Below are 57,671 nucleotides of genomic sequence, written 5' to 3' on the forward strand. Positions count from 1 at the left end.
GAGGTTTGGCCTGCTTCGCAGGGAAATTTTTCAAAATTGAAAACAAAATTTTTCATTTTTATTTTCTTTCTCGCCTGACACAAGCCGAAGGGATATAAATCTCTTTTTAATTTTGAATCAAATTTTGAATAATTTGACTTTCCCTGTCGGCCGTCGAGCTAAACCTTCCCGCCGACAGGCGGCCCCAAATCGTAATTAACCAAATTAACCGAATAATACCATGAAAAACAAAATTGAAACTTGGAAATTTATCGTGCAGACCATCATCGCCGTGCTCACGGCGATCGCCACTAGCCTCGGCGTGGCTAGTTGTATGAACTGAACTAACCCCTCCCCATCCCTCCCGAGGGAGGGGGTTAAGTCTCCCCTCGGGGAGATTTAGAGGGGGTTGGTTGACTACGTAGGCACTCCCCTCCCCTACATGGGAGGGGAGAAAACAACACAATCCAACATCCCCTCCCCGACCCTCCCGAGGGAGGTGGGAATCCAGTCCTTTTTCTATCTGATTTCTACTTTAATTGATTTCAATCTAAAGAATCTGCTGAGCCTCTACTGAAACGCAAAAAAAAGGATTACCCTTAGATTTTTCGCTTGACCCCTAAATTTCTACTGAGCCCTTTAAATTCATTAAACAATTATTATTGCACAAGAAAAAGCGAAACTTTTCTTCTCTTAAAGTGGCACTTTTCTCTTTTTATTTCGTACCTTTGCACCAACCTAACTAAATAGTATTACAAAATGAGAACAACCATTATCACAGTTGCTATATTGCTGGGAGCCTTAAATAGTATAGAGGCTCAAGAAAAAGTGATGAGCATACTGAAAACCAACGGTAGCAGTAGTAAAACACGAGTAGTAGAACTAGACCAAATCAAGTTTCTACCATTTGACATTAACCATCTGCAACAACCTTCGAGTGAAACCCAGAGCCAGCCTGCAACCATGATCATGAAACTGATCAACGGTGCACAGATGCGCACCAGTGTGGACGAGGTGAAGGACATTTCGTTTGCTGACACACTCTATCATACCAACAGTATGGGACAGCACATACTGGAAACAGACGAGCTGATTTGGCCCGACGATCGACTGCTGCCACATCTGTTACCACCGGCCTCTACGATCAAGACGCTCGACATGCCTGCCGCACGACTGGGCAATGCCGAACGTGTCATGTTCTGCACACTGCAAGGCATCGTCAACCGCACCTGTCCACGTATTCTGCTCTATAACCACAATGAAGAGCCACAAAGCACATGGCCATCTGCCAACGGACTGAGAACGAGTGCCATTTCAACAGGGAATCCCTACGAACTGGTGAAGTCTTATATGGAAGAGCTCAACGGACTAGTGCTCTACACTAATGAGTTGAGCGACCATTATGCCAACCTGGCTGTTACCATTGGCGGACTTGACAGACTATTGCCCGTGACACCTGAGGTGAAAGAAAAACTTGAGGCCAATGGCATTCAACTGCCTGTAAAGGTCGATCTGACGCAACTCACCATGAGTACAGCCACCGACATCTATACTTACCTCTACGACAACTACTGGCAGCGCTGCAACCATCGATTGTTAATAAGCCTGAACCCTACCATCCCCTACGTACACGACATCGGTGCTGCATGCGGATCTGCATGTGTTTGGCTGGACCCACGCATACAGAGTGAACGAAACGTGTTGGACAAAATGCTGACCGACATGACCCCTGGACGCGACATCGTGCTGGGATGGTACCCCGAAGAGCGATCGGGTGTTGGCGAAGCTACCAAATACGGACTGTCAACCGTGCCTGCCGACTTCTTTGAAAATGCTACTGTCTATTCTGCTGTCAACACTCCTATCAAGATTGCTCCTGTGCCCCAACGTCCCAAGCTGGAAAATAAGATTTATGCAGCCGTATATATCAGTGATGGCGACAACATACAGTATTGCCAGCATGCAATGGCAAAGATTTTCGAGCAAGGCGGCCGAGGACAGATGCCGATGAACTGGACCATTAGCCCTGCTTTGGCAGACTTTGCGCCGGCCATGCTGAACTACTACTATGGTAAGGCGTCAAACAACGACTGCTTTGTCTGTGGCCCTTCAGGACTTGGCTATGCCATGCCTTACGATGCCCACAATAATAAATATTATAGTAACTATGTCAAAACTGAGCCGTTTAACAAATACACGCAGCTCACGCAGCGATACCTTGAGAAAACCGGTCTTCGCATCATCACCATCTGGGACAACATTCACAACAGACAAGGCAACTGCTATGCCAACAACTGCTCCTATCTCTATGGACTGACCATCAACGACTGGGAACGTCAAAACGGCCGACTCCAGGGATCGATTCAATCGGGTACACTGCCTATTGCGCCACAATATCCATGCTACGCCAATAGCACAGATGTGGTCACAGACTTCTTCAATCGAGACATTAAGAACTTTGACGGCACCAAACCTATGTTCGTCACAGGACAGGTCACCGTGTGGGACGTAGGCCCAGATAAGCTGGTAGCTCTTAAAGATAAGCTCAATACGCTTTCGCCAGGCAACGTTAGCATCGTGCGTGCCGACCATTGGTTCAGCTACTATCGCGAAGCAAATCATCTACCATTCAACATCACCATGCTGCAAGACATGAAGATCACCTGTTCCTCTGCCAAGACGCCTGCAAGATATGCTGCAGACGGGTCACCATCATCAAGCAACACATGGATTTCAAGACAGTCGAAAAATCAAGGATGGATACAGATGGATTTTCAAGAGCCCTACGAAATCAGCCGCTATGTGATACGCCATGCAGAGACATCTGGACTCGACCCAGAACTAAACACACGTGATTTCACTATTGAGCTCAGTATGGACGGTGAGACATGGACCACCATTGGCACCTATACCGGCAACACAGCCCCTGTGACCGAAGCCAACATCACGCCCACACAGGCACGATATGTACGACTGAACGTCACTAACGGCGGTGCAGACGGATATGTGCGCATCGGAGATATTGAGATAGAAGGAGCGCATTAATAAAAGAGGGAGCACATTGAATTTTTTAACTCTGCGCTCCCTTATTTTTCTTTGCGATTTCGATCCATGTTCTCTAATTTTTGACATAACAACCAAGAATAATGAGATGTAGTTTGGTTAATAGCAAAAAACTTAGTACCTTTGCAAAGTATTCAAAAAACAAACCTGACCGCTATTAACTAATTATAAGAATCAACCCTTATTGTAGTTAGTATATCTTCAACTGAAGACATTTGTGTGTCAAGCAGTTAGCAACGAGTATAGTGGTATATTATAACCTCTATCTTTATCTCAAATTATTATACTAGACTATTTTCTTATATGAATAGCTGTGCGATGCCTCCCAAACGAAAGAGGCATCGCACAAGTGTTTTTATTCACCCTTATAGAGCGACTCTAGACGGATGTCGCGAGCTTGACGCAGGTAGGCATTACGCTGAACAACAGCTCGTACCCACTCGTCAGTCAGCAAGTTGGCTACAGGCAAGTTAAGCTGCCATCGTCCTTGTGCTTCCAGCCGATCTACCATCACGCCCACGCTCAGGTTGTCAAGACTCTCGGCTGGAAGATAGCGCGACTCATCACCTTTCTCATCAGGAGTGATCTCTATCAACAGACGCGCTTCTTGCAATTGATACAACAGGTCATAAACCACACGAATGGGAATGCCTGACGACTGTCGCAGTTCTTCGGCTGTAGGCCCACGGCGCCCGGCGGCAAAACGGCGGCACACGATGCTCATGAGCAAGGCACTAAGCATTAGCTGATAGCGATGGCTAATATCCTCTGTACGACCATTATAGACATAGTAGTCAAGGTTCTGCGAAGTATAAGTCAACTCGGCTCCAAAAAGACAGATGGTCCAGGAGATTTGTACCCACAACATAAACATAGGTAGCGCAGCAAATGAACCGTAAATGGCATTATACCCCGTGACCCACATCTGAGAATGAATATAGAAGAACTGAACCAGCTGCATGGCTATGCCCGACAATATGCCTGGGATAATTGCATTCTTAACTTTGACATGCGTATTGGGCATAAACACATATAACCCAATGAACAATAGCGACATGAGGATATAGGGCGACATATCTATGAGTTTCCTGACAAACGATCCCAATAATAGGAAATCGGTCATCGAATCGGCCATCGTGGCTAAGAAAAGGCTGAGACCGGTAGAGATAACAATAAAAATGGGAAACAGGAAGAACATGGCGAAATAATCGGTTACAGTACGAAAAATACTGCGTTTTCTCTTCACCTGCCAAATCTCGTTGAAGGCAATCTCAATGTGATTTACCAGCAGCATCACGGTGTAAAGCATAAAGATAAGACCTACGCCCAAGAAGATACCACTCTTGGTGTGCACCAAGTAGCTATTGACAAAACCTATGATAACCTCAGCCACTTGGGGTTGCGACGAGAAGGCATCGCGAAACCATAGCTCTATATAACGATTGTAGCCAAAACCACGGGCTATGGCAAAGATAACCGCCATGATAGGCACAATAGCCAACAGCGTACTGTATGTCAGAGCCGAAGCCTGATTAACCACACGCTCCTTCGTAAAAAAGCGAATAGCCAGATAGGCTATTTTATAAACGGGCAACTGTTGAAGATTTCTAACTTTTGATTTCATCGAGGTTAATCATGTAGCGTAAAGAGAAAAAACGAAAGCAGCGCCCCTATAAGCCGGGTTCTGTACTGACAAAAAGTCAGCGCCTGCCATTTATCTACTACGTACGTCACCATACGTCTCTAGCGTTCTACCCTCCATCGCATCCTCAAAGGAACTCGAGCGGGCAACCCTCAATTGGCGATGGTATACATGAACTTGCAGTCTCCAGATGGAACAGCCCAACGATCACCCGCTGGCTGGTGGTCTCTTACACCACCTTCTCACCCTTACCTTATATAAATATGAGGCGGTTATTTTCTTCTTCCATATCCAGCTGTCGCCAACTGCTTCTACTTTCAGAAGTGGAGCACCCTATACTGCCCGGACTTTCCTCTCGTCTCTCCTTTCAGAAACACCAGCGGCAAGCCGGAACGCTGCTTTCGCGAGTGCAAAGGTAATACTTTTTTTTGAATGATGCTAATTTTTGTTTAATTTAAAGAATTAAATGAATGTAAAAATACTGTTGGCAGTCGCAAACGGACATTAAAGGCGTGGCACGAAATGTTAAAATCAAACAAAAAGAACGGACATATTGTCAGTTTTTAAACTTTTGCCCATATATTTGCATCAAAGGATTACACGAAATTATAAACATTAACACTAATATGAAGATTATGGATAAGAAAAAGATTGCTAATTATGTTATCCCGGCCCTCAGCTTGACGGCCATCGTATTCTCGGTAGCAGCTTTTAACCAGACAAACGCAGCCAATGTGCTGGCTGCAAATCCGGAGACCACAGAAATCTCTAACCTGCCGGCCGCACAGCCAGTAGATTTGACATACGCTGCAGAAAAAGCGCTCCCAACTGTTGTACATATTAAGTATGTGCAGAACTCAAAAATCCAGACCGTAGAGGTGCAAAGCGACCCCTTTGAGGATTTTTTCTCTGACCCATTCGGCGGATTCTTCGGACGCGGACAGCGCGGACAGGGAGGTACACGCAAACAGAAGGTGCAGACACCTAAAAAAACTGCCACAGGTAGTGGTGTTATCATTTCAACCGATGGCTACATTGTGACCAACAACCACGTGGTGGATGGTGCCGACGAACTGACCGTCACCTTGTCTGACAGTAAGGAATATTCAGCACGCATCATCGGAGCCGACAAGACCACCGACTTGGCTCTTATCAAGATTGACGGTAAGAACCTGCCAGCCATCCGCATAGCCAATAGCGATAATGTGAAAGTGGGCGAATGGGTTTTGGCCATCGGCAATCCTTTGGGACTGAACAATACTGTGACCGCTGGTATTATCTCAGCTAAAGCTCGTACACTGGGCGCCAATGGCGTAGAGAGCTTCATACAGACCGACGCAGCCATCAATGCAGGTAACTCGGGTGGTGCCTTGGTCAACACCAATGGTGAATTGGTTGGTATCAACGCTATGCTTTATTCACAGACTGGTTCTTATAGCGGCTACGGATTCGCCATTCCTACTGCTATGATGAACAAGGTGGTAGAAGACCTGAAGAAGTATGGCACCGTACAGCGCGCCATGATTGGTATTGGCGGACACGACGTCAAGGCCCAGGTGGACCTCGAAAAGGAAGAAGGCAAGGAGCCTACCGACTACGGCACAATGGAAGGTGTCTATGTAGGTGAAGTATTAGAGGAAAGCGCTGCTGCAGAAGCAGGTATCGAAAAGGGTGATATCATCATCGAGGTGGACGGCAAGAAACTGACCAAATATGGTGAGCTCTCTGGTATCCTGGCTCAGAAGCGTCCTGGCGACAAGGTAACCCTGACCTACTTGCACAACAAAAAGAAACAGACGAAGACTGTCACTTTGCGCAATGAGCAAGGCAATACCAAGGTAGTGAAGAATGCCGACATGGATGTACTGGGAGCAGACTTCCGCGAAATCACGAAAGCACAGAAGGAACAGCTTGAGATCAGCTACGGATTGGAGGTACTGAAAGTGAATGCTGGCAAAATGAAAGAAGCAGGCATCCCCAAGGGCTTCATCATTCAGCGCGTAAACGACGAACAAATTAAGTCTGTCGAAGACCTTCAGGAGGTAGTTAAAGAAGCTTCAACTTCGAAAGAGCCTGTGCTGATCATCAAAGGTCTATTCCCCACAGGAAAACGCGGCTATTTCGTAGTACAATTGAGCGAGTAAACGCATTGTATTGTTAAAAGTTATTAAAAGGAGGAAAAAAGTTAAGACAAAACACTTTTTCCTCCTTTCTCTTTACTATCTTTGCGCTCTATAGACTTTAACACTGGTACCTGATGAGACAACTTAAAATTACCAAATCAATCACTAACCGTGAGAGCGAAGCTCTCGACAAATACCTCCAAGAAATCGGCAAAGAGTCGATGATCAGCACGGAGGAAGAAGTTGAACTTGCCCAACTGATTCGCAAAGGCGACAGGAAAGCGCTAGAGAAGTTAACAAAGGCTAATCTGAGATTCGTAGTCTCAGTAGCTAAGCAGTACCAGAACCAGGGACTGTCCCTACCCGACCTCATTAACGAAGGTAATCTGGGACTCATCAAAGCCGCCGAGAAATTCGATGAGACACGCGGATTTAAATTCATCTCCTATGCTGTGTGGTGGATTAGGCAAAGCATACTGCAAGCCATCGCTGAACAGAGTCGAATAGTGAGATTGCCACTAAACCAGGTGGGCTCGATGAATAAAATAAACCGAGTGGCTAGTAAGTTCGAACAAGAGAACGAACGCAGACCTTCTGCTCGTGAATTGTCAGAACACATAGATTTGCCCATGGAGAAAATTGATGAAGCCATCAATATTTCCGGAAAGCAAGTGTCGGTAGATGCCCCTTTTGCCGACGGAGAAGAAAGCTCATTGCTGGATGTACTAGTGAACGACAATTCACCATCGGCCGACCGCGAACTGGTAAGAGAATCGTTACAGTCGGAAATAAGAGATGTGCTGAAGGAACTGAGCGAGCGCGAACGCAATATCATTATGGCATTCTTTGGCATAGATCAGCCAGAGATGACATTAGAGGAGATTGGTGTGCGATTTGGTTTGACGCGCGAACGAGTGAGACAAATTAAAGAAAAAGCTATTCGACGGCTGCGTTGCAACGCTAAGAACAAGGTCTTACTCAGCTATTTAGGGGCATAAAAGCGATTTCAATAGAGTATTAACACACAAGTAAATAGAAAGTTTTGAAACATCTAACACTCATTATGATGTTGGCAGCCTTATTTGGAACTGCCACAACTGTTAAGGCGAAAAAAGTAGTAGTGCCTAAGATGTATGTCTTTGGCGTAGCAGCGTCTTTCAACGACACAATTGTACACTTCACAGACATTCAGGAAGTTGACAGCGCTTGGATAGACAAGAAAACAAAATTTCTGGCTGGCCGAGACAACTATTCATATCAGCTGCGTGATTACTTGGAACAGCAGCAGATGCCCCATCGCACTTGTATCGTATTCTATAATAAGCAGCGCTCCAAACTTGAGAAGAAATATCTCAAGATGAAGCGTCTATACATGCCTGGCAAGGACGGAAAGGTACACTTCGACCTGCGTCATCTGAAAAGTGGCGACTTCAAATTCATGGCATACGACGCCAGCGAAGATGAGAAATAGTCACTATTTCACAATAGCTGAGCACAACATCTGCATCAACTTTACTGATGGGCAGAAAAACGCGATGGAACTGTTGCCATCGTTCTGTCAGTTTAGTACAAATGCGCCACAAGAAGAACTTCTCTTCACATTAACCATTGACGACACGCTATCGCCTAGAAAGGACAAAACGCTGGTACGAAAGTTTGACACAGGAAATGGCGACACAATTGTTTATCAGTTGAGTGACGGAGGTTATCAGTATGTCATACGAGATACACATGGTCGCGACTGTTGCTTACTGATAAGCAACAGAACATTCAATGAGTGCCAATGTGCACTTAATGGTGATTGGACCATGCGCTCATTCGGACTGAATGATGCGTTGATGCTCATTTATGCCTTCGCTGGTGCCTATCATCACACCATGCTGATACATGCATCATGTATTAAATATGGAGCATGGGGATTCCCTTTTACCGCTAAGAGCGGCACTGGCAAGAGCACACACACGGCACTTTGGATGAAGTACATCGACGGAGCAGAACTGCTGAACGACGACAATCCCATCATACGTATCATCAATAACAAAGCCTACATTTACGGCTCACCATGGAGCGGAAAAACGCCCTGTTATAGAAATGTGAAAACGCAATTAGCTGCCATTACCACTATTTGCAGAGCACCCGAAAACTCAATTCAAAAGCTAGGACCAGTACAAGCATTTGCCTCTCTTTTGCCTGCATGTTCAAGTATGATGTGGGATTCTGATATTCACAATTTTCTCTGCGACGACCTCACACAGTTAATCGAGAAAACACCTATCTACACGCTTCATTGCCTACCAAACGAAGAAGCAGCTCAGCTATGCTACAAGACCATCGTACCATAACAACAATCCAAATGGACAACGACCAGTTCCTGCCTCAGGTGGTGAATCTGCTGCAGGAAGGACATACGGTCACTCTGCCCCTTCGTGGTCGTAGTATGCGACCATTCTTGGAGGACGGACGCGACAAAGCTCTCTTGAAAATAGCCAAACACTATGCCGTAGGAGATGCCGTGCTTGCTGAAATAGCCAAAGGTAGTTTTGTTCTGCACCGCATTATCGCTATTGATGGTGACGATGTGACATTAAGGGGCGATGGTAATTTGAACAACGAATATTGCAAAATAATAGACATACGCGCTAAAGCTATCGGATTCTATCGAAAAGGACGTAACAAACTTGACAGTACCGACGGTTGCAAATGGCGTATATACTCATGGTGGTGGACACGTCTCTACTCCATTCGACGCTATCTTTTGTTTGCTATGCATCCACACATACCACGTAGATGGAGAAGACAAACATCTTGACTGATAATAAACGAATAAAAAGGATATGAAAACAAAAAAAGGATTTAGACTTCGCAACATATGCGGTGAAAATGTGATTGTAGCTGAAGGTATAGAGAATATTGACTTCAGTCGTATCATCAGCATGAACGAATCGGCTGCATACCTGTGGAATAAAGTTCAGAGCATTGACTTTACAGCCAACACTCTGATAGATTTACTATTAGAAGAATACGAAGTCAGCAGAGAAGATGCCGCTCAAGATGTTAACCAGCTCATTGAACAATGGCAAAAGGCGGGCATCGTAGAGGATTAGAGTTTTAAAATCTGCTTGAACATCCCATCGAATTCAGATTCCAGCGATGGCTCATGACTGAAAATGCCAAATACAGCACTTCCACTGCCACTCATTGCGGCATATTCAGCACCCATATCGTAGAGACGTTGTTTGATAGCACCAATTTCAGGATGTAAAGCAAAAACACTCTTTTCGAAATCGTTTTTCAAATCATGTCGCCATGAACTGATTGGCTGCTGGACAACATCCCTACAGTTCTTTTCTGGACGAGCGGGAGTGATCAACGAAAATGCTTCTTTCGTTGGTACAGGAATATCTGGACGTACCACTGCTAGCCAATAATCATCTAAACTGAGATCAATAGGCATAAGTTGTTCGCCTATCCCCTCGGCATAAGATGGTGTATTCAACACAAAAAATGCGCAATCGGCACCCAAACGGGCCGCATAGCCAATAAGTTGTTGCTCGGTGAGTCCAAGCTCAAACATTCTGTTCAGCAACACTAGCATTGCCGCACAGTCGCTACTACCTCCACCCATTCCGGCTTGCGTAGGTATAGCCTTATATAAATGAGCATGCACGCGAGGCATCTGAGGAAAATCTTGTTTTAGTAGGTTATAGGCCTTAACCACAAGATTCTTTTGTTCATCTCCCTCTATCGCAATGTTCGACACCTTTAAGTCACAATCATAATCAGATGGAAATGCTTCGTCCATCACTGTTACCTCGAGCGCATCTTTCAGCGCAACAGGAAAAAACACCGTCTCCAGATTATGATATCCATCTGTACGACGTTCAACCACATTTAAACCAAGGTTTATCTTTGCTATAGGAAAAATAATCATCTTATATTTATTTATTGGTGCAAAAGTAATCATTTTCACGGAAAAAGACAAACCATATCAAAAAAAATACGTACCTTTGCAATTCAAACGCTATAATTAGTATGCCAGAACAAAATACAACCAAAAGACGTAGTAGAAAGCAACAGCCAGTGGACAACACCTATGCACACCTGCAGCCACAGGCACTTGACATAGAGCGTGCCGTACTTGGTGCCTTGCTCATTGACAAAGATGCATATTCGGTGGTTTGCGAGATGCTCTTCCCTGAGAGTTTCTACGATCCACGTCACCAGATGATCTATACTGCTATCCGTGACCTCGCGATGGCAGAGAAACCGGTTGACGTACTGACCGTAACTGAGCAAATGGCAAAGAACGGACAACTGGAAGAGGCTGGTGGTCCGAGCTATATTGCTGAGATATCGACACGTATTGCTTCTTCTGCTCACGTTGACTACCATGCTCGTATTGTAGCTCAGAAGTTCTTGGCACGTCAACTCATCCAGTTTGCCGGTGATATTGAAACAAAAGCGTTCGATGAGACAATTGATGTTGACGAACTGATGCAGCAGGCAGAGGGTGCCCTCTTCGAACTTTCTCAGAAAAACATGAAGAAGGACTACACCCAAATTGATCCAGTTGTAGGTCAGGCAATGCAAGCCATACAGAAAGCAGCTGGTAATTCTGGCGGTTTGACGGGTGTGCCCACAGGTTATCATAAATTGGACGATATGACCAGTGGCTGGCAGGCCAGTGACCTTGTCATCATTGCCGGACGACCTGCCATGGGTAAAACGTCATTTGCGCTCTCTATGGCCAAGAATATTGCAGCCGACTATCAGGTTCCTATGGCATTCTTCTCACTTGAGATGTCGAATGTGCAGCTGGTAAACCGTCTGATATCGAACTGTTGTGAAATTCAAGGTTCAAAAATTCTAAACGGACAACTTCAACCTGACGAATGGGATCGTTTGGATAAACGCATCAATGGTTTGCTAGGTGCCCCACTCTATGTAGATGACACCCCTGGTCTTTCTGTATTCGAACTACGTACTAAAGCTCGCCGATTGGTGCGCGAGCATGGCGTAAAAATCATCATGATTGACTATCTTCAGTTGATGAATGCAAATGGCATGCGTTTTTCTTCACGACAGGAAGAAGTGTCGACCATTTCACGTTCGCTCAAAGGATTAGCCAAAGAGCTTGACGTGCCTATTTTGGCTCTGTCACAGTTGAATCGTGGTGTGGAAAGTCGTGAAGGTTTGGAAGGTAAGCGCCCGCAACTGAGCGACCTGCGTGAGTCGGGAGCCATTGAGCAGGATGCCGATATGGTATTGTTTGTCCATCGTCCTGAATATTATCATATTTTCCAAGATGACAATGGACGCGACCTACATGGCATGGCACAAATTATTATTGCCAAGCACCGTAAAGGTGCAACAGGTGATGTGCTATTGACCTTCCGCGGTGAATACACTCGATTTGAGAATCCTGAAGACACACGTTTGGAAAACCGAGCGCCACAAGATGGTGGAGGTGAAATTCTTGGATCGCGCGTCAATGGTGAGAATAATATTCCAGATAATTTTGACCCCTTTGGAGGAAGTCCACTACCGCCACCACCTGGGGACGCACCCTTCTGATTGGCAGCAACTCATACCTTCATGAGTTCTGCCATAATCATATCGCTAACGAAAAGCCCCTCACGCGTCAGTATCAAATGGTTGTCAACTAATTTAAGCCAACCATTCGAAAGGTATTTCTGAGACATGCTCAAACAGTACTGGCGCTGTTGAGGTGTGAGTAGTTGCAACGAGAGCCCGTCACAAGTACGTAGTGCTGTCATTACCAAGTCATTATAGCGAGTTGACTCATCTAACTCTTCGAAGTCCACATGCTGTAAACCACTCTCAATTCCTTCCAAATATTCCGAAAGGCTTGATACATTCCATTGGCGTTTGAATCCATCATAGCTATGAGCCGCAGCCCCAAGTCCTATATATGGTGTTTGATTCCAATAACTGGAATTATGGCGTGAGCGACAGCCTATACGGGCAAAATTACTGATTTCGTAATGTTCGTAACCCGCAGAAGCAAGGCGATCAATAAGTTCAAAATACATTTGACGCTCTAATTCTTCATCAATCTCGTTCACCTCTCCTTTCTCCAGCATTCTATAAAGTGCTGTTCCCTCCTCATATTGCAGGGCATAGGCCGACAAATGTTCTACATCAAGAGATAATGCCTTGTTAATATCGAGGAGCCACTCAGAAAGAGTTTGCTGAGGGAAACCATACATCAGATCAATACTTATATTGGAAACACCGGCCCTTCGCAGCAACTCGACAGATGGAGCAATTTGATCAGCATTATGACGGCGACGCAAAAAGCGCAGACGATCATTATTAAACGTCTGTACACCCATTGACACTCTGTTGACAGGCAATTCGCTTAGCGACTCTATAAACTGTTGTGTTACGTCGTCTGGATTACATTCCATCGTCACCTCTGCTAAAGGGTCTACACGATACACCTTATATATATATGAAAAGAGCTGCTTAAGTTGCTGAGAAGAGAGTTGTGAGGGTGTACCACCACCAAGATAAATGGTAGAGATTATCTGCTGAGATTGTCTGCATTGCATCTCTTTACACAATGCATCTACGTATCTCTGAGATAAGTCAAGTTGCGTGGTCGAAAAGAAGCCACAATACACACAACGACTCGCGCAAAAGGGAATATGAATATATAGTCCTGCCATAATCGCTACAAAATTACTAATTTTGTTTAATTTTCAAAAGTTTTTTTTGGTATTTAGGCAGAAAATGCGTACTTTAGAGGCCTCAAACCTAAGGGCGAGAAGAGAATTACCAATAAATTATTAATAACTAAAACCTGTAACACTAATGAAAGTTTATCAGACCAACGAGATTAAAAACATTGCATTGCTTGGCAGTGCGGGTAGCGGCAAGACTACTCTTGCCGAAGCAATGGTTTACGAGGCCGGCATTATTAAGCGTCGCGGCACCGTAGAGGGTAAGAACACCATGAGCGATTATTTCCCCGTAGAACAGGAATATGGCTACTCGGTGTTCTCTACTGTTTTTCATGTAGAATGGAACAACAAGAAATTAAATATTATAGACTGCCCAGGTTCCGACGACTTTGTAGGTGGTGCAATCACAGCACTGAACGTCACAGACCAGGCTGTCATTCTGATTAATGGTCAGTATGGTCCAGAGGTTGGAACACAGAATGCATTTCGTTATACTGATAAGTTGCAAAAGCCTGTCATCTTCCTGGTAAACCAGCTTGATAAAGAGCATTGCGACTTCGATACCATTCTGAACAACATGAAGGAAATCTATGGCGAGAAATGTGTTCCTGTGCAGTATCCCATATCTACCGGTCCCGACTTCAATGCAGTCATTGACGTACTTCTGATGAAGAAATACTCATGGAAACCTGAAGGTGGTGCCCCCATCATTGAAGATATTCCAGCTGACCAGATGGAGAAAGCTAAAGAACTTCATGCCGCCCTCGTAGAGGCAGCTGCTGCCAACGACGACACTCTAATGGAGAAATTCTTTGAAAGTGAGAGCTTGACAGAAGACGAGATGCGCGAAGGTATCCGTAAAGGACTTGTGACCCGCAGCATCTTCCCTGTATTCTGTGTATGCGCAGGCAAGGATATGGGTGTTCGACGCCTGATGGAATTCCTAGGCAACGTGGTTCCTTTCGTTAGCGAGATGCCAAAAGTGCGTAATACACGCGGCGAAGAGGTTACCCCTGATGCCGCTGGTCCTGCTTCACTCTATTTCTTCAAAACTGGTGTTGAACCTCATATTGGTGAAGTACAATACTTCAAAGTGATGAGTGGATCGGTAAAAAGTGGTGATGACCTGACCAATGCCGATCGAGGTTCTAAAGAACGTATCGGTACCATTTATGCTTGTGCCGGAGCCAACCGCATTCCTGTTGACGAACTAAAAGCTGGCGATATCGGCTGTACGGTAAAACTTAAAGATGTCAAAACTGGCAATGCCCTAAACGGCAAAGATTGCGAGTGGCGCTACGACTTCATCAAGTATCCTAATTCTAAGTACTCACGTGCCATCAAAGCTGTAAACGAAGCAGAAACAGAAAAGATGATGGTTGCTCTTACAAAGATGCGTCAGGAAGATCCAACTTGGGTTGTAGAGCAGTCGAAGGAATTACGCCAAATTATTGTTCACGGACAGGGCGAGTTCCATCTGCGCACTTTAAAATGGCGTATGGAGAACAACGAGAAAATCAAGATTGAATATTTGGAGCCCAAAATACCATATCGTGAGACTATCACCAAAATGGCTCGTGCAGACTATCGTCATAAGAAACAATCAGGCGGTGCCGGACAGTTTGGTGAGGTACACCTGATTGTAGAGCCATATGCAGACGGTATGCCCGATCCCACATCATTCAAGATCAATGGCCAGGAGTTCAAGATGAACATCAAAGGTAAGGAAGAGATTGACTTAGAATGGGGCGGCAAATTGGTATTCATCAACTCTGTAGTAGGTGGTGCAATTGATATGCGTTTCATGCCTGCCATCCTAAAAGGTGTGATGGAACGCATGGAGCAAGGACCACTGACAGGTTCGTACGCCCGTGATGTTCGAGTGATTGTTTACGATGGTAAGATGCACCCAGTAGACTCTAACGAGCTCTCATTTATGCTTGCAGCTCGCAATGCTTTCTCGGCTGCATTCCGCGAAGCAGGTCCAAAGGTTCTTGAACCTATTTATGACCTTGAGGTATATGTACCATCCGATTATATGGGCGATGTAATGAGCGACCTCCAAGGACGTCGTGCCATCATTATGGGAATGGACTCAGAGGCAGGCTATCAGAAGTTATCTGCCAAGATACCTTTAAAGGAGCTTTCTAACTACTCTATCGCACTAAGTTCGATCACTGGTGGTCGTGCATCCTTTACAACAAAGTTTGCTAGCTACGAACTCGTGCCAAACGATATCCAACAGCAACTTATTAAGGAGCACGAAGCTGAGCTCAAAGACGAAGACTAATAATTCACTTCATACGAAGTTATCATACAAAGAGACCTTAGGCATTATAAGCCCAAGGTCTCTTTATTTACATCAAGGGGTATAATATTTAGTAATATATAAGCAACCAACAATATTGTTTCATGTTAATATTGTTAAAATTAACAGAAATAATTAACTTAAAAAGAACTATGGTGTTGAATTTCACTTATCTTTGCGACATCGTTATTAAATAGCAGAAAAGATGAAGAAATCTACGATATGGATTATAGCAGCCGTGATGGGAACTTCGTTCTTAGGATTGCTTTATTTGCAAATCTCCTACATCGAAGAGATGGCGAAGATGAAGAAGGAGCAATTCGACGAGAGCGTGACACGTAGCCTCTATCAGGCATCACGCAACTTGGAGCTGAATGAGACACTTCGCTATTTGGAGAAGGACGTTAACGAAGTAGAACGAAAAGCATTCACACAAGACTCCGTCATTGTAAACAGCCTTGATGGCTCCATCCAGCATGCTCATCAATTCTCTGTTTCTGCTGACGACGGTACATTCTATTCTGCTTTTGAACTCAAGACTTTTACAACAAAGCCTGCCTCAGTGCCAAAAGCAATGATAATGCATTCAGACAAAAATCAGAAATCTGAAGCAGCCAAGACACTCCAAGAGATTGTGCGCAATCGATATGTCTATCAGAAAGCTCTGCTCGATGAAGTGGTCTATAATATCTTATATACGGCAAGCGAGAAGCCACTAAAAGAGCGTGTCAACTTCAAACTGTTGGACCAGGACATCCGCTCCGAGCTCATGAACAACGGCATCAGCATCCCCTATCACTTTACTGTATCTACAGCCGATGGACGAGAGATATACCGTTGTCCTGATTATTCTGATGAAGGTGATGAATATACCTATACGCAAACGCTCTACCGTAATGATCCCTCATCGAGAATGGGCGTGGTAAAGATACACTTCCCAGACATGAGTTCGTACATATTCTCGTCAATCAGATTCATGATTCCTGCGTTAATATTCACGATGGTTTTGCTGCTAACATTTATCTTTACTATAGTAGTGATCTTCCGTCAGAAGCGCTATACAGAGATTAAAAACGATTTCATCAACAACATGACTCACGAGTTGAAGACACCGATTTCGAGCATCTCGCTGGCTGCTCAGATGATGAACGATGACAGTGTGACTAAGAGTCAGTCCATGATGAAACACCTCAGCGGTGTGATTAACGACGAGTCAAAGCGTCTTCGCTTCCTTGTAGAGAAAGTGCTCCAAATGTCGATGTTCGACAGAAAGACTGCCTCGTTCAAGAAGAAAGAACTGGATCTCAACGAACTGCTTGAACAAACTGCTAGCAGTTTCAACCTGCGCGTAGAACACACTGGTGGTAATATAACCACAGAAATAGAAGCTATCGACTCTGCAATCTACGTTGACGAAGTTCATTTCCAGAACGCTATCACCAATTTAATGGATAATGCCGTGAAGTACCGTAAACCCGACGAACCCATTAATATCCATATACGTACTTGGAACGAAGGAACAAACCTGCTATGTTTCAGTATTGAAGATAACGGACTTGGAATAAAGAAAGACAATGTCAAAAAGGTATTCGACAAGTTCTATCGAGTTCATACGGGTAACGTACATGATGTTAAGGGCTTTGGACTTGGCTTGGCTTACGTAAAAAAGATTATTAATCTGCACGATGGTGAAATCAAATGCGAAAGCGAAATCGGGAAAGGCACCAAGTTTACAGTCAAGTTGCCTGTACTGAAAGAGGATAGTACACAATAGCCCGACTAATATAGAATAAATAAAGATAAATAAATTAAGTATTAACTCGGAGGAAAGAACTCTGTTCTACCCCCCATCCCCTAATACAGGGGGCAAAAAAGAAAAGAATATGGAAGACAAACTGAAAATCTTACTTTGCGAGGACGATGAGAACCTCGGAATGTTGCTTCGCGAATACTTAGCAGCTAAGGGATTTGAGGCAGAACTCTGCCCTGATGGAGATGCCGGCTTTAAAGCATTCATGAAAACGAAGTTCGACATCTGTGTACTTGACGTGATGATGCCTAAGAAAGATGGTTTTACATTGGCACAGGAGATACGTAGCGCAAATGCTGACATGCCTATTATTTTCTTGACAGCAAAGACTTTGAAAGAAGATATCCTCGAAGGATTTAAGTTGGGTGCTGATGACTACATCACCAAACCTTTCTCAATGGAGGAACTTGTATTCCGTATTGAAGCAATCTTGCGCCGTGTACATGGTAAAAAAACAAAAGAGTCTACCCTCTACCATATCGGCAATTTTATATTCGATACACAGAAGCAACTGCTCACAATGGGTGACAAACAGACCAAGCTGACTACCAAAGAGAATGAACTGCTTGCTTTGCTTTGCTCGCATGCCAACGAAATCCTTCAGCGTGATTTCGCTCTGAAGACCATCTGGATTGATGATAATTATTTCAATGCTAGATCTATGGATGTTTACATCACAAAACTACGCAAGCACTTGAAGGACGATCCACAAATTGAGATTATCAACATTCATGGCAAAGGCTACAAACTTATTACTCCTGAAGAGCAATAATAACTCTTTTTGAGAAATTGGAATTACAATAAAGGCGGAGATGAAAGAAAAAACATCCCCGCCTTTTCTTTTTTACTTATTTAAGCCTAAAATTTGCTTATATCGGAAAAACTTAGTATTTTTGCGGGCTGAAACAATTTTGAATACAGAGAAGAAGAAGATATGAGGAAACGGTTTGTAATTACCTTGTGGTCAATATTGACTTTCATCGTTCTGTCAACTGCAATATGTTTTTGGGCCATCTCAAACGGATATATTGGCTACATGCCTCCCATAGAAGACCTACAGAACCCTATCAGCCGCTATGCCACACAGGTACTTTCCTGCGACAATAAACTACTGGGGACATGGAGCATGAGTCGCGAAAACCGCGTATTGGTCAACTATTCCGACCTACCAGAAACTCTTGTTAATGCATTAGTTGCAACTGAAGATGCACGCTTCTATGAGCACTCGGGAGTTGACTTCTATGCACTAGGACGTGCCATCATTAAGCGTGGCATATTGGGACAGAAAAATGCAGGTGGTGGTTCTACCATCACCCAACAGCTGGCCAAGCAGCTATTCAGCGATGTTGCTAAGAATAGTATGGAACGAGCTTTCCAAAAGCCTATTGAGTGGGTTATTGCTGTCAAACTTGAGCGATACTACACAAAAAATGAGATTATCGCCATGTACCTCAACTACTTCGACTTCCTGCACAATGCTGTAGGTATTAAAACTGCTGCCAACACTTATTTTTCGAAGGAGCCATCAGAGTTGACACTGACAGAGGCTGCAACACTAGTTGGCATGTGCAAAAATCCTTCTTACTTTAATCCACGCCGCTATCCAGAGCGTTGCATTGAGCGTCGCAATGTGGTATTAGGGCAAATGCTCAAAGAAGATTATATCACTCAAGAGGAGTTTGATAGTTGTTGCCAAGTGCCCCTTAACCTACGTTTTCATGTAGCCGATCATAATGCAGGAAGCGCCACTTATTTCCGCGATTTTCTTCGCCGATACATGACGGCCAAGAAACCCCAGCGCGACAACTATCCAGAATGGGGATATGTGAGTTTCTACCTTGACTCGCTGGCATGGGAACAAGACCCACTATTTGGTTGGTGCAACAAGAACAAGAAACGTGACGGCAGTTACTACAACATTTACACCGATGGACTGAAGGTCTATACCACTATTGACTCACGTATGCAACAATATGCGGAGGATGCTTGCTATCAGCACGTGGTTAACTATCTACAACCGGCCTTCAACCAATCACTGAAATACAAGCGCAATGCGCCATACTCAAGTTCTTTATCAGATGAAGAAATACAGCGCATTCTTCAGCGCAACGTGCGCCAGAGTGAACGTTATCGAGTGATGAAAGCTGCTGGTGCTTCACAGGAGGAGATTGACCGGGCTTTTAACACCAAAATTGAGATGACGGTCTTCACATATCGGGGCGAGAAAGACACGATTATGACTCCAATGGATTCTATCCGCTATTATAAGACTTTCTTGCGTACAGGTTTCTTCAGTATGGAACCTAAGAATGGCCACGTAAAAGCATATGTGGGAGGTTTGAATTTCCAGCATTTCACCTATGACATGGCAACAGAAGGACGTCGTCAAGTGGGTTCCACCATCAAGCCTTTCCTATATTCACTAGCTATGGAGAACGGCATGACACCATGTACAGAGGCTCCTAACGAGCAGCGTACCTATTATACCGATGCCGGACAGGCCTGGACCCCTCGCAACGGCAGTCGCACACGTTATGGTGAGATGGTTTCATTAAAGTGGGGTTTGCAACAGTCTAACAACTGGATCTCAGCCTACCTTATCGACCGCTGGGGACCACGTAACTTTGCCGAACTGCTAAAACGCTACGGCATACGCAACCCAGAGATTGTTCCATCATTAGCACTTTGTTTGGGACCATGTGAGATTACTGTTGCAGAGATGGTCAGCGCCTATACGGCATTTGTCAATCATGGCGTACGCTCAGCTCCGCTCTACGTCACCCGTATTGTCGATTCCGAAGGCAACGTGGTAGCGGAATTCAAACCACGCATGAACGAGGTTATTAGCGGCGAGAGTGCCGATAAGATGATAGACATGCTACGTGCTGTAATCGATGGCGGTACAGGTGGGCGACTGCGCTTCCGATATAACATCACAGCGCCATTGGGAGGCAAAACCGGTACAACAAATAGCAACAGCGATGGTTGGTTTATGGGAATAGCCCCGAAACTAGTTTCAGGTTGCTGGGTAGGTGGTGACGACCGTGACATCCACTTCGATTCAATGACTTATGGTCAGGGAGCCTCAATGGCTCTGCCTATTTTTGCCATTTATATGAATAAGATTTATGCAACACCCGAACTGGGCTACACCCAGCAAGATCAATTCGACCTTCCAATTGGTTTTAACCCATGTGGTAGTGAAGACGACATGATGCCCGTTGACGAGGAACTAGAAGGACGTAACTCAAATATAGGCGATATGCCACAATAGAAACAAATATAAATTACACGATATAACTAGCTAGAGAGATATGAAGCATCCATTGAGAAGTAGTGTCTGCACAGAAGGCAGACGAATGGCTGGAGCCCGCGCATTATGGGTAGCCACAGGAATGAAACACGAACAGTTTGGTAAGCCTATAATTGCTATTGTCAATTCGTTTACTCAGTTCGTGCCAGGTCACACTCATCTGCACGAGATTGGACAGATTGTTAAAGAAGAAATTGAAAAAATGGGCTGTTATGCAGCCGAGTTTAACACCATAGCCATCGATGATGGTATAGCGATGGGACACGATGGCATGCTATATTCGCTGCCTTCAAGGGATATCATTGCCGACTCAGTGGAATATATGGTTAATGCACACAAAGCCGACGCGATGATTTGTATCTCAAACTGCGACAAAGTGACACCTGGCATGTTGATGGCCGCTATGCGCTTGAATATCCCTGCTGTTTTCTGTTCGGGCGGTCCTATGGAGGCTGGACGTTGGCGCGGAGAAAATGCCGACCTCATCACTGCGATGGTGAAAGGAGCTGATTCCAGTGTTACGGATGAGGAAATGGAACAGATTGAGAGCTGTGCCTGTCCAGGGTGCGGATCTTGCTCTGGCATGTTTACAGCCAACTCCATGAACTCACTCACTGAGGCCATTGGACTTTCACTGCCTGGCAATGGAACCATTTTAGCAACCCATAGCAACCGTATAGAACTATTTAAAAAGGCGGCACGCCAAATTGTAAAGAACGCACTTGCCTACTACGAAGATGGTGATGAGAGTGTGCTGCCACGCAACATTGCTACACGTAAAGCATTTATGAATGCCATGGCACTTGATATTGCCATGGGAGGATCAACCAACACCGTTCTCCACCTATTGGCTGTGGCTCAGGAGGCAGAAGCTGACTTCACGATGAAAGACATCGATGCTCTGAGCCGCCGTGTGCCTTGTCTATGTAAGCTTGCCCCTAACACGCAGAAGTATAGCGTACAAGAATGCAATCGTGCTGGAGGTATTTTAGGCATCTTAAACGAGTTAAGAAAAGGCGGACTTATTGACACTAGTGCACCTCGCGTTGACGGAATGACACTAGGAGAAGTTCTAAAGAAATATTCAATTGTTGATGGTCCCATAGATACAGACGCCAGCCATATCTATCACTCAGCTCCAGGCAACCGTTTCTCTACCAAAATGGGATCGCAATCAGAACGATATGATACACTAGATACCGACCGAATCGGTGGTTGTATTCGAGATCTCGAACATGCCTACACCAAAGATGGCGGGTTAGCTGTGCTCTTTGGTAACATTGCACAGGACGGCTGCGTTGTAAAGACCGCTGGCGTAGATGAGGCTTTATGGCATTTTGAGGGACCGGCTGTAATATTCGACTCACAGGAAGATGCCTGCGAAGGAATTCTGGGTGGTCGTGTAAAAAAAGGAGACTGCGTAGTCATCACCCATGAAGGACCTAAAGGTGGTCCTGGTATGCAAGAGATGCTCTACCCTACATCTTATATCAAATCAATGCATATGGGTAAAGAATGTGCTCTAATCACAGACGGTCGCTTCTCTGGTGGCACTAGCGGACTAAGCATTGGCCATATCTCGCCCGAAGCCGCTAGCGGTGGCAACATTGGTAAAATCAAGGATGGCGACATCATTGTTATAGACATTCCTTCACGAAGCATCAACGTGAAATTGAGCGATGAAGAACTTGCTGAACGAGAGCAGCAGCCATTAAAGCGAAAGCGTTTTGTTTCTAAAGCTTTACGCGCTTACTCACAAAGTGTCTCGTCAGCCGACAAAGGTGGCGTTCGTCTTTTAGACCCCCTAAACTAAATGAAGTTGATAATGAAAGACAAAATAACAGGAGCAAAAGCACTAATGCGTGCACTCAAAGCCGAAGGCGTGAAAACAATATTCGGCTATCCGGGTGGTTCTATCATGCCCACCTATGATGCACTTTTTGACTATACTCGGGGTGAAAAAAAATGTTTTGACCACATTCTAGTGCGCCATGAGCAGGGGGCCACTCATGCAGCAGAGGGCTATGCCCGTGTCAGTGGCGAAGTGGGAGTCGTACTGGTCACTAGTGGGCCTGGCGTTACTAATACTTTGACGGGTATTGCCGATGCTATGATGGACTCTACCCCTATAGTAGTTATTGCGGGCCAAGTACCTACAAGTGCACTTGGTACTGATTTCTTTCAGGAAGTAGATCTTGTAGGTGTATCGCAACCCATTTCGAAGTGGAGCTACCAAATACGCCATGCAGCCGATGTGGCATGGGCCGTCAGCCGCGCATTCTATATAGCTCGCACAGGACGACCAGGCCCCGTGGTTCTTGACTTTACTAAGAACGCCCAAACCGAGGTGATAGAATGGGAACAATCCAAATGCAACTTTATCCGTTCATATGTTCCCTACCCGACTTTAGATAATGATGCTGTGCAACAGGCTGCCGACCTTATCAATCACGCGAAACGTCCCCTTGCCCTGGTAGGACAAGGTGTTGAACTTGGTAATGCACAAGAGGAGCTGAAAGAGTTTCTTGAGAAAGCCGACATCCCAGCTGGTCGAACTATGTTAGGACTTTCTGCTCTGCCTTCTAACCACCCGTTGAATGTGGGCATGCTAGGAATGCATGGTAACTATGCTGTCAATCTAAAGGAGCAAGAGTGTGATGTTCTTATTGCTATCGGCATGCGTTTCAGCGACCGCGTAACAGGCAGCCTGAAGACCTATGCGAAACAAGCAAAAATTATTCATTTAGACATTGACCATTCTGAAATAGATAAGAATGTGAAGACCGATGTGGCTGTAGTTGCAAACTGCAAGGAGTCTTTGCCAGCACTAACTGCGTTGATAGATAAAGCTAACCACGAAGATTGGCGTTCTTCATTCTACGAACTAGACGAGAAAGAACGTCAAAAGGTTATAGAACCAGCCATTCACCCCACCAATGGTCCCTTGTTAATGGGCGAAGTGGTTAATGCAGTGGCCAACCAGGCTGATGACGATGCCATACTAGTCACTGATGTAGGTCAAAATCAACTCTTTGCCACTCGATATTTCAAATTTCATCATCAGCGCAGCATATGCACTAGTGGTGGTCTCGGTACAATGGGATATGGTATGCCTGCCGCCATTGGAGCAACCTTCGGAGCACCACATCGTCAGGTGTGCTGTTTCATGGGCGATGGTGGATTCCAAATGAACATTCAGGAATTAGGCACTATTATGGAACAGAAGGCGCCTGTGAAAATGATTCTTTTGAACAACCACTATCTAGGAAACGTACGCCAATGGCAAGACATGTTTTGGATGCGCCGCAAGTCATTCACTAAGATGATGAATCCTTGCTATGAGGCCATTGCACAAGGTTATGGCATACCCTATCATGTCGTTACTGACCGCAAAGATCTTGAGACTGCCATTAGCAAAATGTTAACGACAGAAGGACCTTTCATTCTGGAGTGTGCCATTAAAGAAGACGATGACGTGCTACCAATGACCCCACCAGGAATGAGTGTAGAGCAAATGAAGTTGGAGATTTAAATAGTATAAATAATAAGCATCATGAAGAATGAAGATTATATAAAGGGAGCTAAGCTCTACACTTTACTAGTCTATTCTGAAAACGTAGCAGGACTACTGAATCAAATCACAGCAGTATTCACCCGTCGGCAGGTCAATATCGAAAGTCTTAACGTTTCAGCCAGCAGTATAGAGGGCGTACACAAGTACACCATCACTGCTTGGAGTACTGAAGATCAAATTAAAATTATCACCCATCAGATAGAGAAGAAGATTGATGTTGTAAAGGCTAACTATTTCACCGATGACCAACTGTTTATTCGAGAAGCCGGTTTATACAAGCTTTCCACTGAGAAAGTGCTCTCCAACCCAGAAATATCACGCACTGTTCGCCGCTATGACGCCACTATTACTGAGGTAAACCCGACTTATACCATAGTAATGAAAAGCGGGCAGACGGATTCTATTATAGAGCTATTCCGTGCACTTGACGCCTTCGATTGTGTGCTACAATACACTCGAAGCGGCCGAATTGCTGTTACCCGCGGAACCCAAGAACAAGTAAGTGAATTCTTGGAAGAAAGAGAATCAAGAAGTAAAAAATAAGGGTATGATCGCATTGCGATTGAGAACGAACAATACGCCGTAAGGATACTTCTAGTGATATATTTCTAGAACGAGTAAAACTTAACGATAGAGAAATTTCGTCAATAATGGATATGAATAAAATAGGAAAGTACGAATTCTTGGCTGAACCCTTCCACTGCGATTTCAATGGAAACCTCTTTATGGGTCATTTGGGCAATCATATGCTAAATGCTGCAGATTTCCACTCATCAGCCCGCGGTTTCGGTATGAAATACCTTATGACCATCAAACGTTCGTGGGTACTATCAAGATTAGCCATCGAAATAACCGAAATGCCTAGCCAATACAGCAAGTTTAACGTAGAAACTTGGGTAGAGAATGCAATGAAGTTTTTTACTAGTCGTAATTTCAAGGTTAGTGACGAGAATGGGCACATATATGGCTATGGACGTTCTATATGGGCCATGATAGATACGGAGACTCGTCAACCCACCGACATTTTCGCCATTGATAACGGGGCAATCAACAACTGGATAGAAACTGATTACCCATGCCCCATCGACAAAGGTGGTCGTGTGAAAATGAGTACTGACGCTCAATTTGTTCATACCATTAACACATACTACAACGATGTGGATATCAATGGTCATATCAACTCAATAAAGTATATAGAGCACGTGCTGGATTTATGGCCAATATCATGGTATCAAGAACACACGATCCGTCGCTTCGAGATAGCTTATGTAGCCGAAGCGCATGCGGGTGACACTCTATCGTTCTTTCGTGAACAGACATCCGAAAATGAGTATTGCGTACGCATCGTTCGTACCGACGGCACCGAGTGTTGTCGTGCAAAAATAACATTCAAGTCATAAGTATTTGTATCATAATAATTGCACTAAACGAAAACAACGCTGATCTGAAATTAGACAATATAAATATGAATGATAACAATGTAAGAAGGGCAGAAATAAAAGACACGGCACGAATCATCGAACTGCTACATCAGGTGAACATGGTGCACCACAGGCTGCGACCAGACCTGTTTAAACCCTACACAACGAAATACGACGAGAAGGAACTTCAGACACTGATGCAGGACGACAGCAACCCAATCTTCGTGTTTGAACAGGGTGAAGTAATAGGCCACGCTTTCTGCCAGGTGACAGAAGTGCACAACCACCAGTTGCTGGAAGATATAAAGACACTATACATTGACGATATCTGCGTAGACGAAGCTGCACGCGGACAGCACGTAGGTAAGGCGCTATATGAGCATGTGTGCCAATATGCACGACAGATTGGTTGCCGCAACGTGACACTGAATGTGTGGGAAGGCAACGATGCCGCCATGGGGTTCTACCGCAGTATGGGAATGAAAGTGCAGAAAATAGGTATGGAGATACTTCTGTAATAATACACAAGAGGGGGAAAAGAATGATCTTCCCCCTCTTTTCTTGTAGTATTAAGAAGAAATAGCTATCTTTGCAAATGTAACATCAATATACATTATTTCTATTAACTAACAAAAACATCACAAAAATGAAGGTACTGATTCTACAAGCTTCACCACGTACAAATGGTAGTACGGCCTGGATGGCTGAGGAATACAAAAAGGTTGCCGAGGCAGCTGGACACGAAGTAACGGTATACAACGTGGCTCACAAGAAAATAGCGGGCTGTATGGCCTGCGAGTATTGTCACAACAAAGGCAACGGCGCTTGCATACAGAAAGACGACATGCAAGAGCTCTATCCACTGATGGCCGAAGTCGAAGCATTGGTATTGGCAGCACCTATCTACTACTTCACGCTGAGCGCTCAACTGCAAGCCCCCATTCAGCGCATGTACTGTGTGAGCAAGCCTGCCAAAGTGCAGAAGATATCACTGCTCATCTCGTCGCAGTCGCCCAACGTCTATGATGGTGCGATGGCACAGTTCCGTGACCTATGCAACTACTGGGGCGCGTTCAATCTGGGACTCGTTACGGCCAAAGCCGACGAGCAGAAGACCGAGGAGACCCAAAAGAAGATTGTCGCACTGGTAGCCAGACTATAATTATGAAGAACAGAAATCAGAAAATCATACGCACTAGCTGGATAGGCATTGCCAGCAATGTGCTATTGGCTGGCTTTAAGACTGCTGTGGGCCTGCTGGCCTCTTCAGTAGCTATTGTGATGGATGCCGTCAACAATCTGAGCGATGCACTGTCGAGTGTCATCACTATAATTGGTGCCAAACTATCGCAACGCCCTGCTGACCGACTGCATCCATTTGGTTTTGGACGTATAGAATACTTCAGCGCAATTATCATTGCCGTCATCGTGCTGACTACCGGTATTACCTCACTGATAGAATCAGTAAAGAAGATACTGGCGCCCACTGAGCCCGAATACTCCACCTTGACGTTGGTAGTGGTGAGCATAGCCATCGTGGTGAAGCTGGTGCTGGGTCAATACGTGAAGCGCCAGGGAGAAGAGCTAAAGAGCGATGCACTGATAGCATCAGGCTCAGACGCCTTGTTTGATGCCATAATCACGCTGGCCACACTGGTGTCAGCCGGTATCATGCTACTATGGAACGTATCAATCGACGGACCGCTAGGTGCACTCATCTCTGTAGTCATCATCAAGGCTGGCATCGACATGCTGGCATCGCCCATCAATCAGTTGCTGGGCACCAGCATTCCGGCTGAGTTGACGCATGAAATTGTGAGGGAAGTGTCCGACTTTGAAGAGGTGCACGGCGTTTACGACCTGATACTGCACAACTACGGTCCTGAGGTGAAGATTGGTTCACTGCACGTCAACGTGTACGACACCATGTCAGCACACGACATCCATGGGCTGACCCGTCGCATCACCTCACTACTGTACGAAAAACATGGCATCATCATAACCGTGGGCATCTATGCCATAGCAACAGGACAAAACCGGCGAGCCGAGTTGCAATCCATAGTGATGCAGGCACTGGCGGCCCACAAGGAGATTGTTCAAGTGCATGGATTCTACTATTCGGAGAAAGACAACATGCTGTCTGTGGATATCGTGCCCGACATCAACGTACACAACGAGGCGTCACTCACCCAACAGTTGGTGGAAGAGATAAAGAAGCTAGTATCCGACATGGAGGTGAGCATCGTTACAGATCATAATTATACAGAATAAGAGGTAAAGACAAAGATGACAATACTAACAATAGGACTACTATTGCCGCTGCTGGGCACCATGATAGGTTCGGCATTCGTGTTTTTCATGAAAAAAGAGATGGCTGTAAGGCTGCAGAAATCGCTACTGGGGTTTGCTTCGGGCGTAATGGTAGCAGCAAGCGTGTGGTCGCTGCTAATACCTGCTATGGAGATGGAAACTGGGAGCGGCAAATGGGCAGTTCTACCAGCAGCCATTGGTTTCTTAATGGGCATGGGCTTCCTATTGCTAATCGACGAACTGACGCCCCACCTTCACATAGGCACCAACCAGCCAGAAGGCATGCGCTCGCACCTGTCGCGAACAGCTATGCTAGCACTAGCCGTCACCATCCACAACCTACCCGAAGGTATGGCTGTGGGTGTGGTGTTTGCCGGAGCCGACAGTGGAACATCGAGCATTTCGCTGGCCAGCGCTGTAGCTGTATCCCTGGGTATAGCCATACAGAATGTACCTGAAGGAGCCATCATTTCGATGCCGATGCGTGCAGCTGGCAACGGTCGTTGGCGCTCATTCCTGATAGGATCGCTGAGTGGAGCTGTAGAGCCCCTGGGCGCAGTAGCAGTGCTGATGCTAGCTTCTATGCTGACACCCGCTCTCCCCTATCTATTGACTTTTGCTGCAGGCGCCATGTTCTATGTGGTGATAGAAGAACTAATACCAGAGGCTTCGAGTGGTGAGCACTCTAACCTCAGCACCATCGGTTTTGCCATTGGCTTCGTACTGATGATGGTGCTTGACGTAGCGATGGACTGAAAGTTCAGTATCACTTTCTCACAATTACGCTGCCGCTGGCCTGATGAGTAGCAAGAATAAGTACCTCGGCTATCTGCACATGTTCGGGGGCATTAGCTGCATAGACAGCAACATCGGCAATATCATCGCCAGTAAGCGGTTTGATTCCCTTATAGACAGTGGCTGCACGATTGACATCGCCATGGAAGCGAATGTTGCTGAAATTGGTCTCTACAAGTCCGGGCTTCAAATTGGTCACTCTGATGGGTGTATTGGCCACATCAATGCGTAAACCATCGGTGAGAGCTTTCACCGCAGCCTTGGTGGCACAATACACATTGCCACCAGCATAGGCAGCATCGCCAGCAACTGATCCCATGTTGATGATATGACCTCGATTGCGCTCTACCATACCTGGCACCACCAGACGTGTCATCAACAACAAACCCTTGACGTTAGTGTCTATCATCGTCTCCCAGTCTTCCATGCGACCTTCATACTCGGGTTCTAGTCCAAGCGCCAATCCGGCATTGTTCACCAACACATCAATATCCTTCCACTCGGCTGGCAGCGACGTGATACACTGAGTGGCTGTCTCGCTGTCTCGCACATCAAAAGCCAGCGTTAGCACCTCGGTGCCCTTCTGCTCAAGTTCCTGACGGATAGCAGTCAATGCTTCAAGATTTCTGCCCGTAAGAATCAACTTATCACCGTTCTCGGCAAACTTTCTAGCACAAGCCTGGCCAATGCCACTTGTAGCTCCCGTAATTAACACTATTTTTTTCATTATCAAAAGATTTATATTCCTTATTATATTTATCACTGCGAAATTGTATGCAAATATAATAATAATCCAAGAATTATCAGCACTATTCACTTTAATTATGAATTATCGACTATCATTAAAAAACTTGCCATCAATGAAAAAATGGCCAAAAAGTATTGTTTGTTAGAAATATTTATATATCTTTGCGACAGGAAATACCTAATGACATTGTCTAAATAATAATACGTGAACCATTTTTTTAATAATAACTAACTACAATAATGAATAAAAACAAAGCTATGAAAAAGATTTTCCTGTGGATGCTGACCGCCATCCTGACCTGCGGTTTGACACTGCTCTCACTAACTTCGTGTAGCGACGATGATGATTCTACCACCATCAAGGATACAAACCTAAGCGGATCTTGGTTTGCACAGATAAAAGTGGACGAGAAATCACCTGATTGCGAGAATTATGCGCTGTTAACATTTGATAAGAATGGGGTCGTTACTACGCGCAGTTATGAGATTTATCCCAATGAACCCATTAATTACAGCGAACGCTTTCGCCGCCATGAGTTTTATAACGTTAACGAGGCTGCTGGCACTTTCACCATACAATATGATGACGCTGAAGAAGAAGACGCATTGTTCTACTACAGCTTTAACAAAGAAGGCATGGTCCTCAAGCAGGCTGGAAGCGATTTAATAATTCAGTTACATCGCCCAACGTATAGCGAACTGAAGATGCTATCGGTCTTTGATAAGGTGATTAGCAGCGATGATTATGTGGGCAAATGGATCAACGAAAAAAATGAGGCTGGCATCATGAAATACACCGTCATGACAATAGACGAAGATGGTATCATGGATTGCAAGGTTTATCTTACAAATGAAGATAAATGTCAGTGCGTTCCTTTTAAATTCTATTATTCCGAATACGACACCAAAGAACATAATGGACAGGTGATTGAAATGCACCCCTACGACAATTACAAACAAGTAAGCTACTGGTGGTGGACTGTGAAAGATAATATACTTACGACAGGACCAGCAGACATCGAAGGCAATGGTGATAGCGATGAAGATGAAGATGAAGATGAAGATGAGATAGTAAGCTATCGAGCCTTCACACCTGCAGACAAAGTGCTTATCGACAAACTGGAAAGCATGCTTGAGTAATAGCCCTGTATTAACTAAGAAATTTATCATTATATCGCAAGCGATATTTGTTAAATACTTATAAATGATTAATTAAATCGCTTGCGATATATTTTTATTTTCTTATCTTTGCATCGCAAACAAGAAGTTAAACGAAAACTAAGATAAAATAATTATGAAATATGTAAGACTCATAGCACGTCTGATTTTAGGATTCTTCATGACGTATGCAGGCATAGCCCACCTTACGGTTGCCCGTCAGGAGTTTGTGGCGCAGGTTCCAACATGGATTCAATTTACCCCAGCCTTCACCGACTTCGTAGTTTTGGCATCGGGAGTAGTAGAAATTGCATTAGGACTGAGTATGCTGTTCATGATCAAAAAATACCGCCCTATGGTTGGTGCTCTACTGGCCTTATTCTATATATTAATATTCCCAGGCAACATCAACCAGTATGTGAACCACATCGATGCATTCAACCTGAATACAGATGATGCCCGCCTGATCCGCTTATTCTTCCAACCCGTACTGATTGCCTGGGCACTATGGTCAACAGGCGGCTGGAAATACGGCAAACAGATGATACAAAAACAACAATATAAGGAAAACGAGAACTAATATGAAGAGAATTATGGTTATCGACGGCGGTCCCCGTAAGAACATGAATACTGCCGCCATGTGTGAGAAATTTGCTGAGGGAGCACGAGACGCTGGTGCTGAAGTAAAGGTTGTGCGCCTCTACGACATGGACTTCAAAGGATGTATGTCGTGTATGGCATGTAAGCTGAAAAACAAAGCTACCAACATCTGTAAGTTTAAAGATGCAATATTGCCCGTACTTGAGGAGATTGCTACTGCAGACGGATTGGCACTGGCATCACCCATCTATTTTGGTGGTATCACTGCCGAGATGCACGCCTTCCTAGAGCGTCTGGCTTTCCCTTGGCTCTCATACAACGACTACAGCCTGACTGCACCCAAGAAGATGCCTGTAGTACTGATGGAGACTATGAATGGCACCCCCGAACAGAACAACAGTCAGGGTTTTGGTACTAAGGAGATGTGTATTGCTGCAGCACTTGGACAGCCCGAAAAGCTGGTAGCATACAACACCTGCCAGGTGAAGAACTACGACAATTATGAGTTAGGTATGTTCTCTAAAGAAGCTAAACTGCAATGGCGCGACGAACACTGGGAGAATGACCTACAGAGCGCATACGAAGCTGGTAAACGAATGGCTTCTGCAGAGTAACACAAAAACAAAGATTTTTATTGGGAATTAATGGTATATACAAATAATTAAAATATTAACACAATGAATAAGATTTATGATTTCAAAGCCCTCTCTAGCAGAGGTAAAGAGATAGATTTCGCACAGTTCGAAGGTAAGGTGCTGCTGATTGTCAACACAGCCAGCAAGTGTGGTTTCACCCCACAATTTGCAGGACTTGAGGAACTGAACCAGAAGTATAAAGATCAGGGCCTGGTGGTCATTGGCTTCCCTTGCAATCAGTTCAAGGAGCAGGATCCAGAGGGCGATGCACAGATTGAGGAGTTCTGCCAGGTGAACTATGGAGTTACCTTCCAGATTATGAAGAAGACCGATGTCAATGGTGCTGCCGCAGAGCCTATCTTCGAATATTTGAAGTCGCAGGCGCCTACCGAGGAGTACAAAGGATTGAAGGCAAAAGCCACTCGCGCTATGCTGAAGACACTGAGCAAAAGCGTAGAAAAGGATAGCGACATCCTGTGGAACTTCACCAAGTTCCTGATTTCCAAGGATGGCACTACCGTTAAGCGTTTTGCGCCAACCACAGATCCTAAGGACTTCGAGAAGGACATCGAAGCAATGCTTTAAGAAAGCAAGAATAGAACAGAAAGAATGGATGTTCAAAGAACATCGTATTCAAAGTAGAACAGTAAAAGAAAATGCACGCAGAATTACAACTTAAAAATCAGATTTGCTTCCGTCTTTACACGGCTGCCAGACTTATCACTCAAGCCTACACGCCGATGTTTAACACGATGGGCATCACCTATCCGCAATATCTGGTGTTGATGGTGCTGTGGGAAAACGACAGTCAGCCGGTGAACGATATCGCTCGCCGGCTGTTGCTTGAGACGAATACAGTAACTCCCTTGCTCCAGCGCATGGAGAAGTTGGGCTTGGTGATACGCCAGCGTGGCAAAGAAGATAAACGCCAGCAAATTGTTAGTTTAACAGAGAAAGGACACACCTTGGAAGAACAAGCCATAAGCACTATTCCTGCAGGCATGAGCGAGGAAATGAAAACATGTCCGCTGAAACTCGAAGACTATCAACGCTTGGCAGAAGATTTGGATGCCATTATTGAAACACTTAAAAATAAATAAAAATACAGGTTTGGATCGATTATTATCATACATTGTGCGCATAGTTGTTGGGCTGTCGAGATTTACCAAACAACTATCGCTGAATAGTTACGGCGACGAGCATCCATGTTAATTCATGTAACTTTCTCATCGTCGTTGTGTTTTATGAAACATTACTAATCTTAATTACCAGTCAGCACTTCAGTGATGCGCGGCACAATCTGCTTGCGTGAAAGATTCTCGGCTGTATAGCAGGCGCCCTCACGCAACGACGCTCCGAAGATGGTCTCAGCCATCTGCTTGGCGCCTTCACCATAGTATATAAAATAGGTGCCATTCTCCACGTAAGGCCGTTCGGCACGGTCGTCACCCGTGTTCTCCACCTTGTTGTCGATCTTGGCCACAAGCATCTGCCGTCCTCGCTGCCGCATCACTTCGGGCATGACTGCCAGCATGCGGTCGATGAAGGTTTCCATCTGGCTCTGCTTGCAGTCGAGACTGCCGAAGCCAAGCTTATGGCCGCTGATCTCGTACTCCTTGTAGTCGGAGAGGAAAATCTCGGCATCGGTCATGCCGGTATAGTCGGTGGCGGCATCCTCCATGCCGCGGTTCAGGCTGACCACAGAGTCGGGGCTGATGGCCAACTGTGCAGCAAGAGCCTGTAATGCCGTGATGTCGATGTCGCGCGTGGTGGTCTTCGACAGGTTGCGCGTGTCGCTGATGATGCCTGCCAGCATGATGCGGGCGGTCTCGTCATCGATGGCGATGCCCTGTTCCTTATACATCTCGTAGATGATGGTGTTGGTAGAGCCAATCATCTCGCGGCGCACGAAGGGGATGCCGCTGTCGGCTATGTCGCCCTCCACATGGTGGTCTATCTTCTGCAGAATAACGGCCTCACGGGCACCGTCCACACACTGGGCATAGTCGGTGTGGTCGGTCAGGATGAGCCGTGTCTGCGGCACCACGCTCGACTTCAGTTCGGGCAGCGCAAAGCCGAACACGTGGGCAATATAGGCCGTCTCGCGGTTCATCCCGCTCGACACCTTGGCCTTGCAGTTGTAGCCCATCAGCCGCATCAGCCTGGCATACGACAAGGCCGAGGTGACGGCATCCACGTCGGGTGTCTTGTGACCATAGACGAAGCATGTGTCCGTGCCCCAGTCCAGTGTTTTCAGCAGTGCGCCGAACTCCGTTTCAGGGCCGGGCTGCGGAATCACCGCATTGTCTTCGTTCGAACAGGATGTCCATACAAAGAGGCTGCTTGTCAGGGTGGCAGCCACCATCCATTGCATGATTTTTCTCATCATCTTTCTGACTTTTAAATTACTTACCCAAGAACCTATCGTCCAGAAAACGCATGAAAGCTTCCTTATACATATCACCTACAGGCAAAAAGGTATTCTCGTCCATAACCACCCTACACTTGTTCACTTCTTTAATCTCATTCAAATTAATAATATACGAGCGGTGAATGCGCATGAAGCATTTTGGCAAGCGTTCCTCCATTTTCTTCATTGACAGTAACGTGATGATGGGTTTCGTACTGTTACGTAAATACACTTTTAGATATTCACTCATAGCCTCTATGTAACGAATGTCAGATATACTCACTTTCACGATGCGATACTCCGTTTTCAGGAACAAGACATCAGAGGCAGACTCACTATCTACCACAATAGGCGTCAATCGTTCCTTCAGCCGATAGGCCGCACGCTGGAAATCCTGAAGTCCAAAAGGTTTAAGAAGGTAGTCAACAGCATTCACCTTAAAACCCTCGACGGCATATTCTGCATAGGCAGTAGTGAACACTACCAGCGGTGGAACCGACAATGACTTCACGAAGTCCATGCCGTTGAGGTCGGGCATGTTGATATCACAGAAGATAGCATCCACCGTCTCCTTCTCCAGCACTTGACGTGCCTCGATGGCACTCTGGCACTGGGCCACAACTTCAAGAAACGTCACCTTGTGGATATAGGCCACAAGCTGTTGCAGAGCCAGAGGCTCATCATCGATGGCAATACAGCGTATCATGATAATGGTATGTTGAGTTCTACAGAATAATCATTAGCTCCTTCGTTGATGCGCAGCGAATAACGGTCCCCATACAATAGGTTAAGCCGCTGGCGCACATTGGCCAGGCCCACCCCGCCTTTTTCTTGGCTGGGCGTTTTCGCTTTCGAGTTACGACAACGGAAAGTAAACTTATTGTCTGCCACCGTCATGCTCACCTCGATAAAGGAGTCATGCTGATAGCTCACACCGTGTTTAAAGGCATTCTCCACAAATGATATCAGCATCAGTGGCGGCAACTGACGATCAGGTACATCTGCGGGCAATGTCAGCGAGATGCGTACCTTATCGGTATATCGAAGTCGCATCAATTTTATGTACGTCTCTATGAAGTTCAATTCTTTGTTGAGAGCTACACGTTCTTTATCAGCATCATATAGCACGTAGCGCATCATCTTCGACAATTCAACAATAGTCTCCTGAGCTTTCTCAGGGTCAATGTCTATCAAGGCATGAATATTGTTCAATGTGTTCATGAAGAAGTGCGGACTAATCTGATAGCGAAGATAAGCCAACTGATGTTCTAAGTTCTGTCGTTCTAACTCTGCCAGTCGTCTTCGATCATCACGACTACGAATAAACTCCTTGACACCTAAATTTGCGCCAAACATCAGTATGACCACAGTCATCGACATGATATTGCGTTCATTCACTAGTGGCGGTCGTCTAAACCCATGATTGCGAGGTCCCTTCCAATGTTCTCCTCGCATAACATCACGCATTTCATGCCGTTCTGGCTCGTGGAGTTTCATCTTAGGTTTTGTATTGTATTGATAAACAGCGAACAACGCTACCACGATTGCCACTATCGTGAAGTATAGGATACGCCTCCGATTATGTATCAGCAGGGGAGCCAACAAAAAATTATGAACTACAAAAAGGAATAAATATATTGAAAAGTGGCGCCACACAAACAACACCTCATACCATTGAAAAGCCGCTTCACTGTCGGCAAACATGCGCACATAGCAACTAAGCAATGGCACAGCAAAGAGCATGCCCCATACAATCAGGTATATGATATTTTCCTGTCGCGACTGTTTCATATAAACCATACCGTTTCTCTTTTAAAATAACGTATCATGTTACGAAATATTGTTTCAGCGCCAACCGCCACCACCAAAACCAGACCCAGTATTCGTGTAGCTCGATAGTGATACCGATGAACCTCCACTCACACGTCCATCAATCACTCCAATTCCACCCATGCACGTATCGCCGCCTGTCACAGTGACACTTTGCTTCAAAGAGGGTTGTGTACTACCTGATACCACCATTCCTTGTCCTCCACTAGCAGGAGTTAAGAATGAGAAAGTGTTTCCGTCAACTGTCATTGCATACCAAGCATTTGCCGTCCAAGATGAAGTCTGAAAGCAAGATTGTGATAATTGTGCACCTCGTTCTAGTCCACCAACGGCAACGATAGTTCCACCTGTCACGTATAACTTATATCCTCCTTCAGTGTTTGCATCGATTGCAACCTCAGGCGATCCCGAACAAATAGCATACACTACACCACCATTAATATACAGATTGCCATTGGCATCAAGCCCATCGTTATGCTGACCATGCGCATAAACATAGCCACCGCTGACGGTCATCGTGCTCTTTGCATTAATTGCATCATCATAAGCATAGCTTGCCACGTCGCCACCACTTATATTTATCTCTTGTTTCGACTCAATACCTTCACCACCATTACCGCTTGTACGCACCCAGATTCTTCCACCATTGATATTAATAGAACCTTCTACTTTTATTCCTTTGGGCGATGTAGAGTCGCTACTGCTGGTATATTTTCCACCCGTCGTTACGATATAAACATTTCCTCCGTTAAAGTTCGCATCTGTGTCAACACTAATGCCCTTACCACCATAGCCAGTACTTTTCAAGAGTACATCCCCTCCATTTATTGTCAGCGTACTATCAGCTTTTATGCCGGCTGCGCCTTTCACCTCGTTAGTCTCACTGTCATACGAGCCTTTACCTGTGGTAATAACTGTGGTACGCCCACCATTAATTATGATATGACTCTCGCTGTTGAGTCCCTTAGCACCAGCACCAGACACCTCTACATTCAGCACACCGCCATTTACAAAGATGCCATCATTGGCTTTAATACCATGATTATTCGTCGTTATGACCATTATATGGTTCCCCTTATTAAATATAATATAATCTGCCGAGTGTATGCCGTTATTTGTATGCCCTTCTACCTGCAGTTTTCCGCTACCATAGAACAACAGCTTACCTTTTGCATATAGGGCACCCTTATGACTGCCATCAGTTCCATCGCTCAACTGGTTGGTGGTACCATCAGTCACGTAAACAAAGGCACGTTTGCTACTCAGTAAATTCAGAGCTGCCGAATCAGGATTGTGAATACTAACACCGTTCAGTATTACCTCGTATTTCTTTTCACCTAGTACCGTAAGCGATCCATTGCTAGTGGAGCCACTTACCACATAACAGATACCTTTCTGTGAACCGTGATCTGCAATCACATGACCGCCATTAACTATTACCTTTACCCCACCTTCTTCTTTAGCCACAGGATTACTCATATCAATAGTTATTTGCGTAGAGAAAGTATTATTGTCCAACAGATCCTCTGCATCAGGATAATAGGCTTGAGTCGCTGTATTAGGCTCTTCAGCGTTCTGATCTATCATAATGTCAAAGGTTGCGATATCACCCTCCGTCGTCGAACTGCCTACGTTATTAAACATTCCACCACCATTATTCCAATTTGAACCATCGTTATAATAGTCTGCATAAGGGTTATCAGCCGTACACCCTGCTGCCACCATCAGCATGGACCAAATTATCGATTTAAACAGTATCTTTCTCATTGCTTTATAGTTTTTTGTTATAAATGTGTGGTGCAAAGATATTTATTCTTGTTGTATCATCACATTTTATTCAGTCAACAGCCAAATCATTTCAACGAAATGCAGGATGATGAAAAAGAGAGTTCATATGAAAAGCGAAAAAAAGTGAGAACAAAAAAAACAAAAAATACCAGTGTGATTTGGTACATTATCAAAAAAAATATACCTTTGCGATATAGTTTACGATTAAACTACAAGACTAATGAAGAAGAAAGCTATCATCATTGTTTTGACTATTGTAGCATTGCTCATTTTTGCTATAATAGGCGGTAGTTTCTATATGCTCGACTATTCGTTGGCTCCAGATGCCAACAGAACCGACCGTGATTCATGCTTCAGACAGCAGTTTAAAAACTACCCTGAAAGCAAAGTTTGGATGGATTCATTAGTACGTGTTAACGCATTTCGCGACACTTTCCTAACCATGAACGATGGAAGAAGAATGCATGGATTCTATGTAAACAGAGGAAGCCATAAGACTGCAGTAGTGGTTCATGGTTGGCGTGACTGCGCAATTAAGTTCTTATGGTTGGCACGTATATATGAACATGAGTTGGGCTATAATGTGGTTATGCCAGAACTACACGCTTGCGGTGAGAGCGAAGGAGACGCTATTCGTATGGGATGGAAAGATCGTCTCGACGTGAAAGAGTGGCTAACGGCTTTTCTCGCAGACACAATGGTGGTGCACGGTGTGTCAATGGGTGCTGCCACTACCATGATGCTATCAGGCGAACCAATGCCTAATGACATCCATGATCTGCGTTTTGTTGAGGATTGTGGCTATACGTCTGTATGGGATGAATTTGCCATGCAATTGAAGGAAGAGTTTGGACTACCATCATTTCCGCTGATGTATTCTACCAGCTTGCTCTGTAAGTTACGCTACGATTGGAGTTTTGGCGAAGCATCAGCCTTAAAACAGGTTGCGAAATGTCATTATCCCATGCTTTTTATTCATGGTAGCCAAGACTCATTTGTGCCCACCAACATGGTGTACCCACTCTTCAAAGCAAAGCCTGGTAAGAAATCACTTTGGATTTCAGAAGGAGCAGACCACGCCGTATCTTACAAGGAACACAAGGCGGAGTATATAAGTCGAGTCAAAACATTTTTGCGATAGCAGCATCTGCCATAGCCTCGTATGCCTGTTCACTAGGATGCAGATGATCGCCACTATCAAAACCTGTGGCAAAAGCCTTTGGATTTAGCCTATCTCGCACGGAAGCATCAAAATCTATGCAACCGTAGAAGACAGACGACGTACGCAACCACTCATTGAACTGCTGACGCATCTGCTCACGCTTTTCATTATATGTACGCCAGCCCTCTATTGGCAACAAGGTACCACTCCAAACACGCAGCCCCATCGCTTTGGCAGGCTTCACATAGATATCCTCCACGCCACGTATCATCTCTTCAACAGTGGGTAGATCACTCCACGGACGGAAGGGATTTATATCAGTGCCCACAGGGTGTATGATATCATTGATACCATGTTGTATGATAACATCCGTGGCACCGCTGACGCGCATTTCTACAGGAAAACGAGTGGCACCTTTTAGCCCATAAGCCTGATAGGTAATGCAATCGTACTGACGCAAAATGCGTGTACCACTAACGGCACGACGTATCACAGCTATTTCAGAGCCTAAGAGCTTTTGTGCCATATAGTCAGGCCATGACTGAGCCGTAATAGAGTCGCCATAGCACACCACAGCCCTACAGCGGTCAGAAGTAAACACGTCGATGGTGTTCAGAAAGTAGAACCAGTTCGTACGGCGAGATAGATCCAGAGGCAGCTCGTCCGACTCTGCATAATCGCCATAGGCAAAATATCCATGCGACAGTGGTCCCGTAATGAGCGTACCGCTATTCATTTGCGTATAATCCGCCAAATATATGCTTACCGCAATAGTCTCACCACTCTTGACGTTCAAGATGACAGAATCGCTCTGAGTCTCAGTTCCTGGCATCAAACGAACACCCATTTCGCCACCAAAAGTAATGGGTGTGTGGTTCACAAAAACCTTTGTCAGCGTCACAGGTTCTGTACCTGTGAGATTCGAGAAACGGAAGCGAAGTTGTGATCCGTCGAAAGGCATCTGTATGGGATAACGCAACGTGAGGTCTTTCGCATAGCGGGCCTCACGTCGGTCGGTGATAGAAGTAGCATTGCCCCAGCAAGCCACCCATTTGTTATGATTGTCTGTCATCCTTACGTGCAGTCTATCTATTGTTCATATTTTCGGACTGCAAAGTTACACATTTTTTTCTTAGTGACGACAAAAAGCAGAATTAAAAAAGCATTTAAGCATAGCTGTGCATACCCCCTAATAGATAGTTAACACCAAAATAGGTAATCAACACAACTACGAAAGCACCAACGATGTAGATGTGGTAATAGCGTGCATTGCGCATCAGAGGTATCGATGTTTTGTGTAATGGCACAGCATAAACCATCATCGTAATCAGCGCCCACGACTCCTTGGGGTCCCATGACCAATAGTTGCCCCACGACACATTGGCCCATACGGCACCTAGGAAGATGCCAATGGTAAGCAAGAATATAGCAGGATAGAGCAATAGCTGCGAAAGAGCTGTAATACGTTCCAGGTCGTGGGCCCAAAAAGCATAGACACCTAACAATACCTGAAGCGCAAAAATGGAATACGCACACATCACCGTCATCACGTGGATTGACAGTAGAGGCGACTGCAACACTGGCATCAAAGGCGTTAATTGCGTACTGCTGCCTCCCATCATGGCCACCAACATACAGAACGAGGCGATGAGAGGAGCGAAACCCATGATGATATTAAATTGGCGATGTAAGGCTACCGAAAAAAGTACCACCACCCATGCCATAAATAACATAGTTTCTGGACCGTTACTCACAGGTATATGTCCACCCAACCACCAACGCAGAGCCAACTGTAACGTAAGGTATATCAGCAGCATCACGTGAAGAGCCCACAAGGCTATATTAACCGAGTAGCGCCACTTGGTTGTGAAGAGCATTGCCATACACAATAGCAGGCTAAACGTCAGCGAAAGCATGACGGGCCACTTCTGAGCACGCAATGAATTATAGAACAGTTCAGCCTGTGTCTCGCCACCCGAAGGCAACACCTCGCCAACCATCTCTCGCTGAAACAGTTTTATCTTAGCTATGATCTCCAACGCACGTTCGTGCTGACCAGTGACGATAGCCTCTGTCAGAAAGTCCATAGACTGTTTGATAAAGAACTGTTCCTTCACTGGAATCTCACGTGGCAAGGCGTGTGCACCTGGCATATACCAATTTACATCGTGACCAATACGATATGGGAACATCTTTATATACTCACCGCCGTAGAACATCTCCACCACGGCCTGGCGCTCGGCCAGTTTTTTCTTCTCCTTGGCACTCATCGTTTCCTTATTAGGTTGCAAATAAGGTTTCATCGCAGCCTCCCAAGGCATGTAGTAAATCATCCAACTCGTAAACACTTGATCTGCTGTATAGCCGTTCCAGCTGGCGCTACCAGTCAGCTTCATCACAAAGTCGGTAGCCACAGTATTCATTGGACAGATGCGGTTGTTATAAAGAATCTGTATGGTGCCCATGCGTTGGGCTATGTCATGATCGACTACTGGCAGCGGCTCTTCTGCATTTACGCTGACGGCGCACAACAGCAAAACCACACCGGCTACAGCCTTACGGTATAGAGCACGCATCTGTGTACGACGCGAGAACAGCGTGGCTATGATGCCTATCAGCAGTAATAGGTAGCCGCTGTAAGTGATGGCAATACCATAAGGATCATAGCTCACACCCAGCGTCACACCTTCGCCATCAGAATCGTAGCTAGACTGAAACAAGCGATAACCATCAATATTGCCAATATGGTTCATCGAAACGGTCACCTCCTTAGCGCCACAACTAATTACACTCTGATAATCTAATGGAGCATCTGTACCGGGATAGTTTACGATTTGGAACGACTTGAGTGTCAGAATCGTGCCCGACGCCAGCTCGCTAGGAACGTCAATGCGCAGATGAATGGTGTCGCGACGCGCGGTGAGATGAGTCACCAGCGCGCCAACGAGAATCACCACAAAGGCCGCGTGCAGCAGCATCACAGCCAATCGTTTGTAGAGTTGTTGCTGCACCATGTATGCGCAGCCTACCACCGTCATCACTGCCCACAAAGCAGAAAACCACCAGGCTCCATAGATGTGTTGACCCACGAACTCGGTACCTAGATATTTCTCGACAATGGTAGCTGCTGCAATGCAGACAATGATGAGAGGATATAGAATAAAGAGTATTCTTTTCATTATATTCTTTAAATCGATTCAATGAAGAAGATGAGCTGATCGCGTTCTTTCTTCGATAGGCTACGGAACTTTGTAACGGCATTATACGCATCGCTGGTACCGCCCTCGTTTCTGCATCCATGCCACATGATGGCTTCTAGAACGTTGCGCGCACGACAGTCGTGCAAGCGTTCTACGCCACTACCACACTTAGCAGCCAGTCCGCGTCCCCATAGCGGTGTGGTACGACACCATCCGGTACGAAGGTCGTTCTTCATCCACAAACGATGCTGCACAAAGTCAGTATATGGCCAAATCTTCTGGTGAGGATAGCGAGGTAGCTCGCTGTCGTCCTTGAAGAACTTGTTGGGGTCCTGCAGGTGGTCATCGCCAGTCTCCCACGACGGACGGTGACAGGCAGCACAACCAATCTGCGAGAACAATTCCTTACCTTTCTTAAAGTCCTCGGTAGTAGTGTTACGTGCAGCCGGTACGGCCAATCCGCGATGCCAAATGGCAAAGTTCTTAAACTGCTCGTCGGTCATCTCTACATCCTGCTGCTTGCTGGTGAGATAAGTATAGATATCCTTCTCCAAATTACCTGTATGCCATTCAGGATGCTTTTTCAGCGGATCCAATCGAGTGATATATTCCGTAAAACCAGCCTGCACCTCAGGGTCTTTAGACGACTGTGTAGCATAGTATGTGCCAGCCAGGTCGAGATAATGATAGCGACGGTCAGAACGTGTCACATTGGTGATGTTCCAAATGGCATTCACACCAGCAGCATCCATCAACGGTCCGCGCGACATCGCATAAGTATAGCGTCGCACATACTTAGTGCCATCGCCCTGAAGAGAGTTAGAGTAGTAGCTGTTCCACTTGCCGTTAGCCTGATCCCACATAGCAGGGTTTAGGGCGTCTGTCTTACCAATGCTGTTGAAATACTTGCCCTCTTTCTCCCACTGAGCAGTGATGTCTGCATCGGGGATGGCGTCTGTCAAACCTGTGCCATAGATTCCAATGGTAGATTCCAAGCGAACGACTACATCATTATTGTACTCATCTTCTGACAAAATCACGTCGCTGCCACCACGGCCCACAGCAACGGGTGCGTAGTAAGCGCTATAAGGGATGGTCACCTCAGGATAAATCAGCGAGTAAGTCTCGCCATCGGGGAATTTGTTGCCCCACTCGTCGGTATATTCATTCCACGCAATCTTGATTTGGTTCTCATCAATAGGAGCCTTGAATGGCTTCACTGCAACTGTCTGAGGCATACCAGCCACCGAACGAATATAGGCATTAGTGGTTTTATCATAGATCACTAACAGATAACCATTTCGGTGATTGTCAGCCTTATACTCTGTCTGACGTGCACCATGTCCATAACCAGGGTGACAATACAAGCAACCGCGACGCACAAATACAGGTCCTAGTCCGTGGAAGGCTCCATCGGTGTTGGTGTTGTAGTCTTTCTCAAACAAGTACTCACCCTCGTTGAAGGCAGTCATCATGCCTGCATCAACAACAGCCTTGGTAGGCTGTTCAAAGGCGGTGGCTGTGTTCACAGCGGTGGTACCGAGCTGTCCACCGGCATAGTAGTCCTCAGGGTAGTCAGTGGCTGTTGGGTCGCCGATTTCCCACGTCAGTGGTTCAACGGAACCATCACTGCTGGAACATCCAACAGTGATGATTGTAGATAACAGCACACTACCAAATAATGATAGTCTCTTCATATAATGATATTTAATTAATTATTTTTTAATCTTCACAATGCTATTATACAACTTCTGTGCATTATCAGCCAACGTGCGATAGGTGGCCAGTACGACATTATCTACATAGTTCTCATTAATCACCTTGCACTGCTGCTCAACAGTGGCGTTGCCGGCATAAGCTTTCAGAGTCTCTGCCATTTCATCCAGCGCAGCATCCAGTTCACCCAGAGCCTCGATAGCATCACTGCATGAGGCATCAGAGTAGTTAACGGCGAAGGGAGCCTTCATAGCCTTGATTTTTGCCAGGGCATTATCCAGTTTTGAAACAGCTGTATTAGCCTGAGTCTTCAGTGTGGCATTGCCTGCATTCTGACAGAAGTATATCACAGAATTCTGGTTAGGCGTCACGGCGTTCATGCTACCATAAAGTGCGTTCTTGCATGAGATGATATTGTCGTAAAAGTCTGTAATAGAGTTATAGGCATAAGGAGACTCGATGTAGGTGGCATCTTGGCCTGTGAAAGGCAGTCCTATTTTCGAGTCGCCCACCTCACCGATAATATCCTGACAACCCGAGATAATCTCCAGTGTAGCATCGAGAGCAGTGGCCCAGTCGCCAGTTCCAGGATTCTTGAAAGCGCGTCCGAAGTTCTGAAAGCCATCCAGTGCACCTTCCACATCGCCATCGTCATTAATAGAGTTGTGTGTAGCCACATAGTCGAGTGCTATCTGGTGGCGCTCGGCATTACTCTCCTTCGAGTCCCAAGCAGCCTCGAGTGTGGCAGTAGCATGATAGAGGTCTTTAGCCACGGCACAGATATAGTCATATTCAAGGTTAGTGATCTGGTTGATGTCACGTGGTGCCCCCTGTCGGAAGAGCACATATTCCAATCCGTGATAGCCAAGAATACCTGAGTTAGCCGTCTTGATAAAATTGTCTAAATTACTCATCGCTGTTGCGTCACGCAGCACATCAGCCAAGTCGTTGGCTGCCACCGGCCAAGTGTCAGTATGTGGATCGATAGAGTACACATCAGCAGCACCAAAGAGGAAAGCCTCTGTATTTTCCCAATTGGCGCGTGCCACCTTCCAGTCGTCGCAAGCCTGGTTCAATGCAGCTTGAGTACCATTGACGATTGTTACATCGGCTTCATCGTCGTTTGAGCAAGAGATAAAGCCCGTAGAAATGACGGCAGTCAAAGCTGCCATTTTCAAAACATTGTTTGTTTTCATTTGTTGTATTAATTATTAAATTTAGAAAGATTGTCCGTTTACATAAACCATCCGGTATAAGTCACACCGATACTAACGCTAGGCTCGTTGTTATAGGGCTGTTTATACAGCGGGCTGTCGGCAGCGAGACCACTATTATTGGGCTTTTCGAAGAAGCGGTAGGCGTATTCAGCCTTCAGCGTGATCTGTTTCACTGGCGAATAATTCACACCCACAGCCGCACGATAGCGCTTGGTGTGTTTATACATCGAAGCATAGGTGCCAGAGGCCATTGTGTTGTAGTGTTCGAATCGTCCGAAGAGCCACAAAGACTGCCCCGCCCCAGCCTGACGTCTAGTCATCAACGGCATCACGTTATAGCCAGCCTCCAGTGCATAAGCAAGTGCATGACTACCTATATTTGTGTAGTGATGAGGGTTGCCATCCTGATACTTATGGTGTGTCCAGTTGGCTTGATTGTAGGCCGAAATTTCGTCAGCATCAGCAAAGTGAGCATAATCCACATTTCCACGCACAAGCCAGTTCCAGCGGTTCAGCGTAAAGTCGAGCGCCACGATGCCCAATGCTCCGTGTACATCGTCATACTTGGTGCCTGGCGTGCGCAGCGAGTTGCGGAAGGTGTAGCCATAGTAGCCGCTCAATCCTAGTCGCAGTCCCTTTACCATATAATTATCTACGCGCGCAGCTACAGCATAGTTGTTAGCCACCTTAAATTCGTAGGGGCTAGTAGCACCATAGTGCACAAAATCCTCGGCAGTGAAACTCTCGCTGTTCAATCCCGACAGCAGTTGTGCCTCGTATCGCCATCCATTCAGTCGGCCCCAGAGCGACAGTCCCACCTGGTGCCACGTGTTGGGCAGAATAGTGGACTCGCCTTCAGGACGATAGACACCAAAGAACTGGTTCGGTTCGTGGTGCGCATTGCTATAGCCCACAGGCACGATAATCTCGCCCATCTTCACGTTGAACTTACCACCGGCAAAAGCTTTGTTGATCCAGAACTGCTCGATGTTCACCTCGCCGCCCTTCTCAACCTCAGCCTCATACTCGCCAGCCTCTTCAGCCTCGATCTCTACAGCCGTGCCATTGCCTCCATGTTCAAATTCGATCTCCGATCCCATGGTCCAACCATGCCCGAAGTCATAGCCCAGGTTCAGCACCACATGAGGTAAGTCGAAACGCCCGTGACTATCGTCATTAGCATAGTTTTCTGGTTTCTTATAACGGTTAAAGCTCTGGCTATAGAAATTACGAGTCATCACAGCCTCGCCATAGCCGCCAATAGTTAGTTTTTTCTCTTGTGCTGCAGCGCTTACACACGACAGCGCCAGCACAGATGTCATCAATAATGTTTTCATGCTTCCTTATGCTTTCTTATGCGTGTCAATTTCGGCTGCAAAGGTAAGCTGAATTAAGATTTGTTACAATACCTAAAAAACGTGATATTTTTTTTAGGTATCCAGCGTCAGCTAACCAAAATCATGGATTTTCTAATATTTTTTAAGATAGGACCCGACGGATGGGTGAAAAAGAAATAGCCCCTCCCCTCCCATGTAGGGGAGGGGTCGGGGGTGGGGTCAGTGTTGTTCTAACTGCCAATGGAGATACAGACCCCACCCCTGCCCCTCCCCTTCTTGCGTCCCTTCGGTAGCAAGCGAGCAGAGCTCGAGCGGAAGGGAGGGGTCACTCCATCCTCATCTCCCACCCTCGCAACACGGCGAAGGTGTCTAGTGTGGCGTCAGCCCCATTCTCCTGCATCGCCATCGCGAGACCTAAGGCTATCCATCGTCCCGGCTTGTCGCTCGGTATGCCCAGAGGCTCGTTGGGGTCTATGCCCGTGAGTCTCGACACGTTGCGGATATACGCCTCCGTGTTGTTCTCGCCTGGCGGCGCCCACCGCCTGATAATGTTTCGGATGGTAAACAGCCGATACGTGTGGTAGTACGTGCGCGTCAGCAGCACGAAGGCTGCGCGCCAGCCATACGCCATTGTTTCAAACTGACAGAACGCTGCGTCTGTCTGCTGGGCTCTCAAGCCCTGCCACTTATCCTTAGAACGACGAATGTTCAAAGGATTATTATTTCTGATTCCTCTTGGTAAACTCATTTTGTTTAATGTTTATTGGTTATAGCCCTCCTACCGAATGAAGCCTGCTTCGCAGGGAAGGTATAGCTCGACGACCGACAGGGAAAGTCAAATTTTTCAACCTGTGCGGTTGTTTTCTTAGCTTGAACCTTGCGCAGCCCCTCCCCTCCCATGTAGGGGAGGGGTTGGGGGTGGGGTCAGTGTTGTTCTAACTGCCAATGGAAATACAGACCCCACCCCTGCCCCTCCCCTTGAAGGGAGGGGAGCTTGTGAGCTTAGCCTGCTTCGATAGTGCAGAAGATTAGCCTGCTTCGCAGGGAAGGTATAGCTCGATGGCCGACAGGGAAAGTCAAATTTTTCAACCTGTGCGGTTGTTTTCTTAGCTTGAACCTTGCGCAGCCATTCCCCTCCCATGTAGGGGAGGGGTCGGGGGTGGGGTCAGTGTTGTTCTAACTACCAATGGAGATACAGGCCCCACCCCTCCCATTCTTGCGTCCCTTCGGTAGCAAGCGAGCAGAGCTCTCGAGCGGAAGGGAGGGGAGTTCAGCGGATGCTATACTTCCCGCCGTAGGCGGTTCAAAGAAAGGGGTTTCTTTTCTTCTTTTTATTAATATTAATTGATGTACTGTTCGGGAAGACCTCGCTGTAAGCACGGTCGAGCGCTTTCAGATTGACCTTCCAACAACTGATGCCCAGACTGACAGCCACGATAGCCCGCAGGAGTTCGCGATGACGGCGCGGATAAAGACTGGGCACGGGCAGCTCGTTCCAGCCCTCCTGCGGCTCGTCATCGACCACCGCCATGTGGCACACCTTCCAGATGAAGTCGTCGGTAGCCTCGGGACCAAACCACGCCTTCAGCACGTTTCTGATGCAGAAGCGCTTATACTGACCTCCGAAGAGGCGCCTCGTGCGCTCCAGCTTTCGCCAGAGCACCACAAAGCATTCTTGGGTGTTTTCGATTTTGACCATTTTGACCATTCTGACCTTGATATTTTCAATATCGAGACTGCTCACACTCGGCAATTGATGCAAGCATCATTGCTCTCGCTTAATCGCAGCCTTGACCATTTTGACCAAAGTGCACAATAGGGTCGGTTCTGCTGTGCACTGGGTCGGTTCCGCTGTGCACTTTTATCCATTCTTCCTGTACTTTCCATCCTGTTCCAGCACTACCAGTCCCTGCTTGCGCCAGTTCTTCAGCATCTGTCGGACGGTATTGTGAGTCACGTTGGCACCCTTCACCGCCACCGAGTGCTGCATAGCCTGCTCGAAGGTAAACTGCAGGTCCAGTCGCTCGAAGATAGAGTCGTTCTTACCACGCTTCTGGCGGTCGCCATTCATACCACCTGCATAGTCGCGACTCATAAAGGCGTTCTCTATGCGGTCGCGGAAGAAGTAGAGCGCATTCTCCAGCAGCGAGTCGGCTATCACGTCGTAGGCCTCCAGCATCGTGGGTGTCTGCGCCTTCATCAACAGAACCTTCCACAGGTCGGGCTGCTGCTTCAGCTGAGCCTCGGCACCAGTCAGTCCGTGCTTCTGAATCAGCTGTTCGCACACCTTGCACAGCATCAAGCAGCAGGTCATTCTTTGGGCTGTGACGCACACACGGAAGCGCTGACGGGCACGCGTGCGGTCGTCGTTCTTCATCGTCTCCACGCGGATGCGCTCCACCCACTCACGACCCTTTGCCTCCAGTTTTGGCAGCACCACCTCGCCATACATCAGCGGTAACAGATGAGCTATCTGCCGGATGCGCTCGCGCTGGCGGTCGGTCAGCACGTGGGGCTTGTCCTCAAGCGGTGCAAAGGTATTGTCGGGTGTGCGGGCAACGGCTATACGACTCTGGAATCCGTCGGTATAGTTGTTCACCACACGATAGAGTGCATCGGGGGTGCCACACATACACACGTTCCAAAGCAACTTGTCTATATGCACGTTCACCGCATCAGCACTGCGCGCTTCGCGCTCGTACTTCGTGCCGTCGTAGCTTTGGCGCAGCATCACGGAGAAGTCGCTCATCGTCGATTTCCACTTCTGTGCCACCGTGTCGGCCTCGGGCGTGAACGAAAAAGCGTGCTTGCCCTCCGTATTAGCCAGTCGCTCGGCCAGATTGGCAACGGTATTGTTCAGCGTCAGACAGCGCACCGGCAGTTTCGGTTCCTCGGGCTGCTCCTTCTTATTCTTCGCCGCCCGCTTCTTGGCGCGCCACTCGTCCTCCTGCATCTGGTACATCCTGTCGAGCGCAGCCACCTCGCTCATCCAGGCCTCCACCACAGGGTCTATCGAACCCTTACCGCTGGCGAAGTCGCCTGCGATATAAGAGATAAGGTTCAGTCCGCGCTTCTTACCATGCACATCCAGCTGCACCCCCGTAGCCAGCGTACCGATACAAGGGCAGATGGCCGTCACCACCGGCATAGCCAGCTGAGGACCAACGGCATCAATTGATTCGCGGATGCCCTGCGGCATTCTGCCTAAGCCCCCTAAGTTAGGGGGTTGGGGGTCTGAACAATCGTCATCATCAATTCCGTCGTTCAGCCCCCTGTCGTCCCCTCGCTCGGCTATGCCGCTTTGCTTTGCAAAGAACTTAGGGGACATAGACAGCGCATTCAGCACATTCCTCAACCTTGTAGGGAACCCGTTGAACTCCGAACTCAGCGCGCTCTTGATCTTCGCCCGCTTCTCTTCTGGTGTAAAACCGTCGTAGCAGGGAATCACCTGGTCGAGCCATTCAAAGTTACGTCCGCAGATGTGGCGAAGGTCGCAGGCCAACTGGTAGGTCAGCGTGTCGCGGTCGCCCTGCGTGGGTTCAAACCCTCGGTTGTTCACCTCCCAATACTTCGCGATGATGTCCGTGAAGGGAATGCCGTGGTAATGTGTCGGGAACTGTTTTCCCGAAGGTTCAGGGCTGACGTCTGAGGGCAGAGAGTTTCCATCTTCCATCTTACCTCTTCCATCAAGCAACCCCTCTTTCACACTCGCGCTCACATTCTCCTCAAACAGTCGCTTGTCGGGGCCGTAGAGCACGTAGCTTCTCGGTACGGCGAACGAGCCGCGAGCCAGGTCTTTTGTCTTAGAATCATCGGTTACGCCCAGTTTTGCAGCCAACCACTGTTTCGACTGGTCTATACGCTCCGTTGGCTTCAGGTGCGCGAACTGACTCGGAATGATATACACGATGCGCAACCCCTTACCCGAACAGCTCACGTGTACCAATACTATCAGATGCTCCAGTTCCAGCTGCAACAGCGTCTGCACCAATCGCTTCCACACCTCGCGCGGGTCTTCGCCATTCAGTTCGTCCAAGTCCAGATAGGCCATATTCGTGGGTACAGCACTCTTAGCGTGTCGGTGTCCGTCGGTGTAATTAGCCATAAACATCAGCAGCGGCAGTTGCTGCTTCAGCGTCTTCGCCTCGTCGCTATCGTGGTCCACCTGGGTCAACCTTTGGCATACCTCGGCCACCTCCGGCGAGTCCAAAATCCCGTTCAGCGTTTCCTCAGGGCAAGCCAGCACTTGCGCCGACTTGCCATTCTTGCAATACGATATCATAGTCTGTAACCCCTTCCTTTAATCAGTTCACGAATCACCTTCTGTGCTATCGCACTCGCTTGATGCACCAGCTTCTCGGGCAACTGCTCCAGTTGGTCCTCATCTAACGAGAAGTAGAAGTACCAGCGCTTGTCCTGCCCCTGTGACAGCGAAGCGTTGTCATCGCGGAAGATGGCCTTGTTACGCGTGCGCTTGGGCTTCTCCGTCATATACACGTTGCCGTCGCGCTTGCCCTCCACCTTGAAAGTTCCTGAGAACACCCCTATCTCAACATCCTCGCAGCACATGAAGTCTGCCGTCCTGAGTCCGTTCTCCAACATGCCGATGGTCATCAAACCATCCAGCGAAACTTGTCTCTTTGTAGAAAAAATAATCTTTCTCATAACTTTGAATTTTTAAGCGAGAAGAAGTTTCAGATTCCTTGGCCATTTACTCGAGAATATCCTCCTCACTTCAACTCAAAGGTTTGTTGTTTTAAAAGCCTGCTTCGCAGGGAAATTTTTCAAAATTCGATTCAAAATTAAACATGATTATATATCCCTTCGGCTTGTGTCAGACAAGAAAAATAAAATGAAAAATTTTGTTTCCAATTCTGGAAAATTTCCCGCCGTAGGCGGCCCCAAAATAATTAAATCTTCACAATATCAGTAGCAAGAATCTCTTGGAACACCTGCCCCTGATACTCGTGTGTAGAGAAACGAAGGGTGGCCGCAACCACATCACCTTCGTAGAACCTGCACGCCGCCAGATTGCCCAGCATGACGCACACATACTCGTTTTCAAACTTCGAGTCACCCAGTTCGCGCAACACAATGTTGCACTTCTGAATGCTGCCCGACTCCTGTTTAGAACTCTGTACGCTGAAGGCCTCGCCCTGGCGTACCACTTTCAAGATTTTTGTTTCCATTGTATCAATAAGTCAAAGACCGTATCAGCGAGTGAAGAGCGAAAGCTCAAATATCACTTTGTCGTTGTTCGACGATGCAAAGGTAAATACTATTCTTCGCAGTTAGATGGCTTTGAAAAAGGCCTTCTCCAACATTCTCTGCCTTTTTCTAAAATTCTCTATTATTCTCCGTTCTGCTCTGTGAAGGGCACAAAAAAAGCACCAGAACCTTATAGATTCTGATGCTTATACCGACGCTGCAATCTGCTCGTGTCGTTTATCTCTTATAGTGCTTCATGAATGTCTTTAGAGCATATCCCTCGGTATCGGGCATTCCCAATCTCACAAGTTCATTGTACGCCCTCTCGGCATTCTGCGGAAGTAGCACTTTCTTATCATCACTCAGTTGCGTAAGATACTTGCAAATCTCTTGTATTCCCTGACGAGCCACCAAACGCACTATCTCGTCGTGAATCTGCCACTCTTGATTAGCATCCACCGACGGATGAATGAAGAAAGTTGGTTTACCGTTACGTTCCTTTGCCTCCTGATGAATAGGATTGTTAGTTGTCACCACTTCTGCGTCAACAACAGGACTTTCCTTAACCTCACTATTAGTAAGCTTCTGAACGTTGCCGAAGTAGTTGTGCTGTTCCTTCACGTACCCGTTCATCTGGGCACCAGGCATTACATTGATATTTATTTTCGGTTCGTTCATGCTGAAATTTGTTTATTAGGGAGAATATTGTTATTCATTTGCTGTTGCACTATACCATTCACGTTCGATCCTGGTTGTGCCGTGATATTCATTGATAGTTGTAACTCTTGCTGCTGCTTGGCAAGGATTTTCTGTAGGATGCTCTCTGAATGAGCTTGCCAGGCTGGATTTACCTGTAACATGGTGTTCAGAGGCATATAAACACTAAGGGCGGTGCCAGATGGGAATATCAGCAGTCTTTGTTCAATAACATCAATAGGTACAGAAGCATTCACTGCTGCACTCAGTTGAACAGCCATCTCTTGGGCTTGTCTGTTCATCGTTTCTTGAGTACTATCTAGTTCTACCCTTATCCTGTCTATCTCAGATTCCAACTCGTGATAGCTTGGCATACGGTGCATATTGAGCATGTTGCAGAATTCTTCGGGGAACAGCACTTCACAAAGAACGTCCAAATCAGCTGACTGTTGCGTGTTATTCATCCGTTTCTCAATTTTATCCAAAGCCCTTGTAAGGCTTTCACGTTTTGTCCCCAATTCAACAAGCTCCTCGAAGCGTTCCTTTAATGGAGCGTGAAACAGATGCAGGAAAGGGTCAAAGTCTTGCTGACCACCAACAACGTATTGAGCTAACTGGGCAAAGTTAGTGTAGTTTAGCCCTACAATACGTCTTACCATCACAGAATATACTGTACGCAGAAAAGCCCACTGCCGAGAAAACTGTTCAAGCAACCGCATCTTATCCTCCAATGATTGTTCCGACATCATAATCATCGTGAAAGCATGGAGCAGACAATAAAAATATCCTGTCTCTTTCACACCATTACGAGTACCTTCCACCTCCATACGGCGCAGTTTCTCGTCAAGCAGAGCGCGCAGTACTTGCCAGTTAGTTTCATATCCAGTCTGTCCCAAACGTGACAATAGTGACAGTAATGTACGACTGTCGTCTCTTTCTATCCACGCCTCTGTAAGTTTCATGAGGTCAATCTTTCCCGTAGCCCATTCACCGAAAAAGTCATCTCGATGAGCTACAAAGTCTATAAAACTCCACGCTTTGTGTGACTCGAATGTCTTCCAAAGGTATTCCTCGTAAAAATTCTGCATCTGCTCGTGAACGTAACTCATCATGCCGTTGGCAATCATCACTTCCACGTCCTGACTCATTTGCTTAAAAGTAAACCATTCAACGCTGTCGTTACTTTTAATCTCCTCACGAAGCATTATAAATATATGTTGGTATCGTTCTCTATTCATCTATAATCATCGTTTTTACTTCTCTTCGATTTGTTGTAATCTGTCCATAGCACCGCCACTTCTTCTAAAGTGCATTTTTTTCACTTTGGAGGCAGTTCATCGCTCAATTTTGCACTTTGGGGCACCTTCCATGCCTCGCTACGCTCACGCTGCTGCGGCTCCCCTTGGCGGATGTATTCATCCAAGCCCTGAATGGTGTATTTCTGTTCGTCGCTCATATCATTATATCGTTTTTATTCCGTTCTTATTTCGTGACTCCGTAGATTCGTGAGTCCTTGTTTCCGTAGATCCGTGACTTCTTCTTACATCTTACTTCTAACATCTTACATCTTATTATAGTATGGAAAACACGAAAATGTTACATACCACCCTTGCTGCCTTTCTTCTTGGTTTTCTTCTCAATGAGTTTGATAGACTCTAGATAATCCTGTTCTACTGGCGACAATGTCTTCACTTGGAATTTCCTGTACTCAATTAAAGCCTTATTCATTGCTTCCTCATGAGATACAGAGCCTGCCCCTTCCAGCAGTTCATCGCCATTGGCAGACAAGATGTTGTCTAACTGACGAACATAGTCTTCCATATACATAGGTCGATGACGAAGGGCCTGAGTCTCTGCAAAATCAAAATATCCAGAAACGATGTTATTCAATATCTTCAGTTCCTCAGCCGTGAGATAATTCTTTGCAATCTTAATATCGTTAATGCAAGGCAATTCACCTTTGAACGATGTCAATCCCATAAAGGGTTTGTCAGCATCCGCACGATCATAAATCACCTCTGCAGCCGTATGTCCGTGAGCTGCATAGTGCAGTTTGTTCTGCACCATCTTAAAGAATAATCTCGACGCATCTGTCCGTGGGTCATAATCAACACTGGTGGCATAGAGGTCAAGCACCTGTCTGTACATCACCTTCTCAGATGAACGGATGTCACGGATACGATCCAACAACTCTTTCCAGTAGCCCCCACCACCAAGATTCTTCAGTCGCTCATCGTCCATCGTGAAGCCCTTGATGATGTATTCCGCCAGCCGCTCTGTAGCCCACTGACGGAAGCGAGTGCCCACAATAGACTTCACCCGGTAGCCAACGGAAATGATGACATCGAGGTTATAGAGTGTCACTTCTTGACTCTGTGTCTTCCCTTCTACAGCACCATGTTGAGTGGTATGTCGGAATTTCCGACATACCTTCTCTCTTTCCAATTCTCCTTCCTTGAAGATGTTAGAGATGTGTTCTGTTATCGTTGATCTGCCCTTACCATACAGCTGAGCAATTTGTTCCTGTGTCAGCCATACGGTTTTCTCCTCCAACCTGACATCGAGCCTTATTTTACCATCCTCTGACTGATAGATGATAATCTCTCCTTTGTTATTTCCTATTTCTTCTTTCATATCTCGTCTTACTTCATTTCTACAACGTTTTTATTCTTTGCTTTATTATCGCATCAGCCATCATACCTCAACCATCAGCCTTCTATATTATAGTATGGGAAACTCGAAAATGTTACATCATATTTGTGATGTCACTTACTAATACTGTTTAATAACCCTTCAAATATCGTTTCTGTTTTATTTTTCTGACTGTCATCAGTATATATAAAATCCACACGGTTTGAATTAAACAGAAGCTGTAAATTGATTTTCGCATCAAGCAAATTACTCTTGATATTTATTTCTGATTCAGTGTCTTTAGTTATAAACACTACACGTTTATTTATCATTTGAGGATTTGCAAGATTCGATATTTGTTCAAAAAGGTTTTTAAAATATACCCCATCGATATAACCTAAAGACAAACCAAAAAAAATAATTGTTTTAGCCTGCAAAGATTCCGTAACGATATCACTTGATTGATAGTTCTCGTCCATCGACTTTTGAAGAGAACGATATTCTTTTGGCACATTAGAATCATCATGAAAGCCGAATATAATATTATTTCTTTCAACCATTCCATGTACAGGAGTGTATCCTGCTTTCACACTAGGATCAATATCCAAAAGGACTTGTAATAATGGAGTATAATTATAAGAAAACAGTCTAATTGGGAAAAAATGGGTCGCAGTTGTATTTCTTTTAGCTCTAACATATGCTTCTAGGAGTCTATATGCATGTGAATCTTTTTTCACTGGATATTTTGAACCTTCAGTTATAAAACATGCTAATTGATCCTTAAAGGTATTATAATCTTGAATGTCTCTATCAAATTTATCGGTATCATCTTTCGAGAAAGGGTTCTCGGATCTATGCAAGGCATACTCATGCAGGGTGCGTTCAAAGTCAAACCAGTTACCAGGAACTTGCTTAATAACATATTGGAACAGATCGTCTTCATCCCTTCTATGCATTTTCCAGCCATCATGTTTTATATAAAAGGATTTATAGCTGGTATCCCATCCTAAATCCAAATCGAAACCATTTCCTATGACAATTACTGTTTCTGTATTCATAACACTTCCTTTTTTACCTGTTACTTACTTTTACTTGATTTTGTTTCCGGAAAGAAATCATCAAGCCATCCCTTTTCTCTCGCTTTTTTATAAGCTCCAGGCATTGCATTCTTAAACTGAATTTTACTTTCATATTTGCTAGCTTCAGATTTACATGCTTCATATGACCATGAACGTATATGTTGTTTCATCCACGTATATTCGATAAGCCAGCCATTTTTCAATGCCTTTTGGTATGCACCCACAGATCCCTTTTGAAACTCTGTAATACTTTGGTATTTTTTTGCCTCATCATAACAAGTCTCTTGATTCCAATAATTCATTCTGGGCTTTTCGTCGAACCATGTATAGTCATCAAGCCAACCATTCACTCTGGCTTTAGTATAGGCTCCACGATTTCCTTCCTTGAAATAACTTCGTTTTGTGTATTTCTTGGCTTCTTCGTAGCATGTTTCATATGTCCAAAAACCTGTAAGTTTAACAAACCACGTATAATCCTTGTTCCATCCATTTGCTTTAGACAATTCATACGCCCTTACTGCATGTCTTGCAAATTCCGATGCACTATTATATTTTTTTGCTTCTTCCAAACAGGTTTCTCTATTCCAATAATTATTCTTGGGTCTTTCTTCAAACCACACATAATCATCAAGCCAACCGTTTTTCAATGCTTTAGAATATGCTCCTTGACATTTCTTTTGAAAAGCAGACCTAGTTTTATACTTCTTGGCCTCCTCATAGCAGTGCTCATAATTATCCCAATAACCTGCAGGCTTGGTTTGACGATGATGTAACCATGTATACTCTTCTATCCATCTTTTATTTAAAGATTTTACATATGCACCAGGAGAACCTTTTTGAAATTCTCCACGGGTTCTGTACTTTTTTGCCTCTTGATAACATGTATCTTTGTCCCATTTCGGTTCCCAAAGAACATCAAACCAAATGTAATCTTTTATCCACCCATTTCTTTGTGCAGCAGCATAAGCACTACCATTTGCCTCCTCAAATTCATGAGCAGATTTATACTTTTGTGCTTCTTCAAAACACCTCTTTTTATTCCATTTTCCTTGACTGATAGCTCCAAGAGATCCTTTCCCAATTCCTGTTGCCAATCGATTGAGCATCTTATATCCATGTTGCTCATACCATTTACGCCAATAGTCCTCTCTATCCAGTCCTTCTTCTAAGGTTAGAAAAGACTCCAATACTATCATCGGAGGAACAGGTATA

51 protein-coding genes and 1 other RNA gene (1 of these 52 running past the window's edge) are annotated in these 57,671 nt (G+C 45.8%); 27 read left to right on the forward strand and 25 right to left on the reverse strand.

All coding sequences use genetic code 11. From position 1 onward, the window contains the following. The first annotated feature begins 220 nt into the window (after window positions 1-220). Both T496_RS14960 and T496_RS13795 read left to right on the forward strand, forming a co-directional pair. Window positions 221-322, forward strand: coding sequence for a smalltalk protein (locus T496_RS14960; RefSeq protein ID WP_155808454.1), 102 nt, complete (start codon window positions 221-223; stop codon window positions 320-322). A gap of 488 nt (window positions 323-810) precedes the next feature. Next, window positions 811-3,024, forward strand: coding sequence for a discoidin domain-containing protein (locus tag T496_RS13795; RefSeq protein WP_197018944.1), 2,214 nt, complete (start codon window positions 811-813; stop codon window positions 3,022-3,024). A gap of 373 nt (window positions 3,025-3,397) precedes the next feature. On the opposite strand, the gene T496_RS13800 is transcribed toward T496_RS13795, so the two are convergent. Next, window positions 3,398-4,666 carry a YihY/virulence factor BrkB family protein gene (locus tag T496_RS13800; RefSeq protein WP_052342153.1) on the reverse strand — a complete coding sequence of 423 codons (1,269 nt, stop codon included), beginning with the start codon at window positions 4,664-4,666 and terminating at the stop codon, window positions 3,398-3,400. Window positions 4,667-4,699: 33 nt separating this feature from the next. Then, window positions 4,700-5,083: RNase P RNA component class A (gene rnpB, locus T496_RS14440), an RNA gene on the reverse strand. 236 nt (window positions 5,084-5,319) lie between these two features. On the opposite strand from rnpB, the gene T496_RS0108880 reads away from it, so the two are divergent. From T496_RS0108880 to T496_RS0108905, 6 genes are all read left to right on the forward strand, one after another. Next, on the forward strand, window positions 5,320-6,828 hold the full coding sequence (locus T496_RS0108880; protein ID WP_027450441.1) for a Do family serine endopeptidase: 1,509 nt from the start codon (window positions 5,320-5,322) through the stop codon (window positions 6,826-6,828). Window positions 6,829-6,941: 113 nt separating this feature from the next. Next, complete coding sequence (locus tag T496_RS0108885; protein ID WP_027450442.1) at window positions 6,942-7,805, forward strand: sigma-70 family RNA polymerase sigma factor; 864 nt, start codon at window positions 6,942-6,944, stop codon at window positions 7,803-7,805. A gap of 44 nt (window positions 7,806-7,849) precedes the next feature. Continuing rightward, window positions 7,850-8,278, forward strand: a complete 429-nt coding sequence (locus tag T496_RS13805; RefSeq protein ID WP_155808798.1) for a hypothetical protein — start codon at window positions 7,850-7,852, stop codon at window positions 8,276-8,278. Then, complete coding sequence (locus tag T496_RS0108895) at window positions 8,268-9,149, forward strand: phosphoenolpyruvate carboxykinase (ATP) (RefSeq protein ID WP_027450443.1); 882 nt, start codon at window positions 8,268-8,270, stop codon at window positions 9,147-9,149. Before T496_RS13805 ends, T496_RS0108895 begins: the two co-directional genes overlap by 11 nt. Beyond that, window positions 9,125-9,616 (forward strand): S24/S26 family peptidase, encoded by a 492-nt coding sequence (locus tag T496_RS13810; RefSeq protein WP_044110955.1) that lies wholly within the window; start codon window positions 9,125-9,127, stop codon window positions 9,614-9,616. Before T496_RS0108895 ends, T496_RS13810 begins: the two co-directional genes overlap by 25 nt. A 25-nt stretch (window positions 9,617-9,641) precedes the next feature. After that, a complete protein-coding gene (locus tag T496_RS0108905; RefSeq protein WP_027450444.1) occupies window positions 9,642-9,911 on the forward strand; it encodes a PqqD family protein in 270 nt (89 codons plus the stop codon). Here T496_RS0108905 and ispE read toward each other — a convergent pair. Then, window positions 9,908-10,738, reverse strand: coding sequence for a 4-(cytidine 5'-diphospho)-2-C-methyl-D-erythritol kinase (gene ispE / locus T496_RS0108910; protein WP_027450445.1), 831 nt, complete (start codon window positions 10,736-10,738; stop codon window positions 9,908-9,910). The two genes, T496_RS0108905 and ispE, sit on opposite strands and share 4 nt — an antisense overlap. Window positions 10,739-10,839: 101 nt before the next feature. On the opposite strand from ispE, the gene dnaB reads away from it, so the two are divergent. Further along, a complete protein-coding gene (gene dnaB, locus T496_RS0108915; RefSeq protein WP_027450446.1) occupies window positions 10,840-12,381 on the forward strand; it encodes a replicative DNA helicase in 1,542 nt (513 codons plus the stop codon). Between the two features lie 11 nt (window positions 12,382-12,392). On the opposite strand, the gene hemW is transcribed toward dnaB, so the two are convergent. Beyond that, window positions 12,393-13,499, reverse strand: a complete 1,107-nt coding sequence (gene hemW / locus T496_RS0108920; protein WP_027450447.1) for a radical SAM family heme chaperone HemW — start codon at window positions 13,497-13,499, stop codon at window positions 12,393-12,395. Window positions 13,500-13,644: 145 nt separating this feature from the next. Between hemW and T496_RS0108925 the strand changes: the two genes are divergently transcribed. The 12 genes from T496_RS0108925 (at window position 13,645) to T496_RS0108985 (ending at window position 29,006) form a co-directional block, all read left to right on the forward strand. Next, window positions 13,645-15,804: an elongation factor G gene (locus T496_RS0108925; protein ID WP_027450448.1), complete on the forward strand. Its 2,160-nt coding sequence runs from the start codon at window positions 13,645-13,647 to the stop codon at window positions 15,802-15,804. A 223-nt stretch (window positions 15,805-16,027) separates the two neighbouring features. Beyond that, on the forward strand, window positions 16,028-17,596 hold the full coding sequence (locus tag T496_RS0108930) for a sensor histidine kinase (RefSeq protein ID WP_027450449.1): 1,569 nt from the start codon (window positions 16,028-16,030) through the stop codon (window positions 17,594-17,596). Window positions 17,597-17,705: 109 nt separating this feature from the next. Further along, window positions 17,706-18,404, forward strand: a complete 699-nt coding sequence (rprY, locus tag T496_RS0108935) for a response regulator transcription factor RprY (protein WP_027450450.1) — start codon at window positions 17,706-17,708, stop codon at window positions 18,402-18,404. Between the two features lie 162 nt (window positions 18,405-18,566). After that, on the forward strand, window positions 18,567-20,906 hold the full coding sequence (locus T496_RS13815) for a transglycosylase domain-containing protein (RefSeq protein WP_044110958.1): 2,340 nt from the start codon (window positions 18,567-18,569) through the stop codon (window positions 20,904-20,906). A gap of 40 nt (window positions 20,907-20,946) precedes the next feature. Further along, the gene (gene ilvD / locus T496_RS0108950; protein WP_027450451.1) at window positions 20,947-22,758 is read left to right on the forward strand and encodes a dihydroxy-acid dehydratase; all 1,812 of its coding nucleotides are present in this window, start codon (window positions 20,947-20,949) and stop codon (window positions 22,756-22,758) included. A 9-nt stretch (window positions 22,759-22,767) separates the two neighbouring features. Then, on the forward strand, window positions 22,768-24,477 hold the full coding sequence (gene ilvB / locus T496_RS0108955; RefSeq protein ID WP_027450452.1) for a biosynthetic-type acetolactate synthase large subunit: 1,710 nt from the start codon (window positions 22,768-22,770) through the stop codon (window positions 24,475-24,477). A gap of 21 nt (window positions 24,478-24,498) precedes the next feature. Beyond that, a complete protein-coding gene (gene ilvN / locus T496_RS0108960; protein WP_027450453.1) occupies window positions 24,499-25,062 on the forward strand; it encodes an acetolactate synthase small subunit in 564 nt (187 codons plus the stop codon). Window positions 25,063-25,175: 113 nt separating this feature from the next. Then, window positions 25,176-25,919, forward strand: a complete 744-nt coding sequence (locus T496_RS0108965; RefSeq protein ID WP_394331347.1) for an acyl-[acyl-carrier-protein] thioesterase — start codon at window positions 25,176-25,178, stop codon at window positions 25,917-25,919. 65 nt (window positions 25,920-25,984) lie between these two features. Next, a complete protein-coding gene (locus T496_RS0108970) occupies window positions 25,985-26,458 on the forward strand; it encodes a GNAT family N-acetyltransferase (RefSeq protein ID WP_027450455.1) in 474 nt (157 codons plus the stop codon). 128 nt (window positions 26,459-26,586) lie between these two features. Next, on the forward strand, window positions 26,587-27,102 hold the full coding sequence (locus T496_RS0108975; RefSeq protein ID WP_027450489.1) for a flavodoxin family protein: 516 nt from the start codon (window positions 26,587-26,589) through the stop codon (window positions 27,100-27,102). Window positions 27,103-27,104: 2 nt separating this feature from the next. Next, window positions 27,105-28,211 (forward strand): cation diffusion facilitator family transporter, encoded by a 1,107-nt coding sequence (locus T496_RS0108980; RefSeq protein WP_044110960.1) that lies wholly within the window; start codon window positions 27,105-27,107, stop codon window positions 28,209-28,211. A 15-nt stretch (window positions 28,212-28,226) separates the two neighbouring features. Next, window positions 28,227-29,006 (forward strand): ZIP family metal transporter, encoded by a 780-nt coding sequence (locus T496_RS0108985; RefSeq protein ID WP_027450457.1) that lies wholly within the window; start codon window positions 28,227-28,229, stop codon window positions 29,004-29,006. 10 nt (window positions 29,007-29,016) lie between these two features. Here T496_RS0108985 and T496_RS0108990 read toward each other — a convergent pair whose 3' ends face one another. After that, window positions 29,017-29,772: an SDR family oxidoreductase gene (locus T496_RS0108990; RefSeq protein ID WP_027450458.1), complete on the reverse strand. Its 756-nt coding sequence runs from the start codon at window positions 29,770-29,772 to the stop codon at window positions 29,017-29,019. Between the two features lie 278 nt (window positions 29,773-30,050). Here T496_RS0108990 and T496_RS0108995 point away from each other — a divergent pair, with 278 nt between their 5' ends. The 5 genes from T496_RS0108995 to T496_RS0109015 all read left to right on the forward strand — a co-directional run bounded on the left by T496_RS0108995 (window position 30,051) and on the right by T496_RS0109015 (window position 33,285). Beyond that, window positions 30,051-30,932, forward strand: a complete 882-nt coding sequence (locus tag T496_RS0108995) for a hypothetical protein (protein WP_155808800.1) — start codon at window positions 30,051-30,053, stop codon at window positions 30,930-30,932. Window positions 30,933-31,086: 154 nt separating this feature from the next. Next, entirely contained in the window at window positions 31,087-31,530 is a 444-nt protein-coding gene (locus T496_RS0109000; RefSeq protein ID WP_027450460.1) for a DoxX family protein, read from the forward strand. Window position 31,531: 1 nt separating this feature from the next. Beyond that, the gene (locus T496_RS0109005; protein ID WP_044110962.1) at window positions 31,532-32,164 is read left to right on the forward strand and encodes a flavodoxin family protein; all 633 of its coding nucleotides are present in this window, start codon (window positions 31,532-31,534) and stop codon (window positions 32,162-32,164) included. Window positions 32,165-32,227: 63 nt separating this feature from the next. After that, window positions 32,228-32,770 (forward strand): glutathione peroxidase, encoded by a 543-nt coding sequence (locus T496_RS0109010; RefSeq protein WP_027450462.1) that lies wholly within the window; start codon window positions 32,228-32,230, stop codon window positions 32,768-32,770. A gap of 71 nt (window positions 32,771-32,841) precedes the next feature. Continuing rightward, window positions 32,842-33,285, forward strand: coding sequence for a MarR family winged helix-turn-helix transcriptional regulator (locus tag T496_RS0109015; RefSeq protein WP_027450463.1), 444 nt, complete (start codon window positions 32,842-32,844; stop codon window positions 33,283-33,285). A gap of 161 nt (window positions 33,286-33,446) precedes the next feature. Here T496_RS0109015 and T496_RS0109020 read toward each other — a convergent pair whose 3' ends face one another. The 4 genes from T496_RS0109020 to T496_RS0109035 form a co-directional block, all read right to left on the reverse strand. After that, window positions 33,447-34,574, reverse strand: a complete 1,128-nt coding sequence (locus tag T496_RS0109020) for a DHH family phosphoesterase (protein ID WP_231478032.1) — start codon at window positions 34,572-34,574, stop codon at window positions 33,447-33,449. Between the two features lie 16 nt (window positions 34,575-34,590). Next, window positions 34,591-35,301 carry a LytR/AlgR family response regulator transcription factor gene (locus T496_RS0109025; RefSeq protein ID WP_027450465.1) on the reverse strand — a complete coding sequence of 237 codons (711 nt, stop codon included), beginning with the start codon at window positions 35,299-35,301 and terminating at the stop codon, window positions 34,591-34,593. Then, window positions 35,298-35,993 carry a sensor histidine kinase gene (locus tag T496_RS15250; protein WP_231478033.1) on the reverse strand — a complete coding sequence of 232 codons (696 nt, stop codon included), beginning with the start codon at window positions 35,991-35,993 and terminating at the stop codon, window positions 35,298-35,300. The genes T496_RS0109025 and T496_RS15250 overlap by 4 nt, the downstream gene beginning before the upstream one ends. A 447-nt stretch (window positions 35,994-36,440) precedes the next feature. After that, window positions 36,441-38,192: a carbohydrate-binding domain-containing protein gene (locus T496_RS0109035; RefSeq protein WP_027450467.1), complete on the reverse strand. Its 1,752-nt coding sequence runs from the start codon at window positions 38,190-38,192 to the stop codon at window positions 36,441-36,443. 241 nt (window positions 38,193-38,433) lie between these two features. On the opposite strand from T496_RS0109035, the gene T496_RS0109040 reads away from it, so the two are divergent. Then, on the forward strand, window positions 38,434-39,354 hold the full coding sequence (locus tag T496_RS0109040) for an alpha/beta hydrolase (RefSeq protein ID WP_027450468.1): 921 nt from the start codon (window positions 38,434-38,436) through the stop codon (window positions 39,352-39,354). Here T496_RS0109040 and T496_RS0109045 read toward each other — a convergent pair. From T496_RS0109045 to T496_RS0109120, 16 genes are all read right to left on the reverse strand, one after another. Then, window positions 39,335-40,447: an SGNH/GDSL hydrolase family protein gene (locus T496_RS0109045; RefSeq protein ID WP_027450469.1), complete on the reverse strand. Its 1,113-nt coding sequence runs from the start codon at window positions 40,445-40,447 to the stop codon at window positions 39,335-39,337. The two genes, T496_RS0109040 and T496_RS0109045, sit on opposite strands and share 20 nt — an antisense overlap. 94 nt (window positions 40,448-40,541) lie before the next feature. Further along, window positions 40,542-42,554 carry a cytochrome c biogenesis protein CcsA gene (ccsA, locus tag T496_RS0109050; RefSeq protein WP_027450470.1) on the reverse strand — a complete coding sequence of 671 codons (2,013 nt, stop codon included), beginning with the start codon at window positions 42,552-42,554 and terminating at the stop codon, window positions 40,542-40,544. Window positions 42,555-42,562: 8 nt separating this feature from the next. Next, window positions 42,563-44,272: a di-heme oxidoredictase family protein gene (locus T496_RS0109055; RefSeq protein WP_027450471.1), complete on the reverse strand. Its 1,710-nt coding sequence runs from the start codon at window positions 44,270-44,272 to the stop codon at window positions 42,563-42,565. Window positions 44,273-44,290: 18 nt separating this feature from the next. Beyond that, window positions 44,291-45,487, reverse strand: a complete 1,197-nt coding sequence (locus T496_RS0109060; protein WP_081783601.1) for an imelysin family protein — start codon at window positions 45,485-45,487, stop codon at window positions 44,291-44,293. Between the two features lie 38 nt (window positions 45,488-45,525). Next, entirely contained in the window at window positions 45,526-46,845 is a 1,320-nt protein-coding gene (locus T496_RS0109065; protein ID WP_044110964.1) for a hypothetical protein, read from the reverse strand. A gap of 325 nt (window positions 46,846-47,170) precedes the next feature. Continuing rightward, window positions 47,171-47,593, reverse strand: a complete 423-nt coding sequence (locus T496_RS0109070) for a hypothetical protein (protein WP_027450474.1) — start codon at window positions 47,591-47,593, stop codon at window positions 47,171-47,173. Window positions 47,594-48,148: 555 nt separating this feature from the next. Beyond that, a complete protein-coding gene (locus T496_RS0109075) occupies window positions 48,149-48,544 on the reverse strand; it encodes a hypothetical protein (protein ID WP_027450475.1) in 396 nt (131 codons plus the stop codon). A 162-nt stretch (window positions 48,545-48,706) separates the two neighbouring features. Next, window positions 48,707-51,127: a DUF3987 domain-containing protein gene (locus tag T496_RS13820; protein WP_052342158.1), complete on the reverse strand. Its 2,421-nt coding sequence runs from the start codon at window positions 51,125-51,127 to the stop codon at window positions 48,707-48,709. Then, window positions 51,124-51,510: a hypothetical protein gene (locus tag T496_RS0109085; protein ID WP_155808804.1), complete on the reverse strand. Its 387-nt coding sequence runs from the start codon at window positions 51,508-51,510 to the stop codon at window positions 51,124-51,126. The genes T496_RS13820 and T496_RS0109085 overlap by 4 nt, the downstream gene beginning before the upstream one ends. A gap of 245 nt (window positions 51,511-51,755) precedes the next feature. After that, window positions 51,756-52,034 carry a hypothetical protein gene (locus tag T496_RS0109090; protein ID WP_027450477.1) on the reverse strand — a complete coding sequence of 93 codons (279 nt, stop codon included), beginning with the start codon at window positions 52,032-52,034 and terminating at the stop codon, window positions 51,756-51,758. Between the two features lie 256 nt (window positions 52,035-52,290). After that, entirely contained in the window at window positions 52,291-52,731 is a 441-nt protein-coding gene (locus T496_RS0109095; RefSeq protein ID WP_027450478.1) for a hypothetical protein, read from the reverse strand. Continuing rightward, the gene (locus T496_RS0109100; protein WP_155808806.1) at window positions 52,728-53,987 is read right to left on the reverse strand and encodes a hypothetical protein; all 1,260 of its coding nucleotides are present in this window, start codon (window positions 53,985-53,987) and stop codon (window positions 52,728-52,730) included. Before T496_RS0109100 ends, T496_RS0109095 begins: the two co-directional genes overlap by 4 nt. A gap of 80 nt (window positions 53,988-54,067) precedes the next feature. Then, on the reverse strand, window positions 54,068-54,205 hold the full coding sequence (locus tag T496_RS14965; protein WP_155808808.1) for a hypothetical protein: 138 nt from the start codon (window positions 54,203-54,205) through the stop codon (window positions 54,068-54,070). A gap of 140 nt (window positions 54,206-54,345) precedes the next feature. After that, the gene (locus T496_RS0109110) at window positions 54,346-55,383 is read right to left on the reverse strand and encodes a virulence RhuM family protein (protein WP_027450480.1); all 1,038 of its coding nucleotides are present in this window, start codon (window positions 55,381-55,383) and stop codon (window positions 54,346-54,348) included. Window positions 55,384-55,514: 131 nt separating this feature from the next. Next, complete coding sequence (locus T496_RS0109115) at window positions 55,515-56,438, reverse strand: AbiH family protein (protein ID WP_081783602.1); 924 nt, start codon at window positions 56,436-56,438, stop codon at window positions 55,515-55,517. Window positions 56,439-56,458: 20 nt separating this feature from the next. After that, window positions 56,459-57,671, reverse strand: partial view of a hypothetical protein gene (locus T496_RS0109120; RefSeq protein ID WP_027450482.1) — the 3' portion only. It continues 1,121 nt past the right edge of the window; the window shows 1,213 of its 2,334 coding nt (coding positions 1,122-2,334); its start codon lies off the right edge, out of view; its stop codon occupies window positions 56,459-56,461.

Source organism: Xylanibacter brevis P6B11 (assembly GCF_000621825.1).
In the GTDB taxonomy this organism is placed as follows: domain Bacteria; phylum Bacteroidota; class Bacteroidia; order Bacteroidales; family Bacteroidaceae; genus Prevotella; species Prevotella brevis.

Coding starts and splice junctions, on each gene's coding strand:
- T496_RS14960 (WP_155808454.1), top strand. CDS start 221: ATGAAAAACAAAATTGAAACTTGGAAATTTATCGTGCAGACCATCATC.
- T496_RS13795 (WP_197018944.1), top strand. CDS start 811: ATGAGCATACTGAAAACCAACGGTAGCAGTAGTAAAACACGAGTAGTA.
- T496_RS13800 (WP_052342153.1), bottom strand. CDS start 4,666: ATGAAATCAAAAGTTAGAAATCTTCAACAGTTGCCCGTTTATAAAATA.
- T496_RS0108880 (WP_027450441.1), top strand. CDS start 5,320: ATGGATAAGAAAAAGATTGCTAATTATGTTATCCCGGCCCTCAGCTTG.
- T496_RS0108885 (WP_027450442.1), top strand. CDS start 6,942: ATGAGACAACTTAAAATTACCAAATCAATCACTAACCGTGAGAGCGAA.
- T496_RS0108895 (WP_027450443.1), top strand. CDS start 8,268: ATGAGAAATAGTCACTATTTCACAATAGCTGAGCACAACATCTGCATC.
- T496_RS13810 (WP_044110955.1), top strand. CDS start 9,125: ATGCTACAAGACCATCGTACCATAACAACAATCCAAATGGACAACGAC.
- T496_RS0108905 (WP_027450444.1), top strand. CDS start 9,642: ATGAAAACAAAAAAAGGATTTAGACTTCGCAACATATGCGGTGAAAAT.
- ispE (WP_027450445.1), bottom strand. CDS start 10,738: ATGATTATTTTTCCTATAGCAAAGATAAACCTTGGTTTAAATGTGGTT.
- dnaB (WP_027450446.1), top strand. CDS start 10,840: ATGCCAGAACAAAATACAACCAAAAGACGTAGTAGAAAGCAACAGCCA.
- hemW (WP_027450447.1), bottom strand. CDS start 13,499: ATGGCAGGACTATATATTCATATTCCCTTTTGCGCGAGTCGTTGTGTG.
- T496_RS0108925 (WP_027450448.1), top strand. CDS start 13,645: ATGAAAGTTTATCAGACCAACGAGATTAAAAACATTGCATTGCTTGGC.
- T496_RS0108930 (WP_027450449.1), top strand. CDS start 16,028: ATGAAGAAATCTACGATATGGATTATAGCAGCCGTGATGGGAACTTCG.
- rprY (WP_027450450.1), top strand. CDS start 17,706: ATGGAAGACAAACTGAAAATCTTACTTTGCGAGGACGATGAGAACCTC.
- T496_RS13815 (WP_044110958.1), top strand. CDS start 18,567: ATGAGGAAACGGTTTGTAATTACCTTGTGGTCAATATTGACTTTCATC.
- ilvD (WP_027450451.1), top strand. CDS start 20,947: ATGAAGCATCCATTGAGAAGTAGTGTCTGCACAGAAGGCAGACGAATG.
- ilvN (WP_027450453.1), top strand. CDS start 24,499: ATGAAGAATGAAGATTATATAAAGGGAGCTAAGCTCTACACTTTACTA.
- T496_RS0108965 (WP_394331347.1), top strand. CDS start 25,176: ATGAATAAAATAGGAAAGTACGAATTCTTGGCTGAACCCTTCCACTGC.
- T496_RS0108970 (WP_027450455.1), top strand. CDS start 25,985: ATGAATGATAACAATGTAAGAAGGGCAGAAATAAAAGACACGGCACGA.
- T496_RS0108975 (WP_027450489.1), top strand. CDS start 26,587: ATGAAGGTACTGATTCTACAAGCTTCACCACGTACAAATGGTAGTACG.
- T496_RS0108980 (WP_044110960.1), top strand. CDS start 27,105: ATGAAGAACAGAAATCAGAAAATCATACGCACTAGCTGGATAGGCATT.
- T496_RS0108985 (WP_027450457.1), top strand. CDS start 28,227: ATGACAATACTAACAATAGGACTACTATTGCCGCTGCTGGGCACCATG.
- T496_RS0108990 (WP_027450458.1), bottom strand. CDS start 29,772: ATGAAAAAAATAGTGTTAATTACGGGAGCTACAAGTGGCATTGGCCAG.
- T496_RS0108995 (WP_155808800.1), top strand. CDS start 30,051: ATGAAAAAGATTTTCCTGTGGATGCTGACCGCCATCCTGACCTGCGGT.
- T496_RS0109000 (WP_027450460.1), top strand. CDS start 31,087: ATGAAATATGTAAGACTCATAGCACGTCTGATTTTAGGATTCTTCATG.
- T496_RS0109005 (WP_044110962.1), top strand. CDS start 31,532: ATGAAGAGAATTATGGTTATCGACGGCGGTCCCCGTAAGAACATGAAT.
- T496_RS0109010 (WP_027450462.1), top strand. CDS start 32,228: ATGAATAAGATTTATGATTTCAAAGCCCTCTCTAGCAGAGGTAAAGAG.
- T496_RS0109015 (WP_027450463.1), top strand. CDS start 32,842: ATGCACGCAGAATTACAACTTAAAAATCAGATTTGCTTCCGTCTTTAC.
- T496_RS0109020 (WP_231478032.1), bottom strand. CDS start 34,574: ATGATGAGAAAAATCATGCAATGGATGGTGGCTGCCACCCTGACAAGC.
- T496_RS0109025 (WP_027450465.1), bottom strand. CDS start 35,301: ATGATACGCTGTATTGCCATCGATGATGAGCCTCTGGCTCTGCAACAG.
- T496_RS0109035 (WP_027450467.1), bottom strand. CDS start 38,192: ATGAGAAAGATACTGTTTAAATCGATAATTTGGTCCATGCTGATGGTG.
- T496_RS0109040 (WP_027450468.1), top strand. CDS start 38,434: ATGAAGAAGAAAGCTATCATCATTGTTTTGACTATTGTAGCATTGCTC.
- T496_RS0109045 (WP_027450469.1), bottom strand. CDS start 40,447: ATGACAGACAATCATAACAAATGGGTGGCTTGCTGGGGCAATGCTACT.
- ccsA (WP_027450470.1), bottom strand. CDS start 42,554: ATGAAAAGAATACTCTTTATTCTATATCCTCTCATCATTGTCTGCATT.
- T496_RS0109055 (WP_027450471.1), bottom strand. CDS start 44,272: ATGAAGAGACTATCATTATTTGGTAGTGTGCTGTTATCTACAATCATC.
- T496_RS0109060 (WP_081783601.1), bottom strand. CDS start 45,487: ATGAAAACAAACAATGTTTTGAAAATGGCAGCTTTGACTGCCGTCATT.
- T496_RS0109065 (WP_044110964.1), bottom strand. CDS start 46,845: ATGAAAACATTATTGATGACATCTGTGCTGGCGCTGTCGTGTGTAAGC.
- T496_RS0109070 (WP_027450474.1), bottom strand. CDS start 47,593: ATGAGTTTACCAAGAGGAATCAGAAATAATAATCCTTTGAACATTCGT.
- T496_RS0109075 (WP_027450475.1), bottom strand. CDS start 48,544: ATGGTCAAAATCGAAAACACCCAAGAATGCTTTGTGGTGCTCTGGCGA.
- T496_RS13820 (WP_052342158.1), bottom strand. CDS start 51,127: ATGATATCGTATTGCAAGAATGGCAAGTCGGCGCAAGTGCTGGCTTGC.
- T496_RS0109085 (WP_155808804.1), bottom strand. CDS start 51,510: ATGAGAAAGATTATTTTTTCTACAAAGAGACAAGTTTCGCTGGATGGT.
- T496_RS0109090 (WP_027450477.1), bottom strand. CDS start 52,034: ATGGAAACAAAAATCTTGAAAGTGGTACGCCAGGGCGAGGCCTTCAGC.
- T496_RS0109095 (WP_027450478.1), bottom strand. CDS start 52,731: ATGAACGAACCGAAAATAAATATCAATGTAATGCCTGGTGCCCAGATG.
- T496_RS0109100 (WP_155808806.1), bottom strand. CDS start 53,987: ATGAATAGAGAACGATACCAACATATATTTATAATGCTTCGTGAGGAG.
- T496_RS14965 (WP_155808808.1), bottom strand. CDS start 54,205: ATGAGCGACGAACAGAAATACACCATTCAGGGCTTGGATGAATACATC.
- T496_RS0109110 (WP_027450480.1), bottom strand. CDS start 55,383: ATGAAAGAAGAAATAGGAAATAACAAAGGAGAGATTATCATCTATCAG.
- T496_RS0109115 (WP_081783602.1), bottom strand. CDS start 56,438: ATGAATACAGAAACAGTAATTGTCATAGGAAATGGTTTCGATTTGGAT.